This is a genomic window from Vagococcus fluvialis (genome assembly GCF_048815235.1).
GTDB lineage: Bacteria > Bacillota > Bacilli > Lactobacillales > Vagococcaceae > Vagococcus.
Genome location: NZ_JBMEAO010000013.1, coordinates 1 through 57,671, shown reverse-complemented (window position 1 = coordinate 57,671; position 57,671 = coordinate 1). Strand labels below are relative to the sequence as shown.

General features: G+C 32.8%; 56 protein-coding genes (1 of these 56 running past the window's edge). 22 read left to right on the top strand and 34 right to left on the bottom strand.

All coding sequences use genetic code 11. The features are described from left to right. Positions 1-592, top strand: partial view of a MurR/RpiR family transcriptional regulator gene (locus ACODH8_RS09565; protein WP_332465684.1) — the 3' portion only. It extends 221 nt beyond the left edge of the window; only the last 592 of its 813 coding nucleotides appear in the window; the start codon falls outside the window, past its left edge; the stop codon is at positions 590-592. A gap of 39 nt (positions 593-631) precedes the next feature. Here the strand turns inward: ACODH8_RS09565 and deoD are convergent, their stop codons facing one another. The 15 genes from deoD to ACODH8_RS09490 all read right to left on the bottom strand — a co-directional run bounded on the left by deoD (position 632) and on the right by ACODH8_RS09490 (position 16,226). Continuing rightward, the gene (deoD, locus tag ACODH8_RS09560; RefSeq protein WP_332465683.1) at positions 632-1,336 is read right to left on the bottom strand and encodes a purine-nucleoside phosphorylase; all 705 of its coding nucleotides are present in this window, start codon (positions 1,334-1,336) and stop codon (positions 632-634) included. 11 nt (positions 1,337-1,347) lie between these two features. Then, a complete protein-coding gene (locus tag ACODH8_RS09555) occupies positions 1,348-2,163 on the bottom strand; it encodes a purine-nucleoside phosphorylase (protein ID WP_332465682.1) in 816 nt (271 codons plus the stop codon). 14 nt (positions 2,164-2,177) lie between these two features. Further along, the gene (gene deoB / locus ACODH8_RS09550; RefSeq protein ID WP_332465681.1) at positions 2,178-3,350 is read right to left on the bottom strand and encodes a phosphopentomutase; all 1,173 of its coding nucleotides are present in this window, start codon (positions 3,348-3,350) and stop codon (positions 2,178-2,180) included. A gap of 75 nt (positions 3,351-3,425) precedes the next feature. Next, positions 3,426-4,385, bottom strand: coding sequence for an ABC transporter permease (locus tag ACODH8_RS09545; RefSeq protein ID WP_332465750.1), 960 nt, complete (start codon positions 4,383-4,385; stop codon positions 3,426-3,428). Then, positions 4,382-5,461 (bottom strand): ABC transporter permease, encoded by a 1,080-nt coding sequence (locus ACODH8_RS09540; protein WP_332465680.1) that lies wholly within the window; start codon positions 5,459-5,461, stop codon positions 4,382-4,384. Before ACODH8_RS09540 ends, ACODH8_RS09545 begins: the two co-directional genes overlap by 4 nt. Further along, positions 5,451-6,974, bottom strand: coding sequence for an ABC transporter ATP-binding protein (locus ACODH8_RS09535; protein WP_332465749.1), 1,524 nt, complete (start codon positions 6,972-6,974; stop codon positions 5,451-5,453). The genes ACODH8_RS09540 and ACODH8_RS09535 overlap by 11 nt, the downstream gene beginning before the upstream one ends. A gap of 78 nt (positions 6,975-7,052) precedes the next feature. Further along, positions 7,053-8,129, bottom strand: coding sequence for a BMP family protein (locus tag ACODH8_RS09530; protein WP_332465679.1), 1,077 nt, complete (start codon positions 8,127-8,129; stop codon positions 7,053-7,055). A gap of 48 nt (positions 8,130-8,177) precedes the next feature. Continuing rightward, entirely contained in the window at positions 8,178-8,579 is a 402-nt protein-coding gene (locus ACODH8_RS09525; RefSeq protein ID WP_332465678.1) for a cytidine deaminase, read from the bottom strand. Positions 8,580-9,067: 488 nt separating this feature from the next. Further along, positions 9,068-10,369: a pyrimidine-nucleoside phosphorylase gene (locus ACODH8_RS09520; protein ID WP_420517684.1), complete on the bottom strand. Its 1,302-nt coding sequence runs from the start codon at positions 10,367-10,369 to the stop codon at positions 9,068-9,070. 125 nt (positions 10,370-10,494) lie between these two features. Then, positions 10,495-11,493, bottom strand: a complete 999-nt coding sequence (locus ACODH8_RS09515) for a LacI family DNA-binding transcriptional regulator (RefSeq protein ID WP_332465676.1) — start codon at positions 11,491-11,493, stop codon at positions 10,495-10,497. 106 nt (positions 11,494-11,599) lie between these two features. Continuing rightward, positions 11,600-11,812 (bottom strand): zinc ribbon domain-containing protein, encoded by a 213-nt coding sequence (locus ACODH8_RS09510; protein WP_332465675.1) that lies wholly within the window; start codon positions 11,810-11,812, stop codon positions 11,600-11,602. A gap of 85 nt (positions 11,813-11,897) precedes the next feature. After that, a complete protein-coding gene (locus tag ACODH8_RS09505; protein WP_332465674.1) occupies positions 11,898-12,557 on the bottom strand; it encodes an L-fuculose-phosphate aldolase in 660 nt (219 codons plus the stop codon). A 42-nt stretch (positions 12,558-12,599) separates the two neighbouring features. Further along, positions 12,600-13,652 (bottom strand): S-methyl-5-thioribose-1-phosphate isomerase, encoded by a 1,053-nt coding sequence (locus ACODH8_RS09500; protein ID WP_332465673.1) that lies wholly within the window; start codon positions 13,650-13,652, stop codon positions 12,600-12,602. A 16-nt stretch (positions 13,653-13,668) separates the two neighbouring features. Next, on the bottom strand, positions 13,669-14,871 hold the full coding sequence (gene mtnK, locus ACODH8_RS09495; protein WP_332465672.1) for an S-methyl-5-thioribose kinase: 1,203 nt from the start codon (positions 14,869-14,871) through the stop codon (positions 13,669-13,671). A 2-nt stretch (positions 14,872-14,873) separates the two neighbouring features. Further along, positions 14,874-16,226 (bottom strand): Na+/H+ antiporter NhaC family protein, encoded by a 1,353-nt coding sequence (locus tag ACODH8_RS09490; protein ID WP_332465671.1) that lies wholly within the window; start codon positions 16,224-16,226, stop codon positions 14,874-14,876. Positions 16,227-16,506: 280 nt separating this feature from the next. On the opposite strand from ACODH8_RS09490, the gene ACODH8_RS09485 reads away from it, so the two are divergent. After that, a complete protein-coding gene (locus ACODH8_RS09485; RefSeq protein ID WP_332465670.1) occupies positions 16,507-17,271 on the top strand; it encodes a DeoR/GlpR family DNA-binding transcription regulator in 765 nt (254 codons plus the stop codon). Positions 17,272-17,333: 62 nt separating this feature from the next. Further along, positions 17,334-18,503, top strand: a complete 1,170-nt coding sequence (locus ACODH8_RS09480) for an iron-containing alcohol dehydrogenase (RefSeq protein ID WP_332465669.1) — start codon at positions 17,334-17,336, stop codon at positions 18,501-18,503. A 41-nt stretch (positions 18,504-18,544) separates the two neighbouring features. Here ACODH8_RS09480 and menA read toward each other — a convergent pair whose 3' ends face one another. The 3 genes from menA to pplA form a co-directional block, all read right to left on the bottom strand. Continuing rightward, positions 18,545-19,486, bottom strand: coding sequence for a 1,4-dihydroxy-2-naphthoate polyprenyltransferase (menA, locus tag ACODH8_RS09475; RefSeq protein ID WP_332465668.1), 942 nt, complete (start codon positions 19,484-19,486; stop codon positions 18,545-18,547). 12 nt (positions 19,487-19,498) lie between these two features. Further along, positions 19,499-20,617, bottom strand: a complete 1,119-nt coding sequence (locus ACODH8_RS09470; RefSeq protein ID WP_332465667.1) for an FAD:protein FMN transferase — start codon at positions 20,615-20,617, stop codon at positions 19,499-19,501. A gap of 104 nt (positions 20,618-20,721) precedes the next feature. Further along, positions 20,722-21,648, bottom strand: a complete 927-nt coding sequence (gene pplA, locus ACODH8_RS09465; RefSeq protein WP_332465666.1) for an extracellular electron transfer flavoprotein PplA — start codon at positions 21,646-21,648, stop codon at positions 20,722-20,724. 281 nt (positions 21,649-21,929) lie between these two features. Here pplA and ACODH8_RS09460 point away from each other — a divergent pair, with 281 nt between their 5' ends. The 4 genes from ACODH8_RS09460 to ACODH8_RS09445 all read left to right on the top strand — a co-directional run bounded on the left by ACODH8_RS09460 (position 21,930) and on the right by ACODH8_RS09445 (position 26,785). Continuing rightward, positions 21,930-23,843 (top strand): NAD(P)/FAD-dependent oxidoreductase, encoded by a 1,914-nt coding sequence (locus ACODH8_RS09460; RefSeq protein WP_332465665.1) that lies wholly within the window; start codon positions 21,930-21,932, stop codon positions 23,841-23,843. 151 nt (positions 23,844-23,994) lie between these two features. Beyond that, entirely contained in the window at positions 23,995-24,519 is a 525-nt protein-coding gene (locus tag ACODH8_RS09455; protein WP_332465664.1) for a Gx transporter family protein, read from the top strand. A 30-nt stretch (positions 24,520-24,549) separates the two neighbouring features. Beyond that, on the top strand, positions 24,550-25,536 hold the full coding sequence (locus tag ACODH8_RS09450) for a polyprenyl synthetase family protein (RefSeq protein WP_332465663.1): 987 nt from the start codon (positions 24,550-24,552) through the stop codon (positions 25,534-25,536). A 280-nt stretch (positions 25,537-25,816) separates the two neighbouring features. Next, positions 25,817-26,785 carry a sortase domain-bontaining protein gene (locus ACODH8_RS09445; protein WP_332465662.1) on the top strand — a complete coding sequence of 323 codons (969 nt, stop codon included), beginning with the start codon at positions 25,817-25,819 and terminating at the stop codon, positions 26,783-26,785. Between the two features lie 46 nt (positions 26,786-26,831). Here ACODH8_RS09445 and ACODH8_RS09440 read toward each other — a convergent pair whose 3' ends face one another. Then, entirely contained in the window at positions 26,832-27,521 is a 690-nt protein-coding gene (locus tag ACODH8_RS09440) for a hypothetical protein (protein WP_332465661.1), read from the bottom strand. Between the two features lie 121 nt (positions 27,522-27,642). On the opposite strand from ACODH8_RS09440, the gene ACODH8_RS09435 reads away from it, so the two are divergent. After that, entirely contained in the window at positions 27,643-29,262 is a 1,620-nt protein-coding gene (locus ACODH8_RS09435) for an ABC-F family ATP-binding cassette domain-containing protein (protein WP_332465660.1), read from the top strand. Positions 29,263-29,307: 45 nt separating this feature from the next. Here ACODH8_RS09435 and ACODH8_RS09430 read toward each other — a convergent pair whose 3' ends face one another. The 8 genes from ACODH8_RS09430 to rpsF all read right to left on the bottom strand — a co-directional run bounded on the left by ACODH8_RS09430 (position 29,308) and on the right by rpsF (position 35,578). Then, positions 29,308-30,054: a C39 family peptidase gene (locus tag ACODH8_RS09430; RefSeq protein ID WP_332465659.1), complete on the bottom strand. Its 747-nt coding sequence runs from the start codon at positions 30,052-30,054 to the stop codon at positions 29,308-29,310. A 43-nt stretch (positions 30,055-30,097) separates the two neighbouring features. After that, the gene (locus tag ACODH8_RS09425; RefSeq protein WP_332465658.1) at positions 30,098-30,970 is read right to left on the bottom strand and encodes a DegV family protein; all 873 of its coding nucleotides are present in this window, start codon (positions 30,968-30,970) and stop codon (positions 30,098-30,100) included. A 78-nt stretch (positions 30,971-31,048) separates the two neighbouring features. Beyond that, positions 31,049-32,341 (bottom strand): adenylosuccinate synthase, encoded by a 1,293-nt coding sequence (locus tag ACODH8_RS09420; RefSeq protein WP_332465657.1) that lies wholly within the window; start codon positions 32,339-32,341, stop codon positions 31,049-31,051. A gap of 117 nt (positions 32,342-32,458) precedes the next feature. Next, positions 32,459-33,820: a replicative DNA helicase gene (dnaB, locus tag ACODH8_RS09415; protein WP_332465656.1), complete on the bottom strand. Its 1,362-nt coding sequence runs from the start codon at positions 33,818-33,820 to the stop codon at positions 32,459-32,461. A gap of 24 nt (positions 33,821-33,844) precedes the next feature. After that, entirely contained in the window at positions 33,845-34,297 is a 453-nt protein-coding gene (rplI, locus tag ACODH8_RS09410; RefSeq protein WP_332465655.1) for a 50S ribosomal protein L9, read from the bottom strand. Between the two features lie 146 nt (positions 34,298-34,443). Then, positions 34,444-34,686: a 30S ribosomal protein S18 gene (rpsR, locus tag ACODH8_RS09405; protein ID WP_086340744.1), complete on the bottom strand. Its 243-nt coding sequence runs from the start codon at positions 34,684-34,686 to the stop codon at positions 34,444-34,446. A 22-nt stretch (positions 34,687-34,708) separates the two neighbouring features. Further along, positions 34,709-35,230, bottom strand: coding sequence for a single-stranded DNA-binding protein (gene ssb, locus ACODH8_RS09400; protein ID WP_332465654.1), 522 nt, complete (start codon positions 35,228-35,230; stop codon positions 34,709-34,711). A gap of 45 nt (positions 35,231-35,275) precedes the next feature. Further along, positions 35,276-35,578 carry a 30S ribosomal protein S6 gene (rpsF, locus tag ACODH8_RS09395; RefSeq protein WP_332465653.1) on the bottom strand — a complete coding sequence of 101 codons (303 nt, stop codon included), beginning with the start codon at positions 35,576-35,578 and terminating at the stop codon, positions 35,276-35,278. Between the two features lie 253 nt (positions 35,579-35,831). Between rpsF and ACODH8_RS09390 the strand changes: the two genes are divergently transcribed. Then, positions 35,832-36,179: a YrvL family regulatory protein gene (locus tag ACODH8_RS09390; RefSeq protein ID WP_332465652.1), complete on the top strand. Its 348-nt coding sequence runs from the start codon at positions 35,832-35,834 to the stop codon at positions 36,177-36,179. 71 nt (positions 36,180-36,250) lie between these two features. Beyond that, positions 36,251-36,607, top strand: a complete 357-nt coding sequence (locus ACODH8_RS09385) for a glyoxalase (protein ID WP_332465651.1) — start codon at positions 36,251-36,253, stop codon at positions 36,605-36,607. Positions 36,608-36,625: 18 nt separating this feature from the next. Here the strand turns inward: ACODH8_RS09385 and gyrA are convergent, their stop codons facing one another. The 6 genes from gyrA to dnaA form a co-directional block, all read right to left on the bottom strand. Beyond that, complete coding sequence (gene gyrA / locus ACODH8_RS09380; protein ID WP_332465650.1) at positions 36,626-39,100, bottom strand: DNA gyrase subunit A; 2,475 nt, start codon at positions 39,098-39,100, stop codon at positions 36,626-36,628. 16 nt (positions 39,101-39,116) lie between these two features. Further along, positions 39,117-41,063 carry a DNA topoisomerase (ATP-hydrolyzing) subunit B gene (gene gyrB, locus ACODH8_RS09375; RefSeq protein ID WP_332465649.1) on the bottom strand — a complete coding sequence of 649 codons (1,947 nt, stop codon included), beginning with the start codon at positions 41,061-41,063 and terminating at the stop codon, positions 39,117-39,119. 2 nt (positions 41,064-41,065) lie between these two features. Then, positions 41,066-42,187, bottom strand: coding sequence for a DNA replication/repair protein RecF (gene recF / locus ACODH8_RS09370; protein ID WP_332465648.1), 1,122 nt, complete (start codon positions 42,185-42,187; stop codon positions 41,066-41,068). A gap of 4 nt (positions 42,188-42,191) precedes the next feature. Next, positions 42,192-42,425 carry a S4 domain-containing protein YaaA gene (yaaA, locus tag ACODH8_RS09365; protein ID WP_332465647.1) on the bottom strand — a complete coding sequence of 78 codons (234 nt, stop codon included), beginning with the start codon at positions 42,423-42,425 and terminating at the stop codon, positions 42,192-42,194. A gap of 205 nt (positions 42,426-42,630) precedes the next feature. Next, on the bottom strand, positions 42,631-43,761 hold the full coding sequence (gene dnaN, locus ACODH8_RS09360; RefSeq protein ID WP_332465646.1) for a DNA polymerase III subunit beta: 1,131 nt from the start codon (positions 43,759-43,761) through the stop codon (positions 42,631-42,633). Positions 43,762-43,917: 156 nt separating this feature from the next. Beyond that, a complete protein-coding gene (gene dnaA / locus ACODH8_RS09355) occupies positions 43,918-45,261 on the bottom strand; it encodes a chromosomal replication initiator protein DnaA (RefSeq protein ID WP_332465645.1) in 1,344 nt (447 codons plus the stop codon). 470 nt (positions 45,262-45,731) lie between these two features. Here dnaA and rpmH point away from each other — a divergent pair, with 470 nt between their 5' ends. From rpmH to ACODH8_RS09295, 12 genes are all read left to right on the top strand, one after another. Next, complete coding sequence (gene rpmH / locus ACODH8_RS09350) at positions 45,732-45,866, top strand: 50S ribosomal protein L34 (protein WP_332465644.1); 135 nt, start codon at positions 45,732-45,734, stop codon at positions 45,864-45,866. A 121-nt stretch (positions 45,867-45,987) separates the two neighbouring features. Beyond that, entirely contained in the window at positions 45,988-46,326 is a 339-nt protein-coding gene (gene rnpA, locus ACODH8_RS09345) for a ribonuclease P protein component (RefSeq protein ID WP_332465643.1), read from the top strand. A 15-nt stretch (positions 46,327-46,341) separates the two neighbouring features. Continuing rightward, on the top strand, positions 46,342-47,160 hold the full coding sequence (gene yidC, locus ACODH8_RS09340; protein WP_332465642.1) for a YidC/Oxa1 family membrane protein insertase: 819 nt from the start codon (positions 46,342-46,344) through the stop codon (positions 47,158-47,160). A gap of 35 nt (positions 47,161-47,195) precedes the next feature. Beyond that, a complete protein-coding gene (jag, locus tag ACODH8_RS09335; RefSeq protein WP_332465641.1) occupies positions 47,196-47,936 on the top strand; it encodes an RNA-binding cell elongation regulator Jag/EloR in 741 nt (246 codons plus the stop codon). Positions 47,937-48,231: 295 nt separating this feature from the next. Further along, a complete protein-coding gene (locus ACODH8_RS09330; protein ID WP_332465640.1) occupies positions 48,232-48,711 on the top strand; it encodes an ArgR family transcriptional regulator in 480 nt (159 codons plus the stop codon). Positions 48,712-48,936: 225 nt separating this feature from the next. Next, the gene (gene arcA / locus ACODH8_RS09325) at positions 48,937-50,160 is read left to right on the top strand and encodes an arginine deiminase (RefSeq protein ID WP_332465639.1); all 1,224 of its coding nucleotides are present in this window, start codon (positions 48,937-48,939) and stop codon (positions 50,158-50,160) included. Between the two features lie 29 nt (positions 50,161-50,189). Further along, a complete protein-coding gene (argF, locus tag ACODH8_RS09320) occupies positions 50,190-51,212 on the top strand; it encodes an ornithine carbamoyltransferase (protein ID WP_332465638.1) in 1,023 nt (340 codons plus the stop codon). Positions 51,213-51,289: 77 nt separating this feature from the next. Then, positions 51,290-52,225, top strand: a complete 936-nt coding sequence (gene arcC / locus ACODH8_RS09315; protein ID WP_332465637.1) for a carbamate kinase — start codon at positions 51,290-51,292, stop codon at positions 52,223-52,225. 25 nt (positions 52,226-52,250) lie between these two features. Further along, a complete protein-coding gene (locus ACODH8_RS09310; RefSeq protein WP_332465636.1) occupies positions 52,251-52,943 on the top strand; it encodes a Crp/Fnr family transcriptional regulator in 693 nt (230 codons plus the stop codon). A 64-nt stretch (positions 52,944-53,007) separates the two neighbouring features. After that, a complete protein-coding gene (locus ACODH8_RS09305) occupies positions 53,008-54,459 on the top strand; it encodes a YfcC family protein (protein WP_332465635.1) in 1,452 nt (483 codons plus the stop codon). A 276-nt stretch (positions 54,460-54,735) separates the two neighbouring features. Beyond that, positions 54,736-56,430, top strand: a complete 1,695-nt coding sequence (gene argS / locus ACODH8_RS09300) for an arginine--tRNA ligase (protein ID WP_332465634.1) — start codon at positions 54,736-54,738, stop codon at positions 56,428-56,430. Between the two features lie 33 nt (positions 56,431-56,463). After that, positions 56,464-56,904: a GNAT family N-acetyltransferase gene (locus tag ACODH8_RS09295; RefSeq protein ID WP_332465633.1), complete on the top strand. Its 441-nt coding sequence runs from the start codon at positions 56,464-56,466 to the stop codon at positions 56,902-56,904. 55 nt (positions 56,905-56,959) lie between these two features. On the opposite strand, the gene ACODH8_RS09290 is transcribed toward ACODH8_RS09295, so the two are convergent. After that, the gene (locus ACODH8_RS09290; protein ID WP_332465748.1) at positions 56,960-57,445 is read right to left on the bottom strand and encodes a YbaK/EbsC family protein; all 486 of its coding nucleotides are present in this window, start codon (positions 57,443-57,445) and stop codon (positions 56,960-56,962) included. Positions 57,446-57,671 lie beyond the last annotated feature (226 nt).

The following is a 57,671-nucleotide window of genomic DNA, read 5'->3' as shown; positions in this document are numbered from 1 at the left end:
TTTTCATCATTCAAAAACAACTAACACTTCTTTTATTAAAACAGTTGAAAATCATTTAGTTAGTGCCATTCAAGAAACTTCTAAACTAGCTGATGAAAGTAAATTAGAAGTAGCTGCTACTTTGATCAATCAAGCTAATAATATTTATATTTTTGGTGTTGGTTCTTCAGGTATCACAGCAGTCGATATGGAATCTCGTTTTTTACGTGGTGGTTTACAGGCTAGAGCGATTACAGATCCTCATTATCAGGCAATGAATGCCTCTTTATGTACTGAGAACGACTTAATTATCGCTTTTAGTTTAACTGGTAAAACACAAGATATTTATGATGCTCTCAGTGTCGCTAAAGAAAATAAGACAAAAATTATTGTTATCTCTAATTATATCTTGTCTCCAATTGCTCAACTTGGAGATGTTGTTATCCAAACAGCTATCGAAGAATATTTATTAAATGGCGGTTCTTTAACGGGTAAAGTATCACAGATATTCGCTATGGATTTACTGATTACTTACTATGAAAAAAATTACGGTGTTGATGAACTAAAAATGCGAGAAAAAATTGCCCGCTCTATTATCAATAAACAAATCTAAAAAAACGATTAGGAAAAATTCCTAATCGTTTTTTTATTATTATTTAATTAATGTTTCAAGACCAACAATCATCATTTCATCAAATGTTGATTGACGCTCTTCAGATGTTGTTTCTTCTCCAGTAATCATATGATCACTTACAGTCATTAAAGCTAAAGCTTGAACGCCGTATTTAGAAGCTAAGTAATACATTACTGCAGCTTCCATCTCAACACCAAGGACACCATATTCACCTAATTTAAATGTATCTGATAAATCATCTTTATAGAAGCTATCATCAGATAACACATTACCTACATGAATATTAAAGCCATGTTCTTTAGCGATTCCATATGCTGTTGATAATAACTCATAATCAGCAATTGGAGCAAAGGTATGATTTGGGAAATCAGCTTTCATAAAAGCAGAGTTTGTCACTGCTGCTTGAGCTAATACTAAATCACGAACATGAACATCTTTTTTTAGAGCGCCACATGTTCCAACACGCATTAATTTTTTTACATCGTATTCACGAATTAATTCATTCACATAGATAGAAGCTGAAGGTATTCCCATACCAGTTCCTTGAACAGATACTTTAACACCTTTATAAGTTCCTGTGTAACCTAACATACCACGAACTTCATTGTAGCAAACTGGATTATCTAAGAATTTTTCAGCAATATATTTTGCTCTTAAAGGATCTCCTGGTAATAAAATTTTATCTGCAATTTCGCCTTTTTTGGCTCCGATATGTACGCTCATTTAAACTCTCCTTAAATTCTTTCTAAAGTAATTTTTACTAATTCTTTGAATTCAGCTTTCACACGTTCAGTTGTTTCAACAACTTCTTCATGGTTTAAGTTTGCTTGCATACCTGCTGCTAAGTTTGTAACACAAGTAATTCCTAACACACGCATTGACATATGTTTTGCTACGATTACTTCTGGAACTGTTGACATACCTACAGCATCTGCTCCTAATACACGAGACATTCTAATTTCAGCTGGTGTTTCATAAGTTGGACCTGAATAGCCCATGTATACACCTTTTTGTAAGGTAATTTTTAGTTCTGCTGCTACTTTTTTAGCAACTTCACCATATGCTTTATCATATGCTTCTGACATATCAGGGAAACGAGGTCCTAATTCATCTTCATTTAATCCAATTAATGGGTTATCTCCTGTGTAGTTAATTTGATCTGTAATTAACATTAAATCTCCAGGTGAGAATGATGTATTAACACCACCAGCAGCATTTGTTACGATTAATGAATCAGCACCTAAAGCTTTCATCACACGTACTGGAAAAGTCACTGTTTGCATAGAATGACCTTCGTAGAAATGGAAACGTCCTTGCATTGCTAAAACTGTTTTACCAGATAATTGACCATATACTAATTGACCTGCATGTCCAACTACTGTTGATACAGGGAAGTTTGGAATTTCTTCGTAAGGAATGACAATTTTATCAGTGATTTCATCGGCTAACTCACCTAATCCTGATCCTAAAATTAAACCAAAATCAATTGATTTTACCCCTTTACTTTGGATATATTCTGCTGTTTCTTTTAATTTTACACTTAATGTCATTTTTCAAAAACTCCTTATTTTAATTGATTTAAAAAACTAACTCCGTTTTCTGTTGCTGGTACACCAAAGTTTTCAGCAATTGTAGCTGAAATATCTGAGAAATGACCTTGAGTAAGTGACCCTTGGCCTGTCATTTTTTTACTATATGCTAACAATGGAACGTATTCTCTTGTATGGTCTGTTCCAGGGAACGTTGGATCATTACCATGATCTGCTGTAATTAATAATAAATCATCTTCACCCATTGCATCATAGATTTCAGGTAATCTAGCATCAAACTCTTCTAACGCATTACCATAACCTTCTACATCACGACGATGACCAAACAACGCATCAAAGTCTACTAAATTTGTGAAGCTTAGTCCAGTGAAATCTTTTTTCATCACGTTTAATAATTGATCCACACCATCCATATTAGATTTCGTACGAACAGCATCAGTCATTCCTTGGCCATTAAAGATGTCATTGATTTTACCTACAGCAATAACGTCTTTACCAGCATCTTTTAATGAATCTAGAACTGTTTTACCAAATGGATCTAAAGCATAGTCATGACGATTTGGTGTACGTGTAAAGTTACCAGGTTCACCAACGTAAGGACGAGCAATAATACGACCAATCATATAAGGATCGTCTTTAGTAATTTCACGTGTGTACTCACAAATTTTATATAATTCTTCTAAAGGAATAATATCTTCATGAGCTGCAATTTGTAATACTGGGTCTGCTGATGTGTAAATAATCAAACTGCCAGTTTCCATTTGTTCTTTACCAAAATCATCAATAACTGCTGTACCACTATAAGGCTTGTTAGCTCCCATAATAATACCGCGTCCTGAAAATTCAGTAATTTTATCTAATAAATCTTGAGGGAATCCTTCTGGGAATACTCTAAATGGTGTTTGAATATTTAATCCCATAATTTCCCAGTGACCTGTCATTGTATCTTTACCAACAGAAATTTCTTCTAATTTAGTGGCATAACCTTGGTGATTCTCGATTGCTTTTACTCCTTTTAAAGGTTCAATCGTTCCAAGTCCTAATTGTTCCATGTGAGGCACATTTAAACCAGCAACTTCTGCAATATGTCCAAGTGTGTGACTTCCCACATCTCCAAATTTTTCTGCATCTGGTGCTTCTCCGATTCCTACTGAATCTAATACTACTAAATGAACTCTTTTAAACATAAAGGTCCGCCTTCTTCCAAAAAATTTTGTTTATAACAAACGTGCCAAAGATTAATACCCCTGGCACGTTCATAATTATTTTGATTTCACATAAGTTTTACCAATTGCTTTTGGCGCTTGTGATTTACCAATAAATATTACTAGTACGAGTACTGTTAATACGTATGGTGCTGCTTGTAAGTATACTGATGGTAATTCTTTGATTCCTGGAATTAAGTTTCCGATAACAGCTAAACTTTGAGATAATCCAAAGAATATCGCTGCAAACATAACACTGATTGGATTCCATTTACCAAAGATCATTGCTGCCATGGCGATAAATCCTTGACCTGCAATTGTAGAAACTGAGAATTGTCCAGAAATTGATTGAACTGCTACAGCTCCCCCCATACCACCTAGGAAACCTGAAATTAAAACACCTGCATATTTCATTGCATAAACATTAATTCCTAATGTATCTGCTGCTTGTGGGTTTTCACCTACTGAACGTAATCTTAAACCAAATTTTGTTTTAAAGATAATGAAATATGACAAAATTGCTACTAAAATTGCTACATAAGCTGGAGCTGAAGTGTCTTTGAAAAAGATTTGTCCAAGAATTGGAATATCTTTTAAAATTGGGAAACTAAATTTACCAAATGTTTGTCTTAATAAATCTGTTTGCCCGTGACCTTCAAACATCATTTTTGTTAAGAATACTGTTAAACCTGGTGCCATTAAGTTAATTACTGTACCAGAAACAATATGATCTGCTCTTAAATTAATTGTTGCTACCGCATGGATTAATGAGAATAAAGAACCAATTAATCCACCAAATAACATAGCAACCCATGGTGTCATAGACCCTAAAGTTGGTGCCATTGAAAGGTTAAACACAGCCGCACTAAATGCTCCTACTGTCATAATCCCTTCCAAACCAACGTTTACAACTCCACTACGCTCTGAGAATGTTCCTCCTAAAGCAGTAAAGATTAAAGGAGCTGAATAAACAAGTGATGAAGAAACAATAATTGCAATCATTGAGACCATACTTATGCATCTCCTTTCTTAGCATTTTCTTTTTTGCTAGGAACTCTATCTAACAAGTAACGAATTGCGTAACTAATACCAATAAAGAAGATGATTGACGCAATTACAATTTCTACGATTTCATTTGGCACACCTGCACCACCTGGCATACTTAATCCACCAATTTTTAGAACCCCAAATAATAAGGCTGATACTAAAATACCGATTGGATTACCTCCACCAAGTAAGGAAACGGCCATACCGTCAAATCCGATAGTTGGAACACTACCTAATACATAAAGGTTCTCAAAAGTTCCAAGACCTTCAATAACACCACCCATACCAGCTAATCCACCAGAAATTAACATCGCTAAAACGATATTTTTCTTAGAATTCATACCAGCATATTCAGAAGCATCAGGGTTAAGTCCTACAGAACGTAATTCGAAACCAACAGTTGTACGATTCATTAATACCCATACAACAAAAATCATCAATAAGGCTAGGAAAATTCCTAGGTTCAGACGAGATCCGCCTGTCATTTGTGTTAAAAAGTCTGCACGTAAACTTGCATTTGCTGAAATTTTTGGTGTTGCATCAGCATCATTTGTTAAAACATAACGAACCAAGTGGTTACTAATATGTAAGATTGTGTAGTTTAACATAATCGTTACGATAACTTCACTTGTACCAAATTGAGCTTTTAAATAACCTGCAATTCCGGCCCAAATAGCTCCGGCAATTGTTCCGGCAATAATACATAATGGTAATAATACCAATTTAGGTAAATCTGGAAACAGCATTGCTAACCAGATAGAAACAATCCATCCACTTAACGCTTGCCCTGATAAACCAATGTTAAAGAATCCAGCTGCATAAGCTACTGAGAATCCTAAACCAGTTAAAATAAGTGGTGTTGCCAAACGAATAACTTCACCAATATTATAAGGTCTACCAAATGCTCCTTTTAACATAGCACCATAACCTGCAATTGGGTCATACCCAAATGCTAACATAATAATTGCTCCTAATACTAAACCGAAGAATACAGAAAGTACTGGTACGGCTATACTTTTCAATAATGATTTATCTTTACTCACCATCTCCAGCCCCTTTCCTAACTTCCTCTAATGGTACACCGGCCATTAATAAACCTAATTCTTGTTCATTTGTTTCTTTAGCATCAACAATACCTGTAATATTTCCATCAAACATTACGGCAATTCTATCTGAAACGTTTAAAATTTCATCTAACTCAAAACTGACAACTAGTACACCTTTTCCATTGTCTCTTTGTTCAATTAAACGTTTGTGGATGTATTCGATAGCTCCTACATCTAATCCACGAGTTGGTTGAGCAACCATTAGCATATCTGGGTTTCGATCAATTTCACGAGCGATAATCGCTTTTTGTTGATTTCCTCCTGACAATGCTCTAACTGGTACTAACTCATCTGTGGTACGAACGTCAAATTCTTCGATCAATTTTCTTGCATGTGCATTAATCTCAGAATAGTTTAGTAAACCGTTTTTGCTTAATGGTTCTTTGTAATACGTTTGAAGTGCAATATTTTCTGCAACTGTCATTGGAAGAACTAAACCAAAACGATGTCTATCTTCTGGTACATGTCCCATACTATTCTCCGTATTCTCTCTTGGAGATTTGTTAGTCATGTCTTTACCATTAATCTCAATCGTTCCTTGTTCTACTTTACGCATACCAGCAATGGCTTGTAATAACTCACTTTGACCATTCCCATCAATTCCTGCGATTCCTAAAACTTCTCCTGCACGTAATTCAAGGTTTAAACCTTTAACTGCATCTAATCCACGATTTTCTTTTACAACTAAATCAGTAATTTTAAGTACTGGTGTTGTTGGATTTGATGGTCCTTTCGGTGTCTTAAATGACACCGAACGACCCACCATTAGATCCGCTAATTCTTGTTGAGTAACATCTGCAACGTTAACAGTATCAATACTCTTACCGCGACGGATAACAGTACAACGGTCAGCTACAGCTTTGATTTCGTCTAATTTATGAGTAATCAATACAATTGATTTACCTTCTTCAACAAGACCATGCATAATTTCAATTAATTCATCAATTTCTTGAGGCGTTAATACCGCAGTTGGCTCATCAAAGATTAGAATTTCAGCTCCACGGTAAAGAGTTTTTAAAATCTCTACACGTTGTTGCATCCCTACAGATACATCTCCTACAAGAGCTTTTGGATCCACTTTAAATCCATATCTATCCGAAACAGCCATGATGTCCTCAAAAGCTTTCTTTTTATCGAGAACTCCAGCTTTTGTCGGCTCACTTCCAAGAACGATATTTTCTTCTACTGTAAAATTATCAATCAACATAAAATGCTGATGTACCATACCGATTCCAAGCTTGTTAGCAACTGTTGGATTAGAAATTTTTTCTTCTTGTCCATTAATTCTAATGACCCCTGAAGTTGGCTCTAATAATCCAGATAAAATATTCATTAACGTTGATTTGCCGGCACCATTTTCCCCCAACAAAGCGTGAATTTCACCTTTTTTAACTTTTAAGTTAATGTTGTCGTTGGCTTTAAATGTTCCAAAAGCTTTCGTTATGTTCTCCATTTCGATCACATATTGTGACTGATCCACTTTCTTCACTTCCTAACTATTTCGGATAAATTTATTTCAATACTTTATTAATTAAGGTTTTTCTGGAACTTCAACTTCACCAGAAACAACTTTTTCTTTTGCTTCGTCAACTGATTTTTGTACGTCAGCTTCTAATTGACCTTTAGTTAAATCAACCCCACCGTCTTTAAGACCGTAAACGATTGTTTCTCCACCAGGGAATTCACCATTTTGAGATTTAGTAGCTAAATCGTTAACAGCTGTACCTACACCTTTAAGAGTAGATGTTAATGTTACGTTACCGCCATCGTATTCACCTTCAGCTTCTTGGTCACGGTCAACTCCGATAACCCAAACTTTGTCTGCAGGTTTAGTTTTCATAATATCTTTAGCTTCTGCGAATACACCGTTACCAGTATCTCCTGAAGCATGGAAGATTACGTCTACACCACTCTTGTACATTGCAGCTGCGATTGATTTACCTTTAGCAGCATCACCAAATGATCCAGCATATTGGCTATCAATTTTGATTTCTGGGTCTACTGATTCAACACCAGCTTTAAATCCAGCTTCAAAACGTCCGATAACTTCTCCCTCTTGTCCACCAACAAAACCAACTTTTTTAGTTTTTGTTGTTTGAGCAGCAGCGATACCTGCTAAGTAAGCAGCTTCATTATCTTTAAATACTACTGAAGTTACATTGTCTTTACCTTCAATAACTGAGTCGATAATAACAAATTGAGTATCTTGGTTAGAACCAGCAATTTCTTCTACAGCTGGTTGTAATTTAAATCCAATACCAAAAATAGTACTGAAACCATCGTTAATAGCTGTATTTAAGTTAGGAGAAAAGTCTGAATCTGAGTTAGATTGGTAATAGTTAAATCCACCAGTTCCTTTTTCTTTTCCGTTAGCTTTACCCCACTCTTGTAAACCTTCCCAAGCTGATTGGTTAAATGATTTATCATCAATTCCACCTAAGTCAGTTACTAAAGCTGCTGAGTAATCATCTGCTTTAACTTCTTCTTTTGGAGCGCCGCTATCTTTAGAATCAGTTGCAGCTCCTTTATCTTTGTTACCACCACATGCTGTTAGAGTTAGCGTTAAAGCTAAAGCTAAACCTGTTTTGAATAAAGTACTTTTCTTCATTGTGTTATTCCCTCCAGAATTTTTTTATGTAAATTTTTAACACCATAATTAATGATTCATTTGATCACTTTCAAATGAATAAGGTAATAGTTCAGAAACTGTTGTTTCCTTCACTGCTCCCTGTTTGTTAATCAATGTCACTGGCATGTTAGGTTGACAAAATTCAACCATCACTTGGCGACAAGCTCCGCATGGAGAAATAGGCTCTTCTGTATCTCCTGCAACTACTAAATGACTAAATGAAACGTTACCTTCAGAGACTGCTTTAAAAAAGGCTGTTCTCTCTGCACAGTTAGTTAACCCAAACGATGCATTTTCAATGTTACATCCTTGAAAAATTTCACCTGATTCAGTAATTAAAGCGGCTCCTACTGGAAATTTTGAATAAGGCACATAAGCTTTATCCATTGCTTCAATTGCTGTATCTATCCATTCTTGTTTTGTTGACATATTGAAAGAATCCTCACTTTTCTAAATTTTTTCGCTTTAATAGTTAGTTTTTCTTTTAGTAAAACAGTTAACTATACCTATTAAGTTCATTAAGAAAGACTGATCACAAAACTAAAAAGATAATTAGATGATAAAGTAACAAACTTAACTGTTTGACTTCTTAACCATTCAGAATGATTTGAAACTTAGTTCTAACGAATGTTTAGCCTCCTTTCGTTTTTTAAAGCCCTCTCAATTTTACCATTTTTTTACATAATAAACAGTAAAATAAAAGACAATTATTTGTTTTCCTATTAATCTGTAGCCGTCTTTATTTACTAACATTAAAAAACTTCTATTATTAAATACGGCTTCTTCTTCAAAAGGGAAATAAAGTACAAAAGACTTTTAAACAATTCGTTAATACCACAAATAAAGATACTATTTCTGATAATTTTTTTCAACACTTCTTTTTAGTTTCATGAACATTAATTTTTAAAATCAATTTATTATTCGGTAATAACTTTATGAATTAAGACTGGTTCTTGTCCACTTTCGCCTATTTCAATGTTATCATATAAGACTTTTTTAACATCTTCTACGTCTTCACGATTGGCATAGATTGTAACTAAAGATTCTCCTTCTTCAACAGAATCTCCTACTTTTTTATTTAAGTATAAACCAACAGCATAATCGATAGCTTCTTCTTTAGTTCTACGACCTGCTCCAAGCATCATTGCAGCAATACCAATTTGATCAGCTACCATTTTCGAGATAACTCCTGATTCTTTTGAAGGTACTTCAATGACATATTTAGCTTGTGGTAATTTTTCTGGGTGATCAACAATTGAATCATCTCCACCTTGATTACGAATCATTTCCTTAAATTTCTCAGTCGCTTTACCATTTTTAATATTTTCTTCTAGCATAGCTCTAGCTTCTTCTAATGTATCAGCTTTCTTAGCTAGAACTACCATTTGACTACCTAATGTATAAACCATTTCCATTAAGTCTTCTGGTCCTTCTCCTTTAAGAGCATCGATAGCTTCTACGATTTCGTTAGCATTACCAATAGCGTTCCCTAGAGGTTGAGACATGTCTGAGATAATAGCCATCGTTTGACGATTAGCTAGTTTACCAATACGAACCATTGTATGAGCTAAACGTTCTGCATCTTCTAAGCTCTTCATAAATGCTCCGTCACCTGTCGTTACATCTAACACAATTGCATCAGCTCCAGAAGCAATTTTTTTACTCATAATTGAGCTTGAAATCAACGGGATTGAATCTACTGTAGTGGTTACATCTCTTAATGCATATATTTTTTTGTCAGCTGGAGCTAAATCACCTGACTGACCAGTTACTGCAACGTAACTTTCATTTACTAAGCGTATAAAATCGTCATTGGGAATTTCAACTTGAAAACCTGGAATTGCCTCTAATTTGTCAATTGTTCCACCTGTATGTCCTAAACCACGTCCACTCATTTTAGCAACGGCTGCTCCTACTGAAGCTACTAGAGGTGCTAAAACAATTGTTGTTGTATCACCTACACCACCAGTTGAATGCTTATCAACTTTGATACCTTCAATTTCAGATAGATCAATAACATCGCCTGAATGACTCATAGCCATTGTTAAACAAGTTATTTCTTCATCTGTCATATCTTCAAAGTAAATCGACATCAAAAGAGCACTCATTTGATAATCCGTAATACTTCCTGATGTGTAACCTGAAACGATGAATTTAATTTCTTCTTCCGAAAGAACGCCACCATCTCTTTTTTTCTGAATCAAATCTACCATTCTCATGAAAAAAACCTCAATTCTTTTTTGGTAAAACGATTTACAAGACACACGCTTCACTAGTAAAGCGTTTTACGTTTGGTTGTTTTATTTAATAGCGCTTACAAGAAGAATTTTAACACACTTTTTAATTATCTGTCAACTGCTTCTGTACTTCCTCTAATAATAAAATCTGTTTCAAACGTTTTATTAGGTATTTTAGTCCCTGGATTTTTAATAGATTGAAACAAATAGGTCGCTGCTGTATAACCAATTTCAAAAGCAGGCTGAGCAACAGTAGTTAGAGGTGGATTTAAGTAGGATGATATTTCTAAATCATCAAATCCGATAACTGATAAATCTTTGGGTATTGATAAACCTAATTCGTAGGCTGCACGATAAGTTCCAATAGCCATCTGATCGTTACCACAACAAAGGGCTGTAATGTTAGTTCGAGATAAAAGTCTTTTAGCTGCTTGGTAACCACCTTCTATAGTAACGGGACCATCTTCTATAAAGGAATCATCATATTTAATTTGATTATCTTCAAGACACTGACGATACGCTTGATATCTTTCAGTCATTTCGTAGTAACCTAATTCGTTAGTCAGCATTCCTATTTTAGTATGACCAATGTCAATTAAATACTGAACTGATTCATAACTACCTTCATACTCTTTAACTAATAGATTACCTTCTAAACGGGTATTAATCCCTCTATCAATTAACAAATAGGGACTAGATTGTAAGCTTGTTTCTAATTCTAAAGAGTTAGGACTTGCAAGAATAATTCCTGCTACTGAACGATTTTGGAGTTGCTTAATATAATCTTTTTCCATTTCATTGGAGTGATTTGAATTACATAATAATATCATATAATCTTTTTTAGTTAGGTAAGCTTCTACCCCTTCAATCACTTTAGAGAAAAATAAATCTGTGACGTCTGGAACAATCATACCAATTGTTTTAGATTCACGTTTAATTAAATTTTTAGCAAAATAATCCGGATTATAGTCATTATCCTTAACTGCTTTTAACACTCTTTGTCTTGTTTCTTCACTAAATCTCTGACCTTTATTATTAAGTATTTGAGATACTGTTGTGATTGACACACCCGAAATTTGGGCGATATCTTTGATTGTCGTTTTCACAATTTTGGGCCCTCCTTCGTTTTCCAAGGTAATCATATCAAAATTCTAAAAGAAAAGGTAGCGTTTTTATGAATAAAAAAAAACACAAAGCCATAAGCTTTGTGTTTTATCCACCAATTAAAAAGTCTAAGACATTCCAACCATCTGATGTCTCTGCACGGTACAACTCTGTAAAACCACAGCGAGTACAACTAACAGTGATAAATTTTTTATTCTGAACATCAAATATTTTAGCAAAATTGCCACCTGTTGCTTGAAATTGATCTGATTTGTAATGCATGTTATTACATTTTTCACAGTGATATTGTTTCTTCTCCATTTTATTTCTCCCTCATTTCTTATAGAGAAATTGTAGCATCCAAAACATATAACTTCTATCCGTCTTAAGACTCAAATTTATTTATTTAGTGTTGACCATAAATTCTATTTTGTCCATAAGTACCAAACTTATCAATTACTTCATCCAGTTGCTTATCATTTAGTAATACTGGTGTACCAATTGATTTCGCACGGTAATAAAGTCTTGCAATAAATTCAATATCTTTTGCAACAGAAAAAGCAGATGATAAATCTTCTCCAATTGCTAAAACACCATGATTGCCTAATAAAATCCCTTTGTCTTCCTTCATTTCAGCATAAGCTACTTCAGCTAGTTCTGCTGTTCCAAAAGTTTCATAAGAGCAACATCTGATACGATTACCAACTGAGCCAATAATATAATGTAATGGCAAAATATCTTCATGTAAACAAGCAAACACTGTCGCAAATTCTGAATGCGTATGAACAACAGAATTAATGTGCGGTGTTTTTTGATAAAAGATACGGTGCATATCGTATTCACTAGATGGTTTTTTACTTCCCTCTAATACATCACCCTCTAATGTCATTAAAACAATATCTTCCTCAGTTGTTTCGTTATAAGGAACACCGCTTGGCGTAATCAGCATGACATTGTCTTCTCTTATAAAAATACTTAGATTACCGCCAGTTCCTGTCGTTAAATTATCGACTAATAACTGTTTTCCATATTTAACTAATTGTTTTCTTTCTTCTATGTATTTCATAGCGACCTCTCCCTTAACTCCTATAGCTACTACTAACTATATCTAATAAAATTTCGTTGCTTCTGTTTCAAAATAACTTTCTAAATCATATGGAGAGTAAATGCCTTTATCTGTGACAATTCCACTAATTCTTTTTGGTGGTGTAATGTCAAAAGAAGGATATATTCCTTTAACACTTGGTAACGTATTAGGTATACCACGGAATTCTAATACTTGTTGTGGATCCCTTTCTTCGATAATAATGTCATCTCTATAATATTTATCACTATCTGGAATACCTGTTACAAAATAAGGAACCTCATAATGTTGCGCTAATAGAGCAATCTGGTTTGTTCCAATTTTATTAGCAATGTGCCCATCACGAGCTATAGTGTCCGCTGCTGATGTAAACACATCAATGCCTTTTGTCTCCATTACATAGGCTACCATATTATCTGTAATAACAGTTGTTTCAAATCCTAAATCAGCAGCACAACTAGCTGTTAATCTTGCTCCTTGTAGATAAGGTCTTGTTTCAGCGCAATATACTTTTAATTCATAATTTTCTTCTTTGGCTGCTCTAAGAAGCGTTCCCACAATAGTTTCCCCAAAACATTGTGTTAAAATAGCTCCCTTTTTAGGAATTTGTTTTAATAAGGTTCTTCCAACACTGTCCATTATGGTATAACGACGATTCAGAGAATCAATCGTTGTATTAAAAATAGCTACAATAGGTGATTCACCAGACTCTAATGCTTTTTTTCCAACTTCAAAACAGTTAGATGTTATTTGAGTCATTCTGTTAGCTGTAGTCGGTCTAGCATATCCAATTGTATGCGCTGCTTTTTCTAAGAAACTAATTTGTTCCTCTAATGATAGTTCTTTTGCTTCAAATGCTGCCAAAGCCATTCCCATTCCAGCTGCTGTATACGGGCCAGCACTTTGAGTCACCATATCAGTAATAGCTTGAGCAACTTCTTGATGAGTAAAACACTCTACAAATTCAATTTTGGTTGGGTAAATACGACGGTCTAAAATTTTTACTGATCCATTCTCATACCATGCAACATTTTCATATTGTAATAGAAAAGGCATATTATAATCGGCTCTCTCCATTTCAATAACCTCTTTTCTATTCTTTAATTAATTTAAAAGCTTCTATAACTTCTTCACCTGTTGTTAATTCATAACGTTTAGTAATTAATGATTCACCTAATTGAAGTAAACTTCTCTCCATAGAAACACGTTTCTCTCCTAGTGGTGCTGTTGAAATTTCTTTGACTTTAGAATCACCAATTGTACGACGAATAATCTCAGTTCCAGCATACCCTAAAGTATCTGCCATGACTTCATTTATATAATTTTCTACAAACAAAGGATTCTGATAAATATCTAATGTCACTTTTTCTTTAAACCCTTGTTCTAATTTTTCTTTTACTTGATTATAAATTGCTACAATCGTTTCGTTTAGCCACTGACTAAATAATTTATCTTGCTCATAGTACTCATTTTTAGCCAATGGGAAAAATAAGTTACCAATAACATTTCCAATGTCATATCCCATAGGTCCATAAAAGGCAAACTCTGGATCAATCACTTTCATACCATCTTGATTAACAAAAATGGAACCTGAATGCAGATCACCGTGAATTAATGACTGAGCATTATTCATATAATTATTTCTAAGTTTTGCTACTTCACCAATTAATTTTGAATTATTATAGATTAACTCTTCTACAAAAGACATGTTTTCTTCTATAATAATATTTTGTTTTTTATAGTCATTATATGGTTCAGTAAAAACTAAGTCTTCACTGATATCACACATATCTATATTAACAAAATTTTTAACTTGTGTTTTTTTATCTTGACGATTCCAAACTAAATCAGTTGTCGACAATAAAGTTTCAACTAAAAAGGTACTAATCTCATCTGCAAATTTTGGAAATGTTCTTTTTTCCTCTAACTCATAACGTAAATTTTTATACGCTGAAATATCTTCCATCGTTAAAGCAGCCATCGTTTCATCATAATAAAAAATTTCAGGAATAAATTCAGGTACTAAATCATATTGAATTTTCAGAATGTCTGCTTCGATTTTATTACGATTAATATCTAAAGGACGCCCTGACGAACGGAGTAAAACATCTGCCTGTTTGACTACAACACTTTTATTCGTGTTTGTCTCTTTCACGATAAACACATAGTTAATATTACCATCGCCAACTTCTTTTATTTCTAATTCTGATTCCTTATCAAATAAACCTAATTTATCACTAACGTATTCTTTAATATCTTCATGAGTCATTAAAAAGTGTTTTTGAAATTTATCCATGATTACATGTCCCCTTCTACAACAATTGCTTTACTTTTTACTGTTGATTTATGATCTGATAACTTACCTTTTGGAAAACCAATAGCAATCGAAATTAAACTGATAATAATCATTAATATTGAATACCAGTTATATGGCATAATACTTACTGGTGAAATACCGGCCATCCCCCCTATTACTAATAACTGACCTGCATATGGTAACAGACCATTAAATGCGGACGAGAAGATATCTAATAAACTAGCTGTTCTAGCTCTAGAGATTCCAAATTCATCTGAAATATCTTTAGCTAAAGGACCTGCTGCAATAATTGAAATAGTATTATTAGTTGTAGCAATATCCATCAAACTAACTAAAGCAGCGATTGATAATTCTCCACCTTTTGCACTCTTTGTATTTTTCGTTAATAATTCTAACAACCAATCTATTCCACCTAGATAATTCATTAAGGCTACTAAACCACCTACTAATACAGCAATAATTGCCATATCTTCCATACCCTTCATTCCATCATGCGCAATTTTCATAAATTCAATAATATTAAAATCACCATGAATTAACCCAATAAACATACCAGAGATAATACCTGCTACCATTACAAGTAAAACTTGTACTCCTACTAAAGAAAGAATAATTACCAATAAATAAGGAATAATATTTACTAAATTATAGTCATGTGTTGCACTAGAAAGTGCTGTTGCATCAATCGGTTGTAACGCTAATACAACTAAATTAATAACTACTGCAGGTAGAACCATTAATATATTCGCTCTAAATTTATCTTTCATTGAGACTTCTTGACTTCTTGTTGCTGCTATAGTTGTATCTGATATAAATGATAAGTTGTCCCCAAACATAGCTCCACCTACTACAATACCACACACTAAAGCAAGATTGGATCCTGTTTTTTCTGCGATATCAATTGCAATTGGTGCTAAAGCTGCTACAGTCCCCATTGATGTTCCCATTGCAAAACTTAATATACAACCAATTACAAATAAACCTGGTAAAATCAGATTTGATGGTAAAATACTCAAACCTAAATTAGTGATTGAATCAACAGCATGCATCCCATTAGCTACCCCATAAAAAGCACCTGCTAAAATAAAAATGACAACCATTAACATTAAACCAGAGTCTCCACCACCCTTACAAAACATCATTACTCTTTCTTCAAAGGTAGAGGGATTGTCTTTATTATTCATCAGCAAAGCAATAGCTGATGCAATAAGTATTCCCACCATAAGAGGCATATTTTCAAAACTTCCTGATACCAAACCTGTAAACATATATAAAATTAAAAAGATAATAAGTGGAACCATCCCCATAAAATGTCCTTTTTTCTTCTTTTCCATTCTCTCTCTCCGTTCAATATTATTTTTTCTTTTTTTAATATTTTTTTGGTAGTTCTAGGCCTCCATAAATCCCCTCCGAAAAAATGTATTCGCTTCCAACTGATTAGATTATACAAAACAAAAAACAAAAAAACAATACTTTTCAAAGAAAAACAGAAACTTTCAAAGAATTATATCTTTGTAATTCTTTGAAAGTTTCTGCTTTTTTACTTTTAATGCTTTACTTTTTAATCAATTTTGTTAATATGAAAGTATCAATTACTATTAAGGAAAGATGATTATGATAAAATACGATAGATTAAATGCCATCTTGACTCTTTTAGATGAAACTGGCAGTGTAAAAGTAACCGATTTAAGTCTTGAACTTGGAGTTACCGAAGAAACCATTAGGAAAGATTTAGATAGCCTTGAAAAAGAAAAAAAATTAAAAAGAGTTCGTGGAGGAGCTTTTAAGCCTAACCTTAAAGATAAAGAAGTTCCTATTCCTTTACGAGAATCTATGTATACTGAAGAAAAAAAAATAATGGCACAACATGCCATTGATTTGATTGAAGAAGGTGACTCTATTGCTTTAGATAGTTCAACAACTTGTCTGGCAATTGCTAACCACTTACTTAAAACAAAAATGAAGATAACTGTTATTACAAACTCACTTGATATTTATTCTGTTTTAAAAGATCACTCACTAATTGATTTAATTGGAATTGGTGGTAATTTTAGACAAGTTTCTCATTCATTTGTTGGTGCAAATGCTCAATCTGATATTGCTAGATATCTAATTGATAAATCATTTATTAGTAGCTCAGGGCTTACTTTAGGTATTGGCCCTACTGATAATAGTGAAGTTGAATCTTTAGTACGTAAACAATTTATGATTCAATCTAAACACAATATTCTTGTAGTAGATCATACTAAATTTGATTTTAGAACAATTCATTTAATTTCAAATTTTTCAAAGATTCAGTCAGTTATTACTGATCAAAAACCGATTAATCATGAATGGATTTCTTTTTTCAAAGAAGAGGACATTCAATTAATATATTAATAAACTTCTTAGCACATTGTATTCCTTCCAACTAATACAATTGATTAGAGGAGAAATTTTTTATGTTAAATTTTAATTATCACAACCCTGCAAATATCTACTTTGGTAAAGGGGAAGAAAAACAAGTAGGACACTTAATTAACAGTTATTCTAAAACTAAAAATGTATTAGTTTTATATAGTGGCGACTATATTTTTGATTTAGGAATTTTTGAAACGATTGAAACAGAATGTCATTCTTTTGGCATCAATCTTTTTAAAAATGGAGAAGTAGTTCCTAATCCAGAGTTAAGTCTTATTCAAAAACTAGAAAAAGAAGTCACTCAACATAATATCGATTTTATTTTAGCTGTTGGTGGTGGTAGCGTTATTGATACCGCTAAAGCTCTCTCTTTTGGTTCTCTTTATGAAGGAGATACTTGGGATTTCTTTTTAGGTAAAAAAGATGTTACAACTGCTTTACCAATTGGAGTGATTGCTACTGTTGCTTCGTCTGGTTCTGAGATGTCAAATGCAACAATTGTATCGAAAGAAAAACATAAATTAGGAGTTGAAAGTAATTTAATTATTCCTAAGTTTTCAATTCTTAATCCAGAATACACTTTAAAACTCCCTAAATATCATACTGGAGTTGGTGTATCTGATATTTTAACTCATTTACTAGAACGTTATTTTACTAAAGTTACTGATGTCAATCTAACTGATTTTTTATTGGAAGGTGCAATCAAATCTTTACTAATTAATGGAACTCATTTGATTGATGATTTAGAAAATTATGAATTACGAGCTGAAATTATGTGGACTGCTTCTATGGCTCACAACAATGTATTAGAGCTAGGTAGAGAACCAGATTGGGCTTCTCATCGAATTGAACATGAAATCAGTGGGGAATATGGTATCGTTCATGGTGAAGGAATGGCTGTTGTTTTTCCAGCATGGATGCGTTATGTTAGTCAGTTCCATCCTGATATTTTTGTTAAATACGGAGTTAGAGTTTTCAATATTGATCCGTTTGCTTATTCTGAGAAAGAGATTATTGATTTATCTATTCAGAAAACAGTAGACTTTTTCACATCAATGGGAATGCGAGACTCTTTATCAGCTTTCGATATTGACTCTACTCATTTTGAAGAGATGGCTTTACGAGCAACAAAGAATGACTCCCAAACAGTCGGTCATCTAAAACTTTTAAATGCTTCAGATATTGTTAAAATTTTAGAACTTGCTTTATAAAAAAAGAAGCTCAGTTGAAAAAATTCAACTGGCTTCTTTTTTTATTTTAATAACAAACTCAGTAATAATCCAACTATTTGTGCACCATTAAACATCACTAAATTTTTAATTGAAATACTGAAAGTTGTTGCTTTTTCTTGTTTTTCACTGAATACTTTAACATTTTGACTAATTTTAGGAAACGTTAGTAATACTACTAACATAGCCCAGTGGTAAAAACCAATTAGGACACCGCCTATTATAAAAGCATAACAACTATACATTAAAAATTGAAATAGCTTCACGCCGTTATCTCTACCAATATAATAAGGTAAAGTATAACGATGATTTGTAATATCTTGATCTAAGTCACACAAGTTATTCGCTAGCATAATGTTAGCAATCGTAAAGATCATTGGAACAGATGCCCAAACAATCGCAATTAAAGATCTAATATCAATTTGTAATAATATCTGTCCTTCTCTAATAGCAAAATCTAAAATTCCCATATTAAAGATATTCAAATAAATTGTAATAAAGAAAATACCAAATCCCATTGTCACACCACTAAATAATTCTCCTAAAGGCATACGTGATAAAGGAACAGGACCAAATGTATAAAAAATACCAATTGTAAAACAAATGCCACCCATTAATAGTAATAATAAGCTTGTTTGAATTGTTAAGTACAAACCAATCACACTAGAAAAAGCAATCATTGTATAAATTAAATACGCTACTTTTTTTTCACTTAACTTCGCTACACCAACGATGTTAGTATTTTCCTGATAATCGTCATTCTTAGCTTTTTTAAAATCCATTAAATTATTAATAGCTGTCGTCGCCATATCAAAGACTAACATTGCTAAGAAAAATAATAACATATTTTCTGCGTTTACTTGTCCAAAGAAAAATGCAGAAAACAACAGACCAACTAGAAATGGAAAGAGACTTGCTAGTTTCGTTCTAATTTCAACCAACTCAAAAAAAACTTTCATTGTCATTTTATGCCCTCACTATTTCAAATCTTTAATGTCTTTCACTTTATAAGGTGAATCTTCATTTAAAACAAAACGATCTTGAACACCACTGCTTAAATAAATATGATCTTCTTTTGTAATGAAAATAGCATCAATGTCTTTACGATCCTCAACATATTTCATGCCATTTTTAACACCCATAGCGAACACGCCAGTTGATAAGCCATCACCTGCTGTAGAAGTGTCAGAAATAATTGTTACTCCTGCAATTTCATTTTCAAATGGGTATCCTGTTTTTGAATCAAACAAGTGATGGTATAACTTGCCATCAACTTCTAGATTTCTTTCATAAATACCTGACGTTACTAAAGACATATTTTTATTAGTAACAGAACCTGCAATCGTATTACGGGCTTCATTAGGGTCTTGGATACCAATTTTCCAGTTGCCATCTTTACTTCTTGGGCTATCACCTAGTACATAAATATTACCACCTAAATCAACAATCCCTGACGTTACACCGTTATCAACTAATACTTGAACAGCTTCATCTGTAATGTATCCTTTAGCAATAGCACCTAAGTCTAAACGCATTCCTTTTTCTTCTAAGAATACCGTTTTTTCTTTGTCATCTAATTTTACTTTGTGATAATCAACTAGTTTTAAAGCTTCATCAATTTCTGCTTGCTCTGGTTTTCTTGCATCATCAAATCCTATATGCCACAACTCAGTGATAGGTCCAATCGTTAAATCAAATCCACCTTTAGAATCTTCACTATAATAAAGAGAATCTTCTACTAGTCCGTACACATCATCAGAAACTTTAACAGGTTTTATACCTGCATTGTCGTTGATTGCTTCAATTTCAGAACCTGAGCCTTTTTCGTTAACTGTAATTTTTTTGTCTAGTTCTTTAATACGATCAAATGTTTTATCTAAAACATCTTCTTTTCCTTCATCAAAAATTTGAACTCTTACATAAGTTCCCATAAGAAACTCTTCTTTTTTATAGGGTTCTTTTAGTAACGTAACTTCTCCTGATTTAACAGTTGTTTCCTTTGTTTCTTTATCTGAATTAGTTCCACATGCTGTTAACATTAATAACGTTAACGGGACTAATAATAGCGTTAAATGACGTTTAGTTTTAATTCTCATTTTCATTCCCCCGTAGGATATCTTGTTCTTTTAAAATTTATTTTAGCATTTTTCAAATAAAAAAGACAACAAGTCAACTGACCTGCTGCCTTAAATAGTTGGAATTATTTACCCATTACAATGTTATCAACTTCGATTTTAGCTGTATCACCTTTTTCAGCTGCGTTGATTAATTGTTCTGCATACATTTGGAATGAATGAGTTGAGTGAGTTGCTCCTGTTACTACATCCATTTCAGATGGTTTTTGTTTTTCAACTAAACCTTTGTTTAATTCTGGAATGAATTTTTCTGGGCTGTTTCCAGCTTTTTCTTCCATCATTTTGTTGTATTCTGCATCTTCTGTTTTTGATTTACCTTCAGCATTGATGTTATCGTATTTAGATTCTGCGATTTTTCCATCTTTAACTACTAAAGTAAACATTGTACGGTAACCATTAGATTCATTTTTCTCTTCTAATGTATATTCACCGTCTTTTAAGTCAGCTCCATTGTCGATTTCGATTTTGTCTGTTTTACCAGCTTGAGCAGCTTGAATTAATTGTTGTGCATAGTTTTTGAATGATTCAGTTGAATGAGTTGCACCAGTTACAACGTCAACACCGTCAGCTGATTGAGCTGCTAAGAATGCTTCGTTTAATTCTGGAATGAATTTTTCTGGACTGTTTCCAGCTTTTTCTTCCATCATTTTGTTGTATTCTGCATCTTCTGTTTTTGATTTACCATCTTTATTGATGTTATCATATTTAGATTCTGTGATTTTTCCGTCTTTAACTACCATTGTGAATACTGCACGGTAACCATTGTTTTCGTTTTTCTCTTCTAACGTATATTCACCGTCTTTTAAGTCGCCACCTGCAACTTTTTCAGCTGGAGCTTCTGCTTCTTTTGATTCTTCGCTTGAAGCCACTTGCTCTGTTGATGCTGCTGCTGAATCTTTAGTATCTTTTTCTTTATTACCACCACAAGCAGCTAATAATAGAGTAGACATTACTAATACTGTAGTTCCTGTAATTAATTTTTTCATTTTCATAATAATAAACCATCCTTTATTTTTAGAATTATGTGAACTATTTTACATATTTTATTTTATATCATTGTTGAACAAATTGCAACGGTTTTTTAGCCACTTATTCATTTTTTCACAAATTTCTAATGAAAGGCGTCATTCCTTAAAAAATATCCTGAAAGCTCAAATTTTGTTAGACTTTTCACCTGTCTGGCTTTATAATAAAAGACGATTGTGTATTTTATTTCACGTAATCATTTTTCTTATTATTATATTTTATCTACGAAAAGGGGAGACTTATCAATATGGCTAAAACAGAAATAGTTGTTGTTGGAGCTGGTTACTCAGGTATTGCCGCAACTAAGATGTTATCTAAAAAGTTAAAAAGTAATAAAGATATCCATATTACTTTAATTGATCGTCATTCATATCAAACGATGATGACAGAACTTCATGAAGTTGCTGGTGGGCGTGTAGAACCAGAAGCAATTCAATACGACTTACAAAGATTATTTTGTAAGAGAAAAAACGTTAGCGTTGTAACTGATTCAGTTGTGAACGTTGACAAAGAAAACAAAGTGGTTAAAACAGAACAAGGCACTTATTCATTCGATTATTTAGTTCTGGCAATGGGTGGAGAACCTAACGACTTTGGTACACCAGGTGTTAAAGAAAATGGCTTTACATTATGGTCAATGGATGATGCTATTAAAATCCGTGAACATATTGAAAAAACAGTAACTCTTGCTTCAATGGAGCCAGATGCTGAAAAACGTAAAGCAATGTTAAACTTCGTTGTTTGTGGTTCTGGATTTACTGGAATCGAAATGGTCGGAGAATTAATCGACTGGAAAGAGTTTATTGCTAAGAAAAATAAACTTGATCCTAGCGAAATCAACTTAATGGTTGTAGAAGCGGCTCCAACGATCTTAAACATGTTAGACCGTAATGACGCTGGAAAAGCTGAAAAATATTTAGTTAAAAAAGGTGTTAAAATCTTAAAAGATACACCTATTGTTGAAGTAGCAGCAGATCACATTGTTCTTAAATCTGGTGAAACTATTCCAACTCATACTTTAATCTGGACTGCTGGTGTTAAAGCTAACAGTGACGCTGAAGAATTTGAAATGGAATCAGCTCGTGCTGCTCGTTTAGTAGCTAATGAATTCATGCAAGCTAAAGGTTATGAAGATAAAGGTATCTATGTTGTTGGGGATTTAGTTTACTTTGAAGAAAAAGAAAACATGCCGACTCCTCAAATTGTTCAGGCTGCTGAACAAACAGGTCATTGTGCAGCTAAAAATATTTTAGCTGAAATCAATGGAACTGAAAAAGTAGAATACAAAGGTAAATATGATGGATTCATGGTTTCTATTGGATCTAAATATGCTGTAGCATGTGTCTTTGACAAGATTCATATGAGCGGATTCTTCGCTATGTTAATGAAACATATCATTAACTTACGTTACTTCTTTGATATTCGTTCTGGTTACTATGCTTTCCAATACATCATCCACGAATTCTTCAGAATTGGTGATGAAAGAAATATTATGCGTGGTCACACTTCACGTAATAGCAACGTATTATGGTCAGTTCCATTACGTGTCTTCTACGGTTCTGTATGGTTAGTAGAAGCTATGAAAAAAGTTGTTGGTCAAGGGAAATTATTCCAACCAAGTACTTGGTTTGGTGAAGGTTCATGGTTTACTGATAGCGTAGCATTCCCATTCCCATGGTTACAAGAAGCTGCTGATGCAACAAGTGGAGCTAGTGCTGCTGAAGGCGCTGGAGAAGCTGTTGCTGCTGTTGCTGATCCTGTTTTTGGATTAAGTTATGCATACGGTGAAGAACCAATGACAGTCTTTAAAGAAATGCCAGGCTGGTTCTCTTCTATTATGGAATTTATGATGCCTAATACTGAAGTTGCTTTATTCATGCAAAAATTTATGACTATTTTTGAAGTTGCCTTAGCTCTAGCAATTATCGTTGGACTATTTACATGGTTAGCAAATGCAACAACAATTGTTCTAGTTATTATGTTCTGTTTATCAGGTATGTTCTACTGGGTTAACATTTGGTTTATCTTTGTCGCATTTGCCTTAATGAATGGTTCAGGTCGTTCATTTGGTTTAGACAAATGGGTAATTCCATGGATCCAAAAAACTGCTGGTAAATGGTGGTATGGTGATGTAAAATCTCGCTACGGTGAGAACGCCTAAAGATGACTTTAAAAGAGGTTGACGAATATGTCAGCCTCTTTTCCTTTTAATATCATTTTGAGTGATGTTATTTTCTGATATACTATATGATATATAACATTGCTTTCTAATTTAGATAGTAGTATTCTCACTATGATAGGAGAATTTTAACATGAACAAAAATAAACGATTAATCTATATTTCATTACTTGTTGCTCAAGGTGTCATTATTGGTTTACTTGAAAATATGATTCCTTTTCCATTTGCTTTTGCCCCTGGTGCTAAATTAGGTTTAGCTAATCTAATTACCATCATCGCTATTTTTACAATGCCAGTTAAAGATAGTTTTCTCTTAGTTATTCTACGCTTATTTTTAACCACTCTATTAGGTGGGACTCCTTCAACTTTATTATATAGCGCTGGTGGAGCTCTTTTAAGTTACTTTGGAATGCTTTCTTTAAAACAACTAGGTCCAAAGCGAATTAGTACTATCGGTATCAGCGCTTGTGGTGGCTTTTTACATAATGTTGGGCAGTTACTAGTTGCAAGTTGGATTGCTAGATCATGGAATGTGCTACTCTACTTACCTATTCTCTCTTGGATTGGTATTTTAGCTGGAATTGCCATTGGAATAGCTGCTAACTATATTATGACTCATGTTAAAACCATTCAAGAATTTAAACTTAACTATGATTAAGGAACCAACCTTTAAAAAAGGAGCATACTTATGAATATCCACTCAATGTGGGAGCCATATCCCACTCTCAAAAAAGATTTAGAGAAAACCTTAGATTTAATGTCTTCATCTATTGATCTACCTAACAAAGAAATTGAAGGAACTATTTTAGAGTTATTTCATTCTGGAGGTAAACTCTTAAGACCTGCTTACCTTTTACTATTTTCTGAGCTAGGTAAAAAAACTGACAAAAAAAAGAGTATTGCTCTTGCTGCTGCAATGGAGACTTTACACACTGCTACCTTAATTCATGATGATATTATTGATGAAGCAGAAGTTAGACGTGGTGTCACTACCTTACAAACAAAATTTGATAAAGATGTTGCTGTTTATGCAGGTGATTACCTCTTTATTGTTTGTTTTAAATTGTTAGTAAAATATACAGATTCTTTACGTAGTGTTTCTCTTAATACAGCTAGTATGGAAAAAGTATTATTAGGTGAACTTGGCCAAATGAATACGCGTTATCAAATTGATATCACTGTTGATGAATACATTAAAAATGTTTCTGGAAAAACAGCTGAATTATTTGCCTTAAGTTGTTTTTTAGGCTGTTTCGAAAATGGTGGTTCTTCTCGCTTAGCTGGAACTTGTCGAGAAATTGGTAAGTCAATCGGAATTGCTTTTCAAATTGTAGACGATATCTTAGATTACACCCAATCTGAAACAACTATTGGAAAACCAGTACTAGAAGACGTAAAGCAAGGTGTTTATAGTTTACCTTTGATTTGTGCGATGGAAGAAAACAAAGAATTTTTTACGCCGCTATTAAGTAAAAAAGATTTAATGACTGATGAAGATGCTAAAAAAGTTCACGAGGGTGTTGTGACTTATAATGGTGTGAAAAAAGCGTATGAGTTAGCCGATCATTATACTGAAACTGCACTTAATCTGATTCAATCTCTTCCTTCAGATAAAAAAAATACAAAAGAACAAATTTATAATATCACTAAAAATATTTTAGTTCGAACTAATTAAAGACAAACAAAAAAGATGGTTTTTAAGCCATCTTTTTTTGTTTGTCTTTTTAAATAACGCACTTTTGATTCCTCTTACATATATATGTGAAAATATTGAATCTCATCTATAACCCTTGATATCAGTAACTTCTCAATATTTTAAACTCTCCTTTTCTAAAATACGAAGTTAAAATAATTAATCTGTTTTACCTTTCGATATATGATTAACCTATAGAAAAACAGATTTTAATTTTATCGATAAATGCGAAATCTCACCATTTACTTTTGGAGGGATTAGTATGAAACAATCAATCATTATTAGCTTAGCTTCTTTATCACTTCTAGTTGGGGTTGCCGGAGCTCTACTAGAAACAAAAGGACAAGAAATCACTACTGCTGCTGCCACTTTTGGATCAACTGAACAAATAATCAACGCGCCTAAAATTGATACCACACCACCTACTATAAAAGGTCAAAAAAATTGGGAAATTTTTCAAGGGGAAAAAATTAATGTATTAGATGGAGTTGTAGCTACAGATAACTCCGGAAACACACTACCTGTTTCTGTTAGTGAATTTTCAACTGAAGTTGCACAAGAACAATCTGTCACTTTAACTGCCACCGATTCTAATCATAAAGAGACAACTGAACAGATTACTATTACCGTTAAGCCTGCTATAAAAAAAGAAACACCCAAAAAAGTAGCCACAACAACTAATATAACAAAACAACCTGAAACACAACAAATGCCTGTTATTGAGCCTGTTGTTACTCAAGATAATTCAACAACTGAAAACTATTCTGTCGTTCAAACGTCTACACAAGAAGAAACTCATAGTGCTCCTATTACAAATCAAGGCAATACCTTATCTTTTAGTGGCGTAACAATACCTTATCAAAATGCTGGAGAAGCCACTGGACAATCTATTATCAATAATGATCGTAACATGGTAGCCACTTTTGGTGGTGCTGCTTATCAATCTGCCAATGATGGGGTTAATACACACTTTATTGGCCATAACCCTGGGATTTTTAGTCACTTATTTTCTTTAGTGATTGGGGACAAAGTTGTTGTTACTGACGCTAATGGAAATCCTTCAACTTATCTTGTAAGCTCTATTTTCCAAGTAGATGATTACGGAACTAATATTGCTACTAATGAAAATTGGGTAGACTATATTCTTGATCCTGGTTCAGAAGAAAGAATTACTCTTCAAACTTGTATTAATGCCGATATTAATTTAGTTGTTATTGCCTTTCCTGCTTAATAAAAAAGAAAGAAAAATCAATAAAAATTGATTTTTCTTTCTGATTTTATTCATCTAATGAATAGTGATTTTCTGGTATTAAGGCATGATTAAATATCTCTTCCATTTCTTTATCTAGTGGTGGGTAGGCGTAAAATTCAGTCAATCTCTTCTTAGTTTCTTCTAGTCTTTTAGATAATCGAATCACTTCAGGTAAATTATTTTTTCCTGTAGAAACACCCACTCCTACACCTTGATCATTCTGACTATTCTTCTTATATTTTAATTTAGAATAGGGATAATTATAATCTGTCTGCCCATCTATGTGGTAACTAGAATCATAAGTGATTTCACAATTTTCTACTTGAGTGATAATCTCATCCATTTTGTCTGATGGTATTTTTTCACCTGTTAGAAATTCACCCGTCTGCTTCACTTGCTCTTGCCAATTAGCAAAATCTTTTTTAGTTGTGATTTCCATATTCATGTTATGTTTCATGCGAGATGCCATTGGTTCAATCATAATAATCTCATCTTTAGGTATTCCGTAATTTTTTTCAAATAATTGGATGCTCTCTTTTGTTAAGTCTTTTTGTAATAACCGATAACCGACCTCATTAGATATCACAAATAAGAGTGGTAAACTTAAAAGACTAGCCAGGATTAAATTAATTTTTCTATGATTCTTCTTTCGGATACCTCTTATAAAAAAATAACTAGGTAAAACAACTAAGAAGAATAGCATCAAATACCACATTAAATCACCTCTTTTTGAGTATTATATCACAATCCCTTCTACTTTCTTGCATTCCCTTCACAAGCCCTATATAATCGAAAGCGACACACTAAAAAGTGAAAAGAAAAAAGTGAGGGATTACATGATTACTGTATCAAACGTCAGTCTACAATTTCCGGATAGAAAACTATTTCAAGATGTAGATATTAAATTCACTCCTGGAAACTGTTACGGATTAATCGGTGCTAACGGTGCTGGAAAATCAACATTTTTAAAGATTCTTTCAGGAGAAATTGAACCTTCAACAGGAAACGTAACGTTAGGACCTGATGAACGTCTAGCAACCTTAAAACAGAACCACTTCGATTATGAAGATCAAACAGTTATTCATACTGTTATGATGGGACACAAGCGTCTTTATGAAATTATGCAAGAAAAAGATGCCATTTATATGAAACCAGATTTCTCTGATGAAGATGGTATAAGAGCTGCAGAACTTGAGGGAGAATTCGCTGAATTAAACGGATGGGAAGCAGAACCTGAAGCTTCTAGTTTACTTCAAGGATTAAATATTCCTGAAAGCCTACATGACTTAAAAATGGCTGAATTAACAGCTGGTCAAAAAGTAAAAGTATTATTAGCTCAAGCTTTATTTGGTCAACCTGATGTATTACTTTTAGATGAGCCAACAAACGGTTTAGATCGTGATTCAATTGCTTGGTTAGAAGAATTTTTAATCAACTCAGAAAACACAATTATTACTGTTTCCCATGACCGTCATTTCTTAAATAAAGTATGTACACACATGGCAGACTTAGACTTTGGTAAAATCAAATTATTCGTAGGTAACTATGATTTCTGGTTAGAATCAAGTCAATTAGCAGCAAGATTACAATCTGATCAAAATGCTAAAAAAGAAGAAAAAGTAAAAGAATTACAAGAATTTATTGCTAGATTTAGTGCCAACGCTTCTAAATCAAAACAAGCTACTTCTCGTAAAAAAATGTTAGATAAAATTGAATTAGATGATATCCAACCTTCTTCACGTCGTTACCCATTCGTTGGTTTTAAAGCAGAACGTGAAATTGGAAATGACTTATTACAAGTTGAAAATATCTCTAAAACAATTGATGGTAAGAAAATTTTAGACAATGTTTCTTTCACTCTTAGAAAAGATGACAAAGCTGCTTTTATCGCAAAAGACGATATTACGACTACTGTTCTTTTCAAAATTATCATGGGTGAAATGGAACCAGATTCTGGATCTGTACGCTGGGGAGTTACAACAAGCCAAGCATACTTACCAAAAGATACATCTGATGAATTTGATACTGATCAATCAATTGTTGACTGGTTACGTCAATACGCATCTAAAGAAGAGTCAGATAATACCTTCTTACGTAGTTTCTTAGGACGTATGTTATTCTCTGGTGAAGATGTATTAAAATCAGTTAATGTTCTTTCAGGGGGAGAAAAAGTTCGTTGTATGTTATCTAAATTAATGCTTTCAAAAGCTAACGTATTAGTTTTAGATGACCCAACAAACCATTTAGACTTAGAATCAATTACTGCTCTTAACGACGGTTTAATTGCTTTTAACGGCTCAATCCTTTTTGCTTCTCATGACCACCAATTTATTCAAACAACAGCTAACCGTATCATTGCTGTTTCTGATAATGGTGTTGTAGATCGTGCTGAAACAACTTATGATGATTTCTTAGAAAATCCAACAGTTAAAGAACAACTAGCTAACATATTTTAATAAATAAAAGCCCCACTTTTCGGTTCTGAAAAGTGGGGCTTTTTATTAATAGATTGTCCAGTAACGCAAAGCTTCTTTAGTTAATTCTTCTTCTGTGAAAGCTTTTGATGTGTGTTTCTTTTCTTCATTATCACTAGGATTATTAATCCAAAAAGTATTACTTTCAGGATCATATCCTGTTAAAACCATAACATGTCCTACCTCTGTAAAATAGCCTTGTTTGACAGAGACAATTACAGCATGGCCAGCTTGTAATTCTTTTTTAGCTGCATCTACCTTATCCTCTAAGTCAATCCAAGTATAATCTTTAGCTAAAGCATAATCGTGAAAAATGTGCCAAGCCGTTCCGTTTTCTTCTGTAAAATAACGGTTGCCCGACCATTCTAATATATCAATTGGACTTATTTCTTTATTTTCAATGAATGAGCTAACCATGGCTAAAGCTGTCAAGGCACATCCATTAATGGCTAAAGTATTCGTCAAAGAGTTTCCACCTTCTTCACCATAGAACGCATCACGCCATGGTTCATCGGTCTGAATAATAAGCGGGACATCTAATCTAGCTTTAAATTTTCCCTGCTCTATTTGATCATTCATTTTCTCAGAATACGTTTTATTCTCTTCAATTGCTTTTAACCTAGCTACTTCTTGTGCTTGAGCAAATTTTTTAGCTTCAGCTGCTTCTTGTTTTGCTTGAGTGGTAAAAAAACGAGTTAGATAGATAGAAAAAAAGAGTGAAATAATAGCTAATGTAATCATCGTAAATAAAATATAAACTTTCTTTTGTTTCACTTCTAATCTCTCCTTGTCCTTTTATCATTAATTAGAAATAAGATTATCTTTCGATACCAAATGAAAAAATCGCGATTGCTCCATAACCAGTATGACTAGCAATTGTTGGTCCCATTGGTAATAGTTCTACATTTCTAACAGTTATTGACTCCATAATCAATTGCTTAACGTGCTCAGCAGCCTCCAAATCACCTGCATAGGCGACTAATAGTGTTTGCTCTTCACTATTGACGATTGTTCTTTTAGTTTCTGCAACAATCTTTTCAAGCGATTTATTACGTCCTCTTGTTTTTCCGATATTAACTAATTTTCCGTTTTTATCAACATGGATAATCGGTTTTATTTTTACTAAACTACCTATTGCTGCACTAGTTTTAGAAATACGACCACCACGTTCTAAATGATTTAAATCATTTACTGTTACCCAAGAATGAACTTTATTAATGTTCTCTTCTAACCATGTCACAACATCAGCTAAATCTTTTCCTGCATTTCTTTGTTTGATAACTTCTCTAATTAATAGCCCTTCACCTAATGAAGCCGCTTTTGAATCAATTATTTTTACATTTACTTTTTTGTTATCTTCTTCTAATAAGCGTACTGCCGAATAGGCATTTCTTTGAGAGCCACTTAATTCTGAAGAAAATGCTAAGTAAAGAAGTGGTTTTTCTGAATCGGTATATTTTTGAAAAACATTATTATATGCCCCAATATTAATTTGAGAGGTACTTGGCATTTGCTCCTCTTTTAATTGTTCCATAAACCAATTGTAATCAAATGTTTTTCCTAAATCATCCACGTATTCTTTATGATTCAAATTAATCATCATACTAACTAATTGAACATCATTTACTTCCAAATAATCAAAAGGTAAATCACAACATGAATCTACTAACAAATCAAATTTTTTAGTCATTTTACAACCTCCTGTACACATCTTACTATCTTTTACAAAAAAAAAGAAGAAGTATCTCTACTTCTTCTCAATCTTCTATTAAATTTGTGACCAAACACTTTCTAAAACATTTGTTTGAGTACGGTCTGGACCTACTGAGAATGTTGAAATTCTAACGCCAACTAGTTCTGATACACGGTGTACATAGTTTCTTGCGTTTTCTGGTAAATCAGATAATGTTTTACAACCAGTAATATCTTCATCCCATCCTGGTAACTCTTCATAGATTGGTTTACAACGAGATAATTCTTTTAAACTAGCTGGATAGTGATAAATTTCTTCTCCATCTAGTTCATAAGCTGTACAAATTTTAACAGTTGGTAAACCTGTTAAAACATCAATTGAATTTAAAGATAAATTAGTAATTCCTGATACACGTTTTGAGTGACGCATAACTACTGTATCAAACCAACCAACACGACGAGGTCTACCTGTAGTAGTACCATATTCACGACCTACTTCACGAATTTGTTGACCTGTTTCATCAAACAATTCAGTTGGAAATGGACCGTCTCCAACACGAGATGTATAAGCCTTACATACACCGACTACTTTATCGATTTTAGAAGGACCTACACCACTTCCGATAGTTACGCCACCTGCTACTGGATTTGAAGAAGTTACAAAAGGATATGTTCCTTGATCAATATCAAGCATGACTCCTTGAGCTCCTTCAAATAAAACACGTTTACCTTGGTCTAATGCATCATTTAAAATCACTGACGTATCAGTAACATATTTTTTAATTTCTTGACCATATTGATAGTACTCTTCAAATATTTCATCAAAAGATAAAGCTTCTGAATCATACATTTTTGTAAATTGACGGTTTTTTTCTTCTAAATTAATTTTCAAACGTTCTTCAAAGATTTCTTTATCTAATAAATCAGCAATTCTGATACCAACACGGGCAGCTTTATCCATATATGCTGGACCAATACCTTTAATAGTGGTACCAATTTTGTCTTCGCCTTTAGCATCTTCTTGTAACTGATCTAATTTAATATGGTAAGGTAAAATCACGTGTGCACGATCACTGATTCTTAAGTTCTCCGTTGAAATACCATGATCTGCTAAATATTTAAGTTCTTTCGTAATTGATTTAGGGTTAATAACAACGCCATTACCAATCACGCTAATTTTTTCTTTATAGAAAATACCTGACGGAATTAAGTGTAATTTATATGTCGTTCCATCAAATTGAATCGTATGACCTGCATTATCTCCGCCTTGATAACGTGCAATTACTTCAGCATTCTCACTTAAAAAGTCTGTAATCTTTCCTTTTCCTTCATCGCCCCACTGAGTTCCTACTACTACAACTGATGACATATAAACACTCCATTCTTTTATTCTATTACTTAACTATTTTAGCAAAAAAAATGTTATTTTTCAATAAAACCGAATGTTATTTAATTAAATTTGTTATAAAATATTAAAAGACGAACATTAGAACTCTTCACGAGGTGAAAGGGACGAGAATTTATTGTATTCTTTGATGAATAGTAACTCTACTGTTCCCCTTGCCCCACTTCTGTTCTTTTCAATAATAACTTCTATAACGTTATTACTTTCTTGTGGTTCCTCATCTTCTCCGTCTTCACTTCGATAATAATCATCACGGTAAAGAAAGGCTACAATATCCGCATCCTGCTCAATTGATCCTGATTCACGAATATCACTTAATACTGGACGTTTATCCTGACGTTGTTCCACACCACGAGATAACTGAGATAAAGCTATTACAGGTACTTTTAATTCTTTCGCTAATTTTTTTAATTGACGTGAAATCTCAGAAACTTCTTGTTGTCTATTCTCACGACCTGTTCCCTCAATTAACTGCAGGTAATCAATTAGAACTAAACCTAATCCACCTTGTTCTTGATGAAGTTTACGGCATTTGGCTCTAATTTCTGATATTTTAATACCTGGCGTATCATCAATAAATATATTGGCTTTTGATAAACTACCCATAGCTACAATGATATTATCCCACTCTTCATCTGATAACTGACCTGTTTTCAAATGACCTGCTTCTACTAATCCTTCTGAACATAACATACGGTTAACTAATGATTCAGCACTCATTTCTAAACTAAAGATAGCCACTGACTCATTCGTTTTGGTTCCTACGTTTTGTGCAATGTTAAGAGCAAATGCTGTTTTCCCTACCGCTGGACGTGCCGCTAATATAATTAATTCTTCTGCTTGAAGTCCTGCAGTCATTTTATCTAATGCATGATAGCCTGTTGGTAGTCCTGTGATAGCTTCACCTTGTTGGGAAAGTTTTTCGATATTGTTAATCGAATCGCCTAAAACATCTGCAATAGCTAAAAAGCCACTTCGATTTCTTTTTTCAGAAACCTCAAGTATTTTCCTTTCAGCTTCATCTAAAATGCTTTCTACATCTTCTTCTTGTTCAAAACCACTAGCAACAATATCAGTAGCTGTTTGAATTAAATTTCTTAATAAAGCTTTTTGTTCAACTATTCTTGCATAATAACCTACGTTAGCTGCTGTTGGAACACTTAAAGTTAGCTCTGATAGATAACTGACTCCACCAATATCTTCTAGCATTTTCTTTTGTTCAAGTTGCTCTTTAATCGTAATAGCATCAATCGCTTCATTACGATTATTAAGATCAATCATTATTTGAAAAATAGTTTGATGAGATCTACGATAAAAATCTTTTGCTTCAATATATTCCATCGCTTCAACAATTGCATCTGAGTCTAAAAAAACAGAACCTAATACTGCTTGTTCTGCTTCAACACTTTGTGGTGGTATCCTATCTTGCTGGATAAGTTCCATACTAAAAATCACCTATCCTTAATTTTATTCTGCTACCACATGTACTCTTAATTTAGCTGTTACTTTTTGATGTAATTTAGTTGGTACATTTGTATAACCTAATGCTTTAATCGGTTGTTTTAAATCCATTTTACGTTTATCTATTTTAATATTATGTTGTTTCTCTAAAGCATCAGCAATTTGTTTTGATGGAATAGAACCAAATAAACGGCTGTCTTCTCCAGCTTTTGATTTAATAACCACTTCAAATCCTTCTGATTCTATTAGTTCTTTTAATTTTTCAGCTTCAGCTAATACTTCTGCATCCTCTTTTGCCTTAGCATTTGTTTTACCTTTTAATTCACTTAAAGCTTGTGGAGTTGCTTCTACTGCTAATCCTTTTTTTAATAAAAAGTTTTGTGCATAGCCTACTGCAACCTCTTTAACTTCACCTTTTTTACCTTTTCCTTTTACATCTTGTAAAAAAATTACTTTCATGAAGAAACACTCCTTATCTATAATTAACATTTTATTGATTACCTTACTATTCTAACACATTTATGATAGTACATAAAATATTAATATTAATGTTTCACGTGAAACAAAAAAAGACATTCATTACTTAAAATGAATGTCTTTATCTATTATTGCTCTTCACCAACGAATGGTAATAAGCCCATAATTCTTGCACGTTTAATTGCAATAGTTAATTTTCTTTGATGTTTTGCACAAGTACCAGTCACACGACGTGGTAAAATTTTACCTCTTTCAGAGATAAATCTTGATAATAATTCTACATCTTTGTAATCGATGTTATCGATATGGTTAGCTGTAAAGTAACATACTTTACGACGTTTTCTTCCGCCTCTTCTTTGTTGAGCTGCCATGTTTTGCTCCTCCTATTCTATTTTAGAATGGTAAATCGTCATCCGAAATATCTATTTGTGATGAGCTTCCAAATGGATCGCTATCACGGTCGAAATTCGGCATTTCGTTTTTACTTGAAGATTGGCCGCCAAATGATTGACTGTTTTGATTTTGAGAAAAGTTATTAAAACTGTTTCCCATATCTTGACCAAAGCCACCTGATTGTTGTCTTTGTTCAGATACATTACGTGATTCTAATAATTGGAAATTATCACATACTACTTCAGTAACATACACTTTTTGACCTTGTTGATTTTCATAATTACGTGTTTGAATTCTTCCTACAACACCTAGTAAAGTACCTTTTTTGGCATAATTAGCTAATGTTTCAGCAGGTTTTCTCCAGATCACACAATTAACAAAATCAGCTTCTCGTTCTCCACTTTGATTAGTGAAGTTACGATTAACAGCCAAGTTAAAAGTTGCTACAGCTGATCCATTAGCTGTAAATCTAAGCTCTGGATCTCGAGTAAGTCTTCCTACTAGCACAACGTTGTTAATCATTTGTCGTTCTCCCCTCGTTTGTTAATGTTTCACGTGAAACATTGATTAGTTTTCTTCTTTAACGATCATATGACGTAAGATATCGCCATTGATTTTAGCTAAACGATCAAATTCGCTGATTGCCGCAACATCTGTTGTTGAAGAAACTTTAACGATGTGGTAGATTCCTTCACGGAAATCTTGGATTTCGTAAGCTAGACGGCGTTTGCCCCATAACTTAGATTCCAATACTTCTGCACCGTTATCTTTCAAGATTGAATCGAAACGATTTACAAGAGCAGTTTTTGCTTCCTCATCAATGTTTGGACGAATGATATACATAATTTCGTAAGTGTTTGCCTGTTTCATTGATTTTCACCTCCTTATGGACTAAAGGTTCCTATTTGAATAGGAACAAGGAGAGTAAGCCTAAAAAAGCTTACTCACAATACAATATTATACAACTTTTGCCAAGACAAAGCAACCTATTTTTTTGAAAGTTTTTATTTGCTATTTACTTACAAGATACGTCTAAAAATATCAATTCTATTTTGTTATTCTCTATAGCTATTCAAGTTTTTATAACATGTGATATACTGACAAAAAATAGAAAGGATATCACATGCTAAAAAAATTAATGTTGTTTCTTCTAATTGCTATTCCCTTTATTTTTATTAACTTAGCTACATTAGGTCTTTTTAAATTTCTCGGTGTATCCTATAAAAATAACCTATTCCTAATTCTTTTTTTAGGGCTATTTTATTTAATTGAATTTATTATTGATGGTTTAAAAATCCTGATTACAAATAAAGACGAGTTTAGCATTAGCTTTATTTTTATTAACACTCTTATCTCAATTTCTATTGCAGATAAAATAATGGAAAGTGTTTCTTTCTCATATTTTGCTACTTTCGCTGCAGCCTTCATTTTTACAGCCCTAGAGCTTTTTTTAGAGAAAAGTGAACCCTAAGATTATTTAGAAGTTAAAGCTCGTAGAAGAAGTATTTTGCTAGATTTAAATACCTATTGGAGGTCTTACAAATGATAAATAAAACAAGAATTATGTTATATGTTGAAGACGTTGAAAAAATAGCTCATTTTTGGGTAGACACTATCGACGCAATTGAACTTGAACGCCAAGATTTACCTGAAAACTTTTTATCGATTACACTAAAAATTAATGATCAGGTGGAATTTTCTTTATTTCCAAAAGAATTTATTAAAAAGTATTCGCCAGAAGTTTTAGGAAACACACCTTCTATCATGCTATTTAGCTCTAACTTCAAAGAACTACATCAAAAAATAGAAAATGCCATGGATATCATGATACAAGGTTCTCTTCAAACATTCGCTTTTCCAGATCCTGAAGGAAACTATTTCGTTATTGCAGAAGCCTAAAAAAGAAGCAGAGTCGACTTACGACTCTGCTTCTTCTGTTGTTGCATCTTCTTCTTCTACTACTTCTTTAGCTACTTTTGCCATAGTAGAAACAAGTGCATCTTCTTCTAAACGGATTAAACGAACTCCTTGAGTCGCACGTCCCGTCTGAGAAACTGTATCAATATCAAAACGAATAATAACACCTTTATTCGTAATCAACATAATATCTTCTTCTCCTGTAACAGTTGTTAATCCTGCTAAATTACCATTCTTATCTGTAATATTAACAGTCTTAATCCCTTTACCACCACGACCTTTAATAGCGTACTCTGTTGCTCCAGTACGTTTACCATAGCCTTTTTCAGTAATAACAAGTACTTCTGATTCAGGATGCAATACATCCATCCCAACAACATAATCATCGCCACGTAACTTAATACCACGAACTCCTGCAGCACTACGTCCCATTGAACGAACATTTTCTTCGTTAAACGTTACTGAATAACCTTGGTGTGTTCCGATAATAATGTTTTGATGCCCATCAGTTAATGTAACATTAATTAATTGGTCATCTTCTTTTAGGCCGATTGCTTTAAGACCATTTGTACGAATATTAGAAAACTCTGTTACTGCCGTTTTCTTCACAGTTCCTAATCGAGTTGAGAAGAATAAGTATTGATCTTCTTCAGCTTTCCCTTCGATACTAATAATCGCTTCAATATTTTCTGATGAATCAATTCCCAGTAAGTTAATCACTGGAATGCCTTTAGCTGTTCGACCATATTCAGGTATTTCATAACCTTTAGCTTTGTAAACTTTACCTGTATCTGTAAAGAATAATAAACTATCATGGGTAGAACAAGAGACTAAATTCTCAACAAAGTCATCGTCATGAACGCCCATACCTTGAACACCACGTCCACCACGATTTTGAGTTCTAAACTCTGTACTTGGTAAACGTTTAATGTATCCATTATGCGTTAAAGTTATAACAATGTCTTCTTCTTCGATTAAATCTTCGTCTTCTAGACTTAAAACTTCACCGACTAATAATTCAGTACGTCTTTCATCTCCGTATTTACGTTGTATTTCATCTAATTCAGTACTAATGATTTCAAGAACACGATCATGATTAGCTAAAATATCTTTTAAATCAGCAATCAATTTTAGTAATTCTTGGTATTCATTTTCAATTTTATCTCGTTCTAAACCTGTTAATCGACGTAAACGCATGTCTAAAATTGCTTGGGCTTGGCGGTCAGATAAATCATAGTTTTCGATTAAAGCTTGTTTGGCAATATCATCTGACGCTGATGAACGAATCGTTTTAATAATTTCATCAATATGATCTAATGCAATTCGCAAACCTTCTAAAATATGAGCTCTTGCTTCTGCTTTATTTTTATCAAATTCTGTACGACGGACAATAACTTCTTCTTGATGCTCTAAATAATTTTCTAAAATTGATTTTAGACTTAATACTTTTGGCACACCTTTAACAATTGCTAACATGTTGAAACCAAAACTTGTTTGCAATGAAGTTAATTTGTATAAGTTATTTAAAACAACTGAAGCACTCACATCACGACGAACTTCGATAGAAATACGCATACCTTCACGAGAAGACTCATCACGTAAATCAGTAATACCTTCCACGCGTTTTTCACGGTGTAATTCAGCAATTCTTTCAACTAGTTTTGCTTTATTCACCATATAAGGAATTTCAGTTACAACAATACGTTCTTTACCATTTTTCATCTCTTCAATATGAACTTTAGCACGAACAATTATTTTCCCTTTACCAGTTTCATAAGCACGTCTAATTCCTGATTTCCCCATAACCAAACCACCAGTTGGAAAATCTGGTCCTGGTAAAGCTTCCATCAAATCAGCAGTTGTCGCATCTGCATTATCCATTAAAACTTTTAAAGCATCAATAACTTCAGTTAAGTTATGTGGTGGAATATTAGTCGCCATCCCAACAGCAATCCCTGTCGTACCATTCACTAATAGGTTAGGGAAACGTGCTGGTAAAACTTCTGGTTCTCGTTCTGTTTCATCGTAGTTATTTTGGAAATTAACAGTATTTTTATTAATATCTCTTAGCATCTCTACTGCAATTTTACTCATACGAGCTTCTGTATAACGCATCGCCGCTGCTCCGTCGCCATCCACAGAACCAAAGTTACCATGACCATCAACTAACATTTGACGGAAACTAAACGGTTGTGCCATACGAACCATTGATTCATAAATCGCACTGTCACCATGTGGGTGATACTTACCCATAACATCTCCAACAATACGAGCTGATTTTTTATGAGCTTTATCAGGTGTCACACCCATTTCATTCATCCCATATAAAATACGACGGTGAACTGGTTTTAACCCATCTCTAACATCTGGCAAGGCACGAGAAACAATAACACTCATGGCATAATCGATAAACGATTCTTCCATTTCATCTGTCAGATTTATATCTTTAATATTTTCAATTATTTCCTCAGACATGAACAAATCCCCCTATCTAGATATCCAAGTTTTTAACATAATGAGCATTTGCTTCAATAAAGTCACGTCTTGGCTCAACTTTATCCCCCATCAGCATCTCAAAAACAGCATCTGCTTTGATAGCATCTTCAACACTTACTCTTAACATTGTTCTTTGAGCCGGATCCATTGTTGTATCCCATAATTGATGATCATCCATCTCTCCAAGCCCTTTATAACGTTGAACGCTAGGTTTTGGCGTAGCTGGTAATGACTCAACTACCTCTGCTAATCTCTCATCTGCATCTTTTCCTGGTTGAACATAAGTAATGTTTTTACCTTGTTTAACACCATATAAAGGTGGTTGAGCGATATAAACATATCCTGCTTCAACAACAGGTCGCATATAACGATAGAATAGTGTTAAAAGAAGAGTTCTAATATGAGCTCCATCCACATCCGCATCGGTCATAATAACTAACTTATGATATCTAGCTTTTGACACATCAAAATCTGATCCAAAACCTGTTCCCATTGCTGTAAACAATGAACGAATTTCTTCGTTAGCTAAGATACGATCCATCGTTGCTTTCTCAACGTTTAAAATTTTACCTCGAATCGGTAAAATCGCTTGAGTTCTTCTGTCGCGGCCTGTTTTAGCAGATCCTCCGGCAGAGTCCCCTTCCACGACGAAAAGTTCACATTCTTCAGGAACACGGCTTGAACAGTCAGCTAATTTACCAGGTAAACTACTAATTTCAAGAGCGCCTTTACGTCTTGTTACTTCACGAGCACGTTTAGCAGCAAGTCTCGCTTTAGAGGCTAAAATTCCTTTTTCAACCACTTTTTTAGCTACATCTGGATTTTCTAATAAGAATTTATTAAAAGCTTCAGAGAATAGGCGATCTGTTACAGTACGAACTTCTGAGTTACCTAATTTGGTTTTAGTTTGACCTTCAAATTGAGGCTCAGGATGTTTAATAGAAATAATCCCTGTTAAACCTTCACGAACGTCATCTCCACTTAAATTCTCTTCATTTTCTTTAATTAATTTTTGTTTTCTTGCATAGTCATTAATAACACGAGTCAAAGCAGTACGGAAACCAAATTCATGTGTACCACCTTCATACGTATGGATATTATTCGCAAAACTCAATAGATTTGTGTGGTAGCCATCTGTATATTGCATAGCTACTTCGACAGTAATTCCTTGTTGCTCTCCGTCTGTATAAATTGGTTCATCAAATAAAACAGTTTTATTCGCATTTAAGAACTCAACATAACTCTTAATTCCGCCTTCATAGTGGAAAGCCTCAATCTTAGTTTCTTCTTCTCGCTTATCTTCGATTGTTATTCTTAGGCCACGATTTAAGAAAGCTAATTCACGAATACGTGTTGCTAGTTTGTCGTATTCAAAAACAGTTGTTTCTGTAAAAATTTCTGCATCAGGTTTAAAATTGATCGTAGTTCCACGTTTATCTGTGTCCCCGATCACTTTTAAATCAGCACAAATTTTACCACGATTAAATTCTTGGAAATGGATTTTACCATCTACATGAACTTTAACCGTTAATTGTTCTGACAAAGCATTAACAACAGATGATCCAACTCCGTGAAGACCACCAGATACTTTGTAACCACCACCGCCAAATTTACCACCGGCATGAAGAACTGTTAAAACAGTCTCAACGGCTGGACGACCTGTTTTTTCTTGAATCCCAACTGGAATCCCACGACCATTATCTACAACAGTAATACTATTGTTTTCTTCAATGGATACATTAATTTCTGTACAGTAACCCGCCAATGCCTCATCAATTGAGTTATCAACGATTTCCCATACTAAATGGTGCAAGCCTTGAGGACCAGTTGATCCAATATACATTCCTGGTCTTTTACGTACAGCTTCTAATCCTTCTAAAACTTGAATCTGACTAGCATCATATGCTTTCGAAGCTTCATTGTTTTTCATTTCTTCTGTCAAAATTAGTCACGGTTCCTTTCCACTATCCCATGAGAGATATTAAATATTTCAGGTGTAATTTTTAATTTATTTTCTAAATGCGTCAAACTAGTTGTTGTTAAAAAAGTTTGTAATTTATTTTCAATGTATTCCATCAAATGAACTTGACGATCATCATCCAGCTCACTTAAAACATCATCTAATAAAAGGATAGGATATTCACCTATTTCATCATTAATTAACTCAATTTCAGCTAGTTTTAAACTTAGTGCGGTAGTTCTTTGTTGGCCTTGGGAACCAAAATTTTGAACATTTTTATCATTTACAAAAAATAGTAAATCATCTCGATGAGGGCCTGCAGAAGTTGTTAGATGTTTTAAATCTTTTTCTGTAGTTTTTTTAAACTCATTTTTTAATAACTCAAATAACTCATTTTCAGTCATTGAATCTAATACTGGTAAAGAGCTCTTATACTCAATTGTTAGTTCTTCTTTACCATGAGTTATTTTTTGATGAATCCTATTAGCCCATTTTTCTAATCGTTTAATAAAATGTAACCGATGAAATAAAACTAGGCTCCCTGTTTCAGCTAATTGTTCTGATAAAACTTCTAAATAAACTAAATCTTTATTGCCACTAAATGCCATTTTTTTCAAATATTGATTTCTTTGTTTTAATACTGTCTGATATTTACTTAGATTATATAAATAGTTGGCATTAATCTGACCTATTTCCATATCTAAAAAACGTCTTCTTGTTTGAGGCGAGCCTTTAACCAAAAGTAAATCTTCTGGTGCAAACAAGATTACGTTTAAATGTCCAACATAATGGCTTAATTTATTTTGTTCTAAACCATTAATTTTAGTTTTCTTTCCTTTGTTAGAAATAATCATAGTTAAATCTAAGGTACTATCTTTTTTTAAGATGTTCCCTTCAATTCGAGCAAATTCTTTTTCCCATTGAATCATTTCTTTTTCATTATTACTTCGATGGCTTCTAGCAAAAGAAAGAACATAGATACTTTCTAATAAATTTGTTTTACCTTGAGCATTTTCTCCTAAAAAGACATTGAGTCTAGGAGAAAACGCCAAGTCCAACGAGCCATAGTTACGATAAGAGCGTAACGATATTTCTTTAATAATCATTCTTTTATTCCTTATCTTCTGGCATTTTTGCCATAAAAAAAGTACCTAGATCAGGTATTTCAATCATCATTTCTGGATATAATTTACGTCCACGGCGATTTTCCAGTTCACCATCAACATAGACTGCATGTTCTTGTAAATACCACTTCGCCATACCACCACTAGAAATGACATCTACTTCTTTTAGAAACTGTCCTAAAGTAATATAGTCAGCTGTTAATAAAAAACTTTTTTTCACAAATTTTCACCTTCTTTTTCAAGGTATATCTATTACTTATTATACCTGTTTTAAGTCTTAAAAACAAATTTTCTTTGCTTATAAGAAGATTTGAATAAAATAGGCATTTTTTTCATTTTAAAGGGTAAATTGCTTAAAACGTAAAAAAAAGCTATTTTATTCAAATTCATAAAAAAAACTATCCGAAGATAGTTTTCATAAAATCCTAGTTTGTTCTAACTGGTGTAATTAACTGAATAAAGTTAACTTCATCGTTATTAGGTTGTAACGTAAATGGACGAATTGGTGAGATAAACTTAATAACCACATCAATGTTTCCAAATGATTTAAGTGATGCTTTCATATAGTCTGGATTGAAAGAAATATCCAAAGGCTCACCTGTAACAGATGTATAATTTAGAGATTCTTCAACGTTACCAATTTCTGGAGAGTTACCATAAATAATAACTTGCTCTGAATTAATTGATAACTTAACAATATTATTTCGCCCTTCATGAGAAAGTAATGACGCACGATCAATTGCTGCTAATAATTCTGGCACATTAAACTCAATTTCAGTTGAAAATGTAGTTGGAATTAAACGATTGGTATCAGGATAATTCCCTTCTAATAATCGAGAATAAAAATGCATGCCTTCTGTTTTAAATAAAACTTGGTTCTCCATAATTGAAATTTCTACAATTTCTTCTTCATCTTTAAATGAACGAGATAATTCTTGTAAACTTTTTCCTGGAACAACAATATCAAAAGCATTATTAGAATCTGACAGTGTAATAACACGTTGACTCAAACGATGACTGTCAGTTGCTACTGCAAAAAGTTCATTGTTTTCTAAAATAAAATGAACTCCCGTTAAAATTGGGCGACTTTCATGTTGAGAAACAGCAAAAACAGTTTCACTAATTAATTTGTTTAACACACGAGCAGATAATTTAAATGTATTTTGATTATCAATAATTGGTAAATGTGGATAATTTTCAGAATTTAAACCATTCACATTAAAAAGAGCTTTACCTGATGAAATAATCACCTGGTTATTTTCAATTAATTCTAAAGTTAATGTTGCTTCAGGTAATTTTCTAATAATTTCATTAAAGAAACGAGCTTGTAAAACAATTGAGCCTGTTTTTTCAATTAACATATTAGCTTTTTCATCATCAACACTTAAAAATGTTTCAATTGAAATATCTGCATTACTACCTGTTAAAGTTAATCCACTTTCAGTTAAAGTTAATTTTACCCCTGTTAAAATTGGAATAGTTGTTTTACCTGAAATAGCTCTTTGAACAGTTGCTAATTCATCTAAAAAAGCATTTCGATTTAATGTTACTTTCATGAGTTTCTCCTTTTAAATAATAATAATAAATATAGTAATAGTAGTAGGGCTTGTTAGTACTGTGGATAAGTTATTTGAACCTAACCAACACATAAAAAACAGCATGTTAATAACATGTGGATAAGTCGATGGTTAAAAAAATAGATATCCACAAGCTTAAGATGTTAATAAGTTTTTGAGTTCCCCTACTTCTTTTTGAATGGTTGGATCTGTATCTAGTAGCTGTTGAATTTTTTCATGAGCATGAATAACGGTTGTATGATCTTTCCCACCAAATTCCGCTCCAATTTTTGGTAAGGAATTATCTGTTAATTCTCTAGATAAATACATCGCTATTTGGCGAGGAACGACAATCGTTTTTACACGTTTTTTCCCCTTTAAGTCTTTAAGTTGTAAATGATAATACTTACACACTTCTTCTTGAATTAGTAAAATAGATAACTCACTTTTTTGTTTGATAGGTTTCAAACTTTTTAATGCATCAGCAGCAAGACTAGTTGTAATGTCGTTACCATTCATCGTTGCATAAGCTTGAACTCGAACTAAAGCTCCTTCTAACTCCCGAATATTAGAATCAATTTGACCAGCTATATAAGATAGAGCGTCATCAGGAATTTCTAATCCTTCAGCATTAGCTCTTTTTCTTAAAATAGCAATTCTTGTTTCTAAATCTGGTGGTGTAATATCCACTGAAAGTCCCCATGCAAAGCGAGATACCAATCTTTCTTGAAGTTTTGGTATTTCATTTGGTAAGCGATCACTGGTTAAAACAATTTGTCTTCCTTCATTATAGAGTGTGTTAAATGTATGGAAAAATTCTTCTTGTGTACCTTCTTTGTCAGCAAAAAATTGAATATCATCCACTAAAAGCAAATCAACGCTACGATATTCTTGTCTAAAAGCTTCAGAAGTTCTGTTTTGAATAGAATTAATGAAGTCATTAGCAAAAGATTCACTCGTAACGTATTTTATTTTTGCGTCTGGTTGATTGGTTAACATTTGATGGCCAATAGCATGCATTAAATGAGTTTTACCTAAACCAACCCCACCATAAAAGAATAGCGGATTATAGGTAGCACCAGGATCTTCAGCAACAACTAAAGCAGCAGCATGTGCCATCTGATTGCCTTTACCAATAACAAAAGTATCAAAAGTGTACTTAGAGTTAAGTAATGCTTTTTTGCTACTTTGTTTAACGATATCGGGTAATTCTGTCTGAATTACTTCTTTATTTTTTTCAGGTTCTTTTTTCTCATTTTCAATAATAAAAACAGGAGTAACTTCTTCTCCTGTTAATTTAAAACCTGTTTCGACAATTTTAGCAGCAAGATTTTTTTCCCAATACTCTCTGTGTAAATCGGACGGTACTTCGATTGTTAATAAGTTATCCACTAAACTAATCGGTTTAGCTTGTTCAATCCAAGCATTAAAACTTGGAGGTGTTAATATCTTTCGATAGTCATCCTCCAACTCTTTCCATATATAGTCAATATTGGGCATAACGATCCCCCTAAAAAATAGATTCTAGTCTATTCTAGCACTTTTAAAAAAAGTTTTCCACTGATATTTTTTATTGTGGATAGTTTAGTAACAAAGGGGGGATAAAGTTTTCCACAAGTATAAAAAAGATGTGCATAAGTTTTATATAAATTTTATTATTCAGAAACTTATCAACAGGTTGTATCGTTGTTTAATTAGCTTTAATTTGAGTTGTTAACAACTTGTAAATGAAATGTGTATAACTTAATAACAGCTTGTTAACCTGTTGATAACTAACTTCTAACTTAGAAATAACTTTTTTATGAAAAATGTGTATTAACAGTTTTGTGGATTAAAATTTTAGACTGTGTATAACTTTTATAAAGAAAAGACTAGAAGGGGAGTTGACAAAAGTAGTGTTTTATTTGTATAATGTCATAGTCTGTCTAATGTGATTTAGAAAGCATATCTAGTTTTAGGAGGTGGATTGAATGAAAAGAACATATCAACCAAAAAAACGTAAACGTCAAAAAGTTCATGGTTTCCGTAAACGTATGAGCACTAAAAACGGTCGTCGTGTATTAGCAAGTAGACGTCGTAAAGGAAGAAAAACTTTAGCAGCATAAATCACTGAATCTTTGAGTCAGTGATTTTTTTTTATAAAAAAATGAAAAAATCTATGTCTTTGTGCTATGATAATGGTGTTTAGTACTAAGAAAAACTATAGAATTTAAAGGGTTAGATGAAATGAAAAAATCCTATCGTATAAAGAAAGAAAAAGAATTTCAAAAAATTATTTATCATAAAGATTCTTATGCCAACCGAAATTTTGTTATCTATATATACCCAGCAGAAAGTAATACTCATTTTCGTGTTGGATTATCAGTAGGTAAGAAAGTTGGAAATGCCGTTACAAGGAATAAAGTGAAACGTCGCATACGAGAATCACTATTTGAAATGAAAGAAACAATCAAACCAAACTACAATATTGTTGTAATCGCGAGACCTAAACTAGCAGATTTATCGTTAGGTGAAGTGAAGAGCAACCTTGAACATGTGTTTAAATTAGCAAATATAATAGAATAAGCGAGGGTTACGTTAGTGAAGAAAATGAAAAAATGGCTGCTAGTCCTAAGTATGGTTGGATTAGTGTTCCTATTAACAGCTTGTGGTACTGGAGAAGTAAGTACATCGAGTACAGGTTTATGGGATCGCTATATAGTTTATTATTTTGGCCAAGCTATAAAATGGTTATCATTTGGTAAAAGTTATGGGATAGGTATTATTATCTTTACCTTAATTATCAGAATCATTTTAATGCCTTTGATGCAATATCAAACAAAAAGTATGCGTAAAACGCAAGAGATACAACCCAAATTAAAAGAGTTACAACAAAAGTATGCTTCAAAAGATGCTGAGACAACTCGTAAGTTACAAGAAGAGCAACAACGTCTTTATAGTGAACATGGTGTTAACCCAATTTCAGGTTGTTTACCATTATTAGTACAAATGCCAATTATGATGGCTTTGTGGCAATCTATTTCAAGAACACCAGAACTTAAAACAGGTAGCTTTTTATGGTTAGAGTTGGGAAATATTGATCCATATTATATTTTACCTGTACTAGCCGCAGTCTTTACTTTTGCAAGTACGAAATTAACATCAATGGGGCAATTAGAAGTTCAAGGCTCAATGAAAGTTATGAACTATATGATGCCAGCTATGATTTTATTTATGGGTATTAATTTAGCCAGTGGTTTATCACTTTACTGGGTAATTTCTAATGGGTTCCAAGTAATTCAAACATTACTAATTAATAATCCATTTACTATTAGAAAAGAACGTGAAGAAGAAGCTCAGAAGAAAAAAGATATTGAAAAAGCTTTAAGAAAAGCAAATCAACCGAAGAAAAAACGTTAATTTTTATTAAACTTACTATACAGGGGGTTCTTATCGTGCCAAATTTTACAGGTGAAACCGTCGATCTAGCTATTCAAAAAGGATTATCTACACTTCAAATAACAAAAGAAAATGCAAAGATTGATGTTATTCAAGAAGCTAAAAAAGGATTTTTGGGCTTTGGTAAACAAGATGCTGTTGTAGCAATTGAAACAATCGAGTTAATGGAAGTTGTTGTCGATGAAGAAGTGAAAAAAGAAGTTATTGAAGAACTAGTTGTTGAAGAATCAACACCAGAAGTTTCTGAATCTAAATCAGAAGTAGTTGAGTTGATTAATTTAACAGATGATGAAGCTGTCACAGCTTTGGCTGTTTATCTAACAGATATAACAAGAGACTTAGGAGCTCCAGCTATGGTAAAGGTATCAAGAAATAAAGGAATTATTACTTTTAATCTTGATACTGATAAAAAAGGTTTACTAATTGGTAAGCATGGTAAGCTGCTTAATGCTATTCAATACTTATCTCAAGTTTATATTCATCGAATTGCGAAAAATCGTTTATCAATTGTTGTTAACGTTGGAGATTATCGTGAAAAACGTAAAGCAATTATCGAACGTCTAGCTAAACAAACATTAAGAAAAGTAAGAGAAACAGGTCAACCTGTTTTCTTAGAACCAATGCCAGCTTTTGAGCGTAAGCAAGTTCATTCAATCCTTTCATCAGAGTCAGATATTTCAACCCACTCTGAAGGAAATGAACCACATCGTTATTTAGTAGTTGAATTGAAAAAATAAGCTCTACATCAAATGATGTGGCTGAGTAAAATTTAGTGAATCTAGGCAGTGAAAACCAATCGGTTTTCACTGCTTTTTTGTTTGATTTGTCTGTTTTTGTTCATAAAATAATTATTAATTGAAAGTTAATGCTATAGAAATACTTGCATAGTGATTTAAATTGTATAAATATGTAATTAATATGAATAAGCCTTATTTTAGTGTTTTTTATTTGATGAATTTTTTCACATATGGACTTGCTCAATTGATTTTACATTATATACTATAGCTGAATGAGCAATCTAGGAGGATTATTATGGATAAAGCAAAAAGACAAGCAATTGTTAAACGGTTAATTATGGAGTATGACATCGCAAGTCAGAACGAATTGATGGAGAAGTTAGCTGAAGAAAATGTTCAAGTAGCACAAGCAACTATATCTAGAGATATTAGAGAACTAAATATTGTTAAAAGACATGACAGTAATGGAAATCTATATTATCGTCTTTTGAATAATTCTGTTTTGGGAATCAAAAAAAGAACAGATGAAGAAAGACTAATTCATGCTGTAGCAGAAACAGGCGTTTCACTAACACAAGTGGAATTTACCAATATTTTAACTGTGCTACCGGGGAATGGCCAAGTTGTAGGAGTATTAATTGACAGTATTAGAACTTCATATACTAAAATAATTGGTTGTATAGCAGGGGATGACACAATCTTAATTTTATCGAAAGATCGAAAAGATGCAGAAGAAGTTCATCGTTACTTCAAAAAATATTTATTCTTTAATTAACTTCTAATAAATCAAAAAAAAAAAGATGAATAATTTTGGTTATTAATAGAATATTTATTAGTGTAAAGCATCACATATATAAGTAAGCGCTGTCATTAGTGTGTTTAATATTAGTCAATGTGAATAATGATGTATATAACTCTTTATAAATGTCTTTTTGTCGACTTTTATTTTTATTTACTTTGTTAATCTGTGTTTGTAAATAAATTTAGGAGGTAATGATATATGAGTCGTCCAATTAATGTTTTTTCAGAAATTGGTAAGTTAAAAACAGTATTAGTTCATCGCCCAGGTAAAGAATTAGAAAATCTGATGCCAGATTATCTAGAAAGGTTACTTTTTGATGATATCCCTTATTTAGAACAAGCACAGAAAGAACATGATCAATTTGCAGAATTATTAGTATCTAAAGGAGTAGAAGTTCTTTATTTAGAAGATTTAGCAGCTGAGTCATTGATTAATGAAGAAATAAAAAATAAATTTATTGATCAATACTTAGAAGAATCAAATATTAAGAGTAAATCAGCCAAAGCAAAAGCTAAAGAAGTGTTATTAGCTTTACCAACTAATAGAGAATTAATTGATAAAACAATGGCTGGTATGCAAAAAGTTGAATTACCTAAATATGAATTAACTAGTTTAACAGATATGGTGGAATCAAGTTATCCATTTGTGATTGATCCAATGCCAAATCTTTACTTTACAAGAGATCCATTTGCAACTATTGGACATGGTGTGTCTATCAATCATATGTACGCAGAAACAAGAAATCGTGAAACTATTTATGGCCAATATATTTTTGATTATCATCCACGTTTTGCAGGAAAAGATATTCCAAAAGTATACAATCGTGACGAATCGACACGTATTGAAGGTGGAGATGAATTAGTACTTTCTAAAGACGTATTAGCAATTGGTATTTCACAACGTACAGACGCAGCTTCAATTGAAAAAATGGCTAAAAATATTTTTGATGCTGATATGGGATTCAAACATATTTTAGCATTCAATATTGGTGAATATCGTAAATTTATGCACTTAGATACAGTATTCACAATGGTTGACTATGATAAATTCTCAATCCATCCAGAAATCGAAGGAGATTTAGTTGTTTATTCAATCTCACAAGGTAAAGATGGTTTAGATATTATTCGTGAAGAAGATACCTTAGAACATATTTTATGTAAATATTTAAATCTTGATGAAGTTCATTTGATTCGTTGTGGTGGTGGTAATTTAACGGCTGCAGCAAGAGAACAATGGAATGATGGTTCAAATACTTTAACAATTGCACCTGGTGAAGTGGTTGTTTATGACCGTAATACAATTACTAATAAATTATTAGAAGAAGCAGGAGTTAAATTAAATTATCTTCCAGGTAGTGAGTTAGTTCGTGGCCGTGGGGGCCCAAGATGTATGAGTATGCCTTTAGATCGTGAAGACATTTAATTATAAAAATAATAGGAGTGAATAAAAAAATGACATCAATTTTTCAAGGACGCAGTTTATTAGCTGAAAAAGATTTTACTAGAGGAGAATTAGAGTATCTAATCGACTTTGGTATTCATGTAAAAGATTTGAAAAAACGTGGAATTCCTCATCGCTATTTAGAAGGAAAAAATATTGCTTTATTATTTGAAAAAACATCAACACGTACAAGAGCAGCTTTTACAACTGCTGCAGTTGATTTAGGAGCACATCCAGAATTTTTAGGAAAAAATGATATTCAATTAGGAAAAAAAGAATCAGTTGAAGATACTGCAAAAGTTTTAGGAAGTATGTTTGATGGAATTGAATTTCGTGGCTTTAGTCAAGAAGTTGTTGAAGGATTAGCAGAACACTCAGGAGTACCTGTATGGAATGGTCTAACAGATGAATGGCATCCAACGCAAATGATTGCTGACTTTATGACTGTTAAAGAAAACTTTGGAAAATTAGAAGGTGTAACACTTGTTTATGTAGGAGACGGCCGTAACAATATGGCAAATAGCTTATTAGTAACTGGAGCAATTTTAGGTGTTAACGTACGTATTTGCGCACCAAAAGAATTATTCCCAACTGAAGAAGTTGTTAATTATGCAGAAAATTTTGCTAAAGAATCTGGTGCAGAATTAATGATTACAGACGATGTAGCTAAAGGTGTTAAAGGTGCTAATGTTCTTTACACTGATGTATGGGTATCTATGGGTGAGGAAGATAAATTTGAAGAGCGTGTTAATTTATTAAGACCTTATCAAATTAATATGAGAATGCTTGAAAAAACAGAAAATATGGATGGCGATTTAATCGTTCTACACTGTTTACCAGCATTTCATGATACAGAAACAGAATATGGAAAAATGGTTGAAGAAAAATTTGGTGTAGCTGAAATGGAAATTACAGATGAAGTTTTTAGAAGCAAATATGGTCGTCAATTTGAGGAAGCAGAAAACAGAATGCATTCAATTAAAGCTATCATGGCTGCTACATTAGGTAATTTATTTATCCCTTATGTGAAATAAGTAACAATTACGAAGCAGCATGTTAGGCAAGACATGCTGCTTTTTTAGAAAAAATAATGGAATAGAGGTTGAAATAGATGGAAAAAAAAGTAGTAGTTGCTCTAGGTGGAAATGCCATTTTATCTGATGATGCTAGCGCACAAGCACAACAAGAAGCGCTTATTACGACTTCAAAACATTTAGTTAATTTAGTAAAAGAAAATTATAAACTAATTATTTCTCATGGAAATGGACCACAAGTTGGTAATTTATTACTTCAACAACAAGCTGCCAACTCGGATAAAAATCCAGCTATGCCATTAGATACATGTGTAGCTATGACTCAAGGAAGCATTGGTTATTGGTTAGCTAATGCTATGACAAATGAATTGAAACATGAAGGTATCGAAAAAGAAGTAGCAACTATTTTAACTCAAGTTATTGTAGATGAAAATGATGAGGCTTTTAAAAATCCAACAAAACCAATCGGCCCATTTTTAACGGAGGAAGCAGCAAAAGAAGAAGCTACTAAAACAGGAGCTATTTTTAAGGAAGATGCAGGTCGTGGTTATCGAAAAGTTGTGGCTAGTCCAAAACCAATCGGCATTCATGAAGCTAAAACAATTAATACACTAGTAGATAATGACGTGATTACGATTTCTTGTGGTGGTGGTGGAATTCCTGTTGTTGGGCAAGAACTTAAGGGAGTAGAGGCAGTTATTGATAAGGATTTTGCTTCAGAAAAATTAGCTCATTTAGTAAAAGCCGATATGTTTATTGTATTAACAGGAGTAGATAACGTTTATATCAACTATGGTAAAGAAAATGAGCAGAAATTAACTCATGTAACTGTAGAAGAATTAGAAGTTTATAAATCTGAAGGTCATTTTGCACCTGGAAGTATGTTACCAAAAATAGAAGCAGCTATTCAATTTGCTAAGAACAATCCAGGTAAACAAGCTATTATTACCTCTCTTGAATGCTTAGGAAAATTGAATGGTACTGAAGAAGTAGGAACAATTATCACGTTATAAAAAATAGTTTGTAGGAGAGATACGTATGGATATTAGAAAAGAGCTAGGAAAACAACATGAAGATTTTCGTCATCTCTCAGATCAAGATATTCAAAAACTCCGAGAGATAGGTGTCCCACATACTTATAAAAAAGGTCAAGTCCTCTATGATTTTGGAGATGAGCGATTATATATGTATTTTCTTGTATCAGGAGTAATAAGGTTTGAAAAAACTGATGATACTGGAACATTTAATTATCTACATTTTAAAAAAGCTAAATGTTTGTTATCTTATTTAGATCTTTTTTCGAATGAACCGTATTTTGTTTCAGCAATTGCTCATAATGACATCGAAGTTATTTCAATACCTACTAAACTATTTGAAGAAATTATTAGTAACAATACGCAACAGCTAGTTTATGCGTTGACACAACAGTCAGCATTGTTACGTACACAAATACTTAAGGTCCAAAAAGGAATATTAAATAATACTAATTATCGTGTTACAACAACTTTAGCTATCATTTATAAAGAATTAGGTGAAAAACAGTATCCTCAAGGTCATGTGACAGTTCCTTGTCCAATTACTGTAAATGATATAGCTCGGGCAAGTGGAACAACAAGAGAGACAACAAGTACTGTTATAAAAAAATTAACGGTAGCTAAAAAAATTGATTATCGCCGTAAATATATTACCTTCTTGGATACAAATTTTTTTAATGAGATTTTAAATAATTAAATTTGAAAACCTTTTAAGAAGAAAGGAGCCGTACAGTGAATTAGGCATTGTACATATATTAGCTATGGCAAAGGAAAAAAAGAAAAGAAAAGAGCTCAGCTCGTTTAGTATTTTGTTTATCATTATTATTGTTTTAGGTATTGTAACTAAATTGTTAAATGGTCAGGCATTTTCACCCCATGAATTATCTGATGGCACAATAGCAGATCATGTTATTGGGGCAAACATTTCGGATATTTTTATGTCTCCATTTAATGGATTTAAAGAAGCGATTGAAATTTGTGTATTTATTCTTGTTTTAGGTGGTTTTCTAAATATTGTTACTAAAACAGGTGCACTTGAATCGGGAATCCAACATGTTGTAAAAAAATTAAAAGGTAACGAAATCATTATTATCGTTATTTTAATGATTCTTTTTTCAATCGGTGGTTCTACATATGGTATGGCTGAGGAAACCATTCCATTTTATACTTTATTAGGAGCAACTATGGTAGCTTCCGGTTTTGATACCATAGTGACCATAGGAACCATTTTACTAGGATCTGGTTCTGGAGTTATCGGTTCAACAGTAAATCCTTTTGCAACAGGAGCAGCAATGGATGCTTTAAAAGGAATCGGAGTTGAACCTCAAGTAGGAACGATTATGATTGTTGGTTTTATCCTTTGGATTAGTACAACAGCTTTTTCTATCTACACAGTAACAAGTTATGCTAAGAAAGTAAAAGCGGACAAAGGGTCAACTATTTTATCATTACAAGAACAAGCTGATATGAAAGAACATTTTGGTCAAGATAGTGCTCAAGAATTAGAATATACGAAACAACATAAAAGAATCCTTTCTTTATTTGGGATTACTTTTCTTATTATGATTGTATCTTTAATACCTTGGGGTGAATTTGGCATTACTATTTTTGAAGGTTGGTCATCTATTTTAACAGGTAATAACTTAGGTGATTGGTACTTCGGTGATTTAGCTATGTGGTTCTTCATAATGGGGATTATAATTGCGTTAATCAATAAAATTCCTGAAAAAGAAATTATTAGTACATTTGTTGTAGGATGTGCTGACATGTTATCGGTTGTTTTAATTATTGTTGTTGCCAGAGGGGCTTCAGTATTGATGCAAACAACTCATCTAGATTTATTTATTCTGGATCGTGCAGCCGATGTTCTAAAAGGATTCTCACCAGTATTATTTGTGATTGGTGCATTTGTATTATATCTATTCTTATCATTCTTAATTCCATCTACTTCAGGTTTAGCGTATGTATCTATTCCAGTAATGGGTGCTTTGGCTAAGGAAGTTGGACTTAGTCCAGATGTTATGATTATGATATTTGTATCTGGTTGTGGTTTAATTAATTTAATTACACCAACATCTGGTGTTGTAATGGGTGGTTTAGAAATATCTAAAGTGAATTATTCAACTTGGATTAAATTTATTAAGAAGCCTTTAATTATCATGGGAGCAATCAATTTAATTATATTAATTGTTTCAATGTTAATTTTTAGCTAGAAATATCTAAATAAATTTGATATACTACCATAAATAGTCTAAGTACTGATGAGAAAAAACATTGCTTAAGCGAGTTTGGGATAGTGAAAGCCAAGCCAATGCTCAGAAGGAATCGCAACTATCTTAAAAAAACAATTTCATAATTTTTTAAAGAGGTTGGCTTTTCCAACAACAAGAGTGGTACCGCGGATGTTTAATTCGTCTCTTATTACATTATTTATGTGATAAGAGGCGAATTTTTTTATTATTGATGATAAGTCTGAGAGGAGAAAAAAGATGGATTACAAAAAACAAATAGTTGAAGATTTACAAAAGGCAATTGGTGAAGTATTAAGTGCAGAAGAGATTTATAATTTTATAGAGGTACCTAAAGCAAGCTCACATGGAGATTATGCTTTTCCTGTCTTTTCGTTAGCAAAAGTTTATCGTAAAGCTCCTAATATGATTGCAGAAGAACTGATTGATCAATTAGACAAATCGAACTACGATAATATCGTTGCAACAGGTGGTTATATTAACTTCTTCTTAAATAAAGAAGAAGTGAGTAAAGAAGTATTAAAAACAGTTATTACAGAAAAAAATAGTTATGGAGATTCTAACCTTGGAAAAGGTGGCAATGTGCCAATCGATATGTCATCTCCAAACATTGCTAAACCAATGTCAATGGGACATTTACGTTCAACAGTTATTGGTAACTCATTGGCGGAATTAGCAGCTAAAGTGGGTTACAATCCAATTAAAATCAATCATATTGGTGATTGGGGAACTCAATTTGGTAAATTGATCGTAGCATTTAAAAAATGGGGTTCTGAGGAACAGGTAAGAGAGAATCCAATTAAAGAGTTACTTGAGTTATATGTACGTTTCCATGAAGAAGCTGAAGAAACTCCTGAACTAGAAGATCAAGGCCGTGAGTGGTTTAAAAAGTTAGAAGATGGAGACGAAGATGCTATGCATCTTTGGGAATGGTTCCGTGAAGAATCATTAAAAGAATTCCAACAAGTTTATGATATGTTAAATATTACATTTGATTCATACAACGGTGAAGCATTCTATAATGATAAAATGGATCCAATTATCTCTGAATTAGAAGAAAAGAATTTATTAATTTCTGATGCTGGAGCAGATATTGTTAACTTAGAAAAATATGATGTGAACCCAGCTTTAATTAGAAAATCAGATGGAGCAACACTCTATATTACACGTGACTTAGCAGCTGCTGAATACCGTATCCAAAACTATGACTTTGTAGAAGCTTTGTATGTTGTAGGAAATGAACAAGCTATTCACTTCAAACAATTAAAAGGTGTATTAAAAGAGATGGGTAAAGATTGGTCTGATACAATAAAACATATTCCATTTGGTTTAATTACTTCTGGTGGTAAGAAATTATCAACAAGAAAAGGTCATATCATTTTGTTAGAAGAAGTGTTAAATGAAGCTATTAATAATACGATGAAACAAATTGAAGAGAAAAACCCAACTCTTGAAAACAAAGAAGAAGTTGCTCATCAAGTAGGGGTTGGAGCGGTAGTCTTCCATGACTTGAAAAATGACCGTATGAACATGTTTGACTTCAACTTAGATGATATTATTCAATTTGAAGGAGAAACGGGTCCATACGTACAATATACACGCTCTAGATGTGAAAGTATTTTAACGAAAGCTAATTGGTCAGTTGAAGATGTAGAAGAAAACTTAAGCTTATCAGATGTTGATTCATGGGAAGTTATTAAATGTCTAAACAATTTCCCTAATAAAATTGAAGAGGCTTATCAAAAATATGAACCTTCAGTGATTGCCAAGTTCTTAATTGACTTAGCTCAAAAATTCAATAAATATTACTCTAAACACAAAATCTTAGCAGATGATAGCGAGAAAAATGCAAGACTGTCACTTGTTTATTCTGTGTCAGTAGTAATTAAAGAAGGATTACGTCTGTTAGGGATTCAATCACCAGACATGATGTAAGATTAGTCATAGACAATGAAGGGTGTGAATTAAATGAAATTGATTGTAAAAGAGCTAAATGAAATGACTGCAGAAGAATTTTTTGAAGTAGCGAAAGAACGTGTGAAAGTATTTGTTGTTGAACAAACATGTCCTTATCAAGAGATTGATGAAGATGATAAAGTAGCGAAACACATTATTTTAAAAAATGACGATAACCAGATAATGGCTTACACAAGAATTATGAACCGAGTTGACTATGTTACATTTGGTCGAGTATTAGTGGTTGAAGAGTTCCGTGGACAAGAGTTAGGTAAGAAAATAGTCGAATTAACATTAGCAGAAATTAATCAATTGAATTTAAAAAAAGATATCAAGATTTCAGCACAAAACTATTTGACTGATTTTTATGGATGCTTTGGTTTTGAAGTTATTTCTGATGTGTATTTAGAAGATGATATCCCTCATATTGATATGTTATTGAAAGTAAATTAAATAATAAAAATGTCCTTGTCAGTTATGATAAGGACATTTTTTACGATAGAAATTATTAAAGAGTTATGTAAGTTGGTTCATAATTGAGATATGATAAGATTTTTTCGAAATCATGAAATTGAATCATTAAAGTAGTTGTATTAATATTTGGATGAAATCCAACAGTATTATTGAAGTCTATATCTTTATCAATGATAACAGTAATTTGATTAGTTTCATTTTGTGGTAAAGCAAGAGGTGTGACTGAGCCAGCTGGAACTCCTAAAAGTGTACTGAGTGTTTCTTCTGAGACAAATGATAATCGTTTTTCATCCAGTAATTCAGCTAACTTTTTTAAGTCAGCTTGTTTTTCATCGTGTAAAATAACGAAATAAATCTTTTTACCTTTTTTAGATTTTAAGACGAGATTTTTAACCTGTGGGCCAGGTAAATTGAATGGGACATTTTTGACAGATGTGATAGCTGGGTGATCAACTTTTAAAAAATCAATATTTAATGAGTCTAACAAATTATAAGCAAGTTCTTCTGTTTTATACATAATTTATATCTCCTTTATTAATTGAAAATAGTAGATGTTAATAATTAAAAGTAGTTAATTCAATTATACTCCTATTATGTTTTATATCTAGTTTATAAACGTTTGGTTGCGTCAAGAATTATGTGTAAATGGAAAAAACCATTCTGTCGGTTAAGTTAAAACATTGATTCTAATGTATCTTGTATTTCTTTAAAACCTTTATGAATCCGACACAAAAATTTCTGATTAT

Bases quoted from the DNA above. Each gene is read 5' to 3' on its own strand.
- arcA (WP_332465639.1), top strand. From the start codon at position 48,937: ATGAGTCGTCCAATTAATGTTTTTTCAGAAATTGGTAAGTTAAAAACA.
- rpsF (WP_332465653.1), bottom strand. From the start codon at position 35,578: ATGAAACAGGCAAACACTTACGAAATTATGTATATCATTCGTCCAAAC.
- ACODH8_RS09305 (WP_332465635.1), top strand. From the start codon at position 53,008: ATGGCAAAGGAAAAAAAGAAAAGAAAAGAGCTCAGCTCGTTTAGTATT.
- ACODH8_RS09490 (WP_332465671.1), bottom strand. From the start codon at position 16,226: ATGGAAAAGAAGAAAAAAGGACATTTTATGGGGATGGTTCCACTTATT.
- menA (WP_332465668.1), bottom strand. From the start codon at position 19,486: ATGACAATGAAAGTTTTTTTTGAGTTGGTTGAAATTAGAACGAAACTA.
- ACODH8_RS09555 (WP_332465682.1), bottom strand. From the start codon at position 2,163: ATGACATTAAGTGTAAAATTAAAAGAAACAGCAGAATATATCCAAAGT.
- ACODH8_RS09450 (WP_332465663.1), top strand. From the start codon at position 24,550: ATGAATATCCACTCAATGTGGGAGCCATATCCCACTCTCAAAAAAGAT.
- ACODH8_RS09500 (WP_332465673.1), bottom strand. From the start codon at position 13,652: ATGGAGAGAGCCGATTATAATATGCCTTTTCTATTACAATATGAAAAT.
- ACODH8_RS09330 (WP_332465640.1), top strand. From the start codon at position 48,232: ATGGATAAAGCAAAAAGACAAGCAATTGTTAAACGGTTAATTATGGAG.
- ssb (WP_332465654.1), bottom strand. From the start codon at position 35,230: ATGATTAACAACGTTGTGCTAGTAGGAAGACTTACTCGAGATCCAGAG.
- rpmH (WP_332465644.1), top strand. From the start codon at position 45,732: ATGAAAAGAACATATCAACCAAAAAAACGTAAACGTCAAAAAGTTCAT.
- rpsR (WP_086340744.1), bottom strand. From the start codon at position 34,686: ATGGCAGCTCAACAAAGAAGAGGCGGAAGAAAACGTCGTAAAGTATGT.
- dnaB (WP_332465656.1), bottom strand. From the start codon at position 33,820: ATGGAACTTATCCAGCAAGATAGGATACCACCACAAAGTGTTGAAGCA.
- mtnK (WP_332465672.1), bottom strand. From the start codon at position 14,871: ATGGATAAATTTCAAAAACACTTTTTAATGACTCATGAAGATATTAAA.
- ACODH8_RS09390 (WP_332465652.1), top strand. From the start codon at position 35,832: ATGCTAAAAAAATTAATGTTGTTTCTTCTAATTGCTATTCCCTTTATT.
- ACODH8_RS09535 (WP_332465749.1), bottom strand. From the start codon at position 6,974: ATGGAGAACATAACGAAAGCTTTTGGAACATTTAAAGCCAACGACAAC.
- ACODH8_RS09520 (WP_420517684.1), bottom strand. From the start codon at position 10,369: ATGAGAATGGTAGATTTGATTCAGAAAAAAAGAGATGGTGGCGTTCTT.
- ACODH8_RS09435 (WP_332465660.1), top strand. From the start codon at position 27,643: ATGATTACTGTATCAAACGTCAGTCTACAATTTCCGGATAGAAAACTA.
- ACODH8_RS09480 (WP_332465669.1), top strand. From the start codon at position 17,334: ATGTTAAATTTTAATTATCACAACCCTGCAAATATCTACTTTGGTAAA.
- ACODH8_RS09510 (WP_332465675.1), bottom strand. From the start codon at position 11,812: ATGGAGAAGAAACAATATCACTGTGAAAAATGTAATAACATGCATTAC.
- ACODH8_RS09295 (WP_332465633.1), top strand. From the start codon at position 56,464: ATGAAATTGATTGTAAAAGAGCTAAATGAAATGACTGCAGAAGAATTT.
- ACODH8_RS09385 (WP_332465651.1), top strand. From the start codon at position 36,251: ATGATAAATAAAACAAGAATTATGTTATATGTTGAAGACGTTGAAAAA.
- ACODH8_RS09440 (WP_332465661.1), bottom strand. From the start codon at position 27,521: ATGTGGTATTTGATGCTATTCTTCTTAGTTGTTTTACCTAGTTATTTT.
- rnpA (WP_332465643.1), top strand. From the start codon at position 45,988: ATGAAAAAATCCTATCGTATAAAGAAAGAAAAAGAATTTCAAAAAATT.
- ACODH8_RS09540 (WP_332465680.1), bottom strand. From the start codon at position 5,461: ATGGTGAGTAAAGATAAATCATTATTGAAAAGTATAGCCGTACCAGTA.
- ACODH8_RS09505 (WP_332465674.1), bottom strand. From the start codon at position 12,557: ATGAAATACATAGAAGAAAGAAAACAATTAGTTAAATATGGAAAACAG.
- ACODH8_RS09455 (WP_332465664.1), top strand. From the start codon at position 23,995: ATGAACAAAAATAAACGATTAATCTATATTTCATTACTTGTTGCTCAA.
- rplI (WP_332465655.1), bottom strand. From the start codon at position 34,297: ATGAAAGTAATTTTTTTACAAGATGTAAAAGGAAAAGGTAAAAAAGGT.
- deoB (WP_332465681.1), bottom strand. From the start codon at position 3,350: ATGTTTAAAAGAGTTCATTTAGTAGTATTAGATTCAGTAGGAATCGGA.
- ACODH8_RS09460 (WP_332465665.1), top strand. From the start codon at position 21,930: ATGGCTAAAACAGAAATAGTTGTTGTTGGAGCTGGTTACTCAGGTATT.
- ACODH8_RS09525 (WP_332465678.1), bottom strand. From the start codon at position 8,579: ATGTCAACAAAACAAGAATGGATAGATACAGCAATTGAAGCAATGGAT.
- argF (WP_332465638.1), top strand. From the start codon at position 50,190: ATGACATCAATTTTTCAAGGACGCAGTTTATTAGCTGAAAAAGATTTT.
- ACODH8_RS09470 (WP_332465667.1), bottom strand. From the start codon at position 20,617: ATGAGAATTAAAACTAAACGTCATTTAACGCTATTATTAGTCCCGTTA.
- argS (WP_332465634.1), top strand. From the start codon at position 54,736: ATGGATTACAAAAAACAAATAGTTGAAGATTTACAAAAGGCAATTGGT.
- arcC (WP_332465637.1), top strand. From the start codon at position 51,290: ATGGAAAAAAAAGTAGTAGTTGCTCTAGGTGGAAATGCCATTTTATCT.
- ACODH8_RS09445 (WP_332465662.1), top strand. From the start codon at position 25,817: ATGAAACAATCAATCATTATTAGCTTAGCTTCTTTATCACTTCTAGTT.
- ACODH8_RS09425 (WP_332465658.1), bottom strand. From the start codon at position 30,970: ATGACTAAAAAATTTGATTTGTTAGTAGATTCATGTTGTGATTTACCT.
- ACODH8_RS09530 (WP_332465679.1), bottom strand. From the start codon at position 8,129: ATGAAGAAAAGTACTTTATTCAAAACAGGTTTAGCTTTAGCTTTAACG.
- deoD (WP_332465683.1), bottom strand. From the start codon at position 1,336: ATGAGCGTACATATCGGAGCCAAAAAAGGCGAAATTGCAGATAAAATT.
- ACODH8_RS09485 (WP_332465670.1), top strand. From the start codon at position 16,507: ATGATAAAATACGATAGATTAAATGCCATCTTGACTCTTTTAGATGAA.
- pplA (WP_332465666.1), bottom strand. From the start codon at position 21,648: ATGAAAATGAAAAAATTAATTACAGGAACTACAGTATTAGTAATGTCT.
- dnaN (WP_332465646.1), bottom strand. From the start codon at position 43,761: ATGAAAGTAACATTAAATCGAAATGCTTTTTTAGATGAATTAGCAACT.
- dnaA (WP_332465645.1), bottom strand. From the start codon at position 45,261: ATGCCCAATATTGACTATATATGGAAAGAGTTGGAGGATGACTATCGA.
- ACODH8_RS09420 (WP_332465657.1), bottom strand. From the start codon at position 32,341: ATGTCATCAGTTGTAGTAGTAGGAACTCAGTGGGGCGATGAAGGAAAA.
- gyrA (WP_332465650.1), bottom strand. From the start codon at position 39,100: ATGTCTGAGGAAATAATTGAAAATATTAAAGATATAAATCTGACAGAT.
- ACODH8_RS09310 (WP_332465636.1), top strand. From the start codon at position 52,251: ATGGATATTAGAAAAGAGCTAGGAAAACAACATGAAGATTTTCGTCAT.
- recF (WP_332465648.1), bottom strand. From the start codon at position 42,187: ATGATTATTAAAGAAATATCGTTACGCTCTTATCGTAACTATGGCTCG.